This window comes from Dactylosporangium sp. NPDC050588, assembly GCF_040654975.1.
In the GTDB taxonomy this organism is placed as follows: domain Bacteria; phylum Actinomycetota; class Actinomycetes; order Mycobacteriales; family Micromonosporaceae; genus Dactylosporangium; species Dactylosporangium maewongense.
On the sequence record NZ_JBFAJA010000051.1, the window covers coordinates 57,672 to 100,577 of the forward strand.

Genomic DNA, 42,906 nt, shown 5'->3' on the forward strand with positions numbered 1-42,906 from the left:
GCGCACGTGGTCGGTGCAGATCTGGTGTCCAAGCCCGCGGGACCCGCAGTGGATCATCACGCACACCTGGCCGGCTCGCAGCCCGAACGCCTCGGCCGCCGGCTCGTCGTAGACCCGGTCGACGACCTGGACCTCCAGAAAGTGGTTTCCCGACCCGAGGCTGCCCACCTGGCCCAGTCCGCGCTGCACCGCCCGCTCGCTGGCCTGCCCGGGGTCGGCTGCGGCCACCGCGCCGCCGTCCTCGCAGCGGTCGAGGTCGCGCTGCACCCCGTGGCCCTGCTGCACCGCGTACCGGGCGCCGCCGGCCAGCACCTCCTGCAGCTGCCGGGCATCGCGCAGTGCCCACACGGCCCGGCGGTTCATGCCGCGGGGAGTCGCCGCGGCGAGGCCGTCCATCAGCGCCCGCAGCGCCGGCTCCGCGAGATCCTGGCGGTCGAGGTCGGCGGCGAGCAGCCGCACGCCGCAGGAGATGTCGAACCCGACACCCCCGGGGGAGACCACCCCGCCGGTGGCGACGTCGGTGGCGGCGACCCCGCCGATCGGGAACCCGTACCCCCAATGCACGTCGGGCATGGCGTACGACGCGCCCACCACCCCAGGCAGTGTCGCGACGTTGGCCACCTGCTCCAGGGACTTGTCCGCAGCGGGGTCGGGCAGCAGCGCCCGCGAGGCGAACACCACGCCGGGCACCCGCATCTCGCCGTACCGGTCGATACGGAACCGGTAGTCGGACTCCTGCACCAGCCTCACGGTCACCCCCTGACCCGCGCGTGCGACAGACTTCCGTCGTCGTTCAGTTGCTGTCGATCGGAAGTCTGAACAGTAGTGCTGTGCCGCTGCCGACCGGGCTCACGATCTCCATCTGGCCGCCGAGTGCCTCGGTGCGGTCCTGCAGGCCGATCAGTCCGGACCCCTTGCCGGTGTCGGCTCCCCCGATGCCGTTGTCTCGGATCGAGAGCTCAAGGATTGCGTCACGGGCTTCGGCGTCGACACAGACCACGGTCGCCTGGGCGTGTTTGGCGGCGTTCGCGAGTGCTTCGGACACGATGAAGTACGCAGTGACCTCGGCCCGTTCTGGCATCCGTCGGTCGATGCCCAGTGTGAGCTCCACCGGAATCGCGCTGCGGCGGGCAAGCGTCTTGAGCGCCGGGCCCAGCCCACCCTCGGACAGGATCGCCGGATGGATGCCCCGGGAGATTTCCCGCAGGTCCTCGCAGACACCGGTCAGGCCATTCGCGGCGAGTGCCAGTTCCTCCCTGACTGTGGTCAGGCCGGGCGGAATCGAGCCCTCCACAGAGCGCAGTCGGAGGCCGAGCGAGATGAGACGTTGCTGTGCGCCGTCGTGCAGGTCACGCTCGAGCCGGCGGCGAGCGTCGTCCGCGGCGGCGACGACGCGGGCGCGGGAGGCGGTGAGCTGTGTACGGCTGTCGGCGTTGGCGATCGCAGTCGCAACCAGCTCGGTGAAGTCGACCAGGCGTGCCTCGGCGGCAGCCGGTATCGGCGTGGGCGACGTGGTCGAGGCGATGGCTGCGCCCCAGAGACGACCTTCGACCACGACCGGAACGCCGACCCCCGACCGAATGCCGAGCTCACGCAAGGTCGCCGCGGTGGGACCTACGGCCTTGTCATAGCTCGCCCGGGCCGAGCGACCGGTGCGCTTGACGATCCCGGATACGCAGTCTCCCTCAAGCAGGATGGACGTTCCGGCCGGCATCTGGGCGATGTCGGGCTCGTTGCGGCACGAGACGAGGGTGCCTGTGCCGTCCGGCTCGTAGCGGACGAGACCTGTGTTCTGGGGGCCGCAGATCCGGCACAGCTCCGCCGTCACCGCACCGAAGACCTCGATCGGTGCGGCTCCGTGCGCGACCAGGGTGGCCACCCGCCGCATCGCGGCCTGTTCCTCCATCAGCCTGGTGGCCTCTTCACGACTTGCTTTCAGCGAGTTGGTGATCGCCTCACGGTCGAATTCCGCGAACAGGAGCGACTCCAGCGATGGCACCACCCGTTTCCGCAGGCGCTCCAGCGTCGGTTCAGGGAGGTCCGCCGGGACCAGCAGGGTCCCCAGACGCGTCGCGTGGTCATACAACGGCAACGCAGCCCGCCGCTCGTCCCCGGGAACCGCCCCGAGCTCGATGGCTGCGGACCGTAGCGCGAACACCTCCGCGATCCGTCGTGACGCCGGACCAAGGACCGAGCGCAGATCGCCGGCGCGCAACATCCGGTGGGCCAGCTCAGCGGCGAGGTCGGCCTCCTGATGTCGCTCCGATGCCTCGACGGCGCGGGACCGGGCCAGGTCGGCAAGGAAGCTGGTCAACAGCCCGGCCGCGATGAAGACCACGATGCTCTGCACGTCCCGGCGCACGTTGAGGTGCAATCCCCAGTAGGGCGGAACGTGGAAGTAGTTGAAGGCGAGGGCGCTGACCACCGAGGTCACCACGCCGAGTCCGGCGCCCCACAAGGTTGAGACGACCATGACGCCGCAGAGGTAGACCACGCTTCTGGCGCCCTCTGCGCCACCTGCCTTGAGGGGATACAACAGGGCGGTCTCCGCCGCGATGAGTATCACGGCAGCCATCAGCCCGAGCGCGAGCGGGGGCGGCTTCGGACGTAGCAACAGTGCCATCAGGCGCGCCCGTATCACCGACGCCCCTCCACCTTGCGACAACACACGGCGGCTGCGTCTGGCCCTTGACCGCGGCAACGAACCGGGCATCTCTGGTTGGATGTCGTGACGTAACCTCGCGTCACCGCTCCAATGGTAGCCCGGAAGCCACCCGCATTAAGGAGCCGGACTCTGATCGCCTCGACCGCCCGGCGGGTAGCGGTCGTCCAGCCAGCGCAGCATCCGCTGGCTGGGCAGAAACTGTCGGTAGGTGCCATCCAGCAGGCCGACCGCCCGGGCCTCCTCCACATCGATCTTGCGAAGGACACGCGCGCCGTTCTCTGCGGCGCCGAACTCACCGCGGCGGGGCTTCGCCGGCCAGTCAGGCCGATGGTAGATCTCCGGATCGCGCGGAAATCGGTCGAGCAACCGCTCGTCGTGGCCGATGATCGGCCACCGCCCGGACTCGATCGAGTCGTCCAACTTGTACATCGGAAACGGCACGACCTTGTCGGTGGACGCCGGCACCCGTGGCACGGGAACGACCGTCTCGAAGAACCCGATCGCCAGACCGAGCGCATTCTTGGCGACGATCACACCGATGCGATAACCACCCGCCGGAATCGGCGCAGCCACCACGTCGCCGAGCCGTGTGCGCTTGAGCCTGCGCGCTACCGAAACCTTGGCCCGGACCTCTGTCTCCGGCGCCACATCCGCGTATTCGATGCCCGATTCCCGCAAGGCGGAGGTCAGCCGCCGCCCGACCTCACCCGTGAAGCCGGGGCTCTCCGGGTCGAGGTCCGAGCCGATCACCGCCTCCAGCCCACCGGCCGCGGCCGCGAATGCGGCATCGTTCAGATCCCCGACGCGGGACACGCCGGCCGCCGCCTTGATGTTCGCGGTGAACCGCAGCCGCAACACGTCCACCTCGCCGATGCTGGCGAGCTCGAGGATCTCCATCACCTCCGTGACGGTCGGCGGCCTCCCGATCGCCTCGGCGAACTCCGCTGCCATCTCACGAAAATGCTCAGCCGAACCGAACATCAGCACTCCGACGGTTCAGCACGCGTCGTGCGTCGTCAACATGCAGGAACAGTACTCAGGCCGGCTTTCCGGCTTGAGGGCAAACCCGGGCCACGACGTCCGCGCCGCGGTGCGGGCCCAGCTCCCGCTCGACGACGCGTGGCATCAGGTCCACGACGATCAGGGCGGTGCTCGATGCGGCGGACGTCATGTCCGAAGCCTGTCCGGCGCCGGCGGACGGCGAAGCCGACGATGCTCGGCAGGGTCCTCGCCGCAGGTCACACGCGGGCTGCGGGAAGACGACCAAAGGCCGTCCCCGGAAGGTACCGGGGACGGCCTCGGGCCGGGCGGGTCAGCCGCGCAGGGCCGCCATCCCTGCGGCGCTGATCCTGGCGAACCTCAGCGACTGGCCGGGGTCGCCGTTACCGCCGGGGGCGTTGTCCTGCTCGTAGTTCGAGTTGTGGAAGCCCTTGGCGCCGATGTTGCTGTAGAACCCCTTGTAGTTGATGTCGCTACGGGGGTCGCCGAACGGGATCCACGAGTAGCCGTCACCCACGCCGGGGGCCTGGCCGGTGGCGTCGCCGTCCTTGGCGTGGAACAGCGCGTACCGCTTGGTCTGCTTGGCGACCTGGGCGGTCGGGTCGAAGATGTCCTCGACGCGCTTGCCCTCCCAGTCGTAGCGCCAGCGGTGCTGGTGCTGAGCGACGTGGGCCCAGTAGACGTCCATCTCGATGACGACCAGGTCGGGGTCGGTGACGTCGAGGTAGTGCTGCATGAGCCGCTTGCCCGACTCGCCGCGGACCTGGGTGGGCGCGATCGGCGCACCGGTGATCCGGTCCTGCGTGACGGTGACCAGCGGGCCGTCCTGCAGGAAGTTGTACGCCGGCGAGTGGTTGTGGGTGTACATGTGGATGCCCCACTGGCCCACGCTGATCTCGTTGAGCGCCGACCACTTCTCGCCCGCGAGGGTCCACGGCTCGATGTTGCGGTTGTTGGCGCTCGTCGGGTCGCTGCCCGTGCCCATGTACGGCATGCCGAGGATCGCCGCGAACTCCAGCTCGGCCTGGAGCCGGTTGTAGTCCTGGGTGGTCATCGCGCCGCCGGCGCTGCCCGGGCCGTTCCAGGTGTTCGGGACGAACCCGTGGTTGCCGATCGCCTGGAGGCCGAAGGCGTCGAGGAAGCCACGCAGGGTGCGGGCGTACGCGAGGTAGGCCGCGCGCGCCTCCGGGGTGGTGACGCCGCCCGGCGCCGGGTTCGGCGCGGCGCCGCCCGGGTTCGAGGCGTGCTGGCCGTAGCCGGCGAACTCGATCTGCTTGAAGCCCGCCTTGGCCAGGAACTCGAACAGCTCCAGCCAGCCGCCCGGCAGCGGCACCAGCGGGCCGAGGTCGGTCGGGTCCTTCGGGAAGTTGGGGCCGCCCAGGTAGCCCATCGTCGGCGCCACACCCAGCGCGGCGCTCGCCGCGATGCCGATGCGGGTCGGGACGTCACGCTGGCTGTACGTGATGGTGCCGAGCTTGCCGTCGGGGATGAGCCGGCCGTTGGCCGCGCTCGCCGCCATGGGCGAGAAGACGGCGGCCGGACCGAGCGGGCTGAACGCGGCGGCCGCCGTCAGGCCGGCCCCGGCCAGTAACCGGCGGCGGTTGATCTTTCCGGACATGTGTTGCTCCTTCTGCTGGTAGTGCGTGTGCTTCAGACCGGGGCGGGGTGCGGGCACTGCGGGGTGGTGGCGCACCCCGCCCCGGTGGGTGGTGGAGCTAGGGCGCGCTCACGCCCTGACCGCCGAACTCCACCCAGTTGAGGTTGAAGAAGTTGTTCGTCGGCCCGCCCGCGACGGGACGGAACACCAGGTAGATCCGGTGTGCGCCGCCCGGGTCGGTGATCGGGAAGGTCTGGCTGGCGTACGTGTTCGCGTTCGCGGTGGGCGCGATCGTGACCGTGGTCAGGACCGGTCCGGTGAGCGAGTCCAGGCGGACCTCGACGGATCCGGTGCCGGCCGCGCCGCTGCCACCCGACGTGCGGAACGTCAGCGAGTTGATGTTCTTCAGGTCGACCGTGCCGTTGAGGGCGATCCAGTCACCGCTGCCGAGGCTGCCGCGTTGCAGGCCGCCGCCGGTGTCGGTGGTCGCCGCCGTGTTCGTGCCGGACTGGTCGACGGCGAACTCGAGCTCCTGCTTCTTCTGCCGGATGGTCGCCTGGTACACCGTGGTCAGCGCCGGGATACCGCCGGGACCGCCCTTGTCCGTGTACGAGGCACTGATCACGCCGAACACGTTGCCGCCGTGCGAGGCGTCCTCGTCGAACGTGGGCAGCGTCCCGGAGCAGCCGGTCGCGGTCGACTCGGCGTGGCCGTGGCTGTCGTGCCCGAGCACGAACGTCACCTCGACCCGGGAGCAGTCGATCGGGCCGTCCTGCGGGTCGGTGACCGTGACGTTGAACGGGATGGTGTCGCCGAAGGTGAACAGGCCACCCTCGATCGGCACGGTGACCTTGACCGTCGGCGAGGTGTTGCCGACGGTGATCGTCGTGTTCGCCGAGGCGGTCTTGCCGCTGGAGTCCGTGACGGTCAGCCGGGCCGTGTACACCCCGTTGGTGGTGTAGGTGAACGACGGGTTGGGGTCGACGGAGTCGGTCGTGCCGTTGCCGTCGAAGTCCCAGGCGAACTTGATGGAGTCCGCTGGGTCCGGGTCGTTCGAGCCCTCGCTGGAGAACGCGACGGTCAGCGGTCCGACGCCGTCGGTCGGGCTGGCCGACAGCTTCGCGACCGGTGCCCGGGTGCCCTTCACGTAGCTGAACTTCACCAGCGCCGCGTCGGGGTTGACGTTGAAGAAGCCGTCACCGTAGGTCAGCAGGTAGAAGTTGCCGTCCTTGCCCCACTTCATGTCCATGGGGTTGTCGCACAGGAACGGGCGGGCCGCCGTCGCGGGACCCTGGCCGCAGCTGAGCAGGTCGTTGATCTTGAAGATCTGGTTGGACCCGTCCAGACGGATCTCCCGCAGATAGTCGCGGGTGAACTCGCCGAAGAAGATGGACTGGTCGTAGTACGCCGGGAACTTCGTCGGGTTGGGGTTGTTCGCGTCGTAGTCGTACTTGGCCGCGCCGTGTGGGCCGACGCCGCCGGTGCCGAGCTCCGGGAACAGCTGCGGGCACTTCCCGGGCGGGGACTGCATGTAGTAGGCCGCGCAGGGCGTGCCGAGCGGGTTGGCCGCGTTGTTGTCCTGGAACGAGTACCACATGTCCGGCGTCGCGATGGGCGGCGCGTACGTCAGGCCGGTGTTCCACCGGGACGTGTTGGCCGGGCCGCGCTCCGGGTTGTTGCACTCGAACGCCTGTGCCGGGTTGTCCAGCGGCGTCGAGGTGTTGAAGTTCCACCGGTAGTACGGCAGGGACGGCGAGTAGCACAGCGGCCAGCCGTAGTTGGCCGGCTTCCGCACGATCTCCATCCGGCCGGTGCCCGCGGGACCGCGGTTCACCTGCGGCGTCGACGAGTCGGGCGAGTAGTCGGTGACGTAGGCGACGCCGTTCTTGTCCACGGTGATGCGGAACGGGTTGCGGAAGCCCATGGCGTAGATCTCGGGCCGGGTCTTGCCGCCGCCCTCCTCGTTGCCGGTGAACAGGTTGCCGGCCGGGATGGTGTACGAGCCGTCACCCTGGACCTTGATGCGCAGGACCTTGCCGCGCAGGTCGTTGGTGTTCATCGCCGAGCGACGGGCGTCGACGTACGGGGCGTTGTACTGCCCGGTCGTAGTCAGCATGTCGTTGAACGGCGCGAAGCCACCGGAGTTGCCGCCACCCGCGGGGGTGTCGTCGCCGGTCACCATCCACAGGTTGTTGTCATTGTCGAAGGTGATGTCGCCGGCCACGTGGCAGCAGGCCCCGCGGTCGACCGGCACCTTCATGATCTTCTGCTCGGACGCCACGTCGAGGGTCGGGGTCGGCCCGTCGACGAACTTGAACCGGGACAGCTGGAAGTAGCCCTTCCACGGGTCCCAGACGCTCGGGTCCGCGCCGGTGGTCGGCGAGTTCGCCGTCGGCGTCGTCTGCGGGTACGGCGCTTCCTGGGTCAGCGGCGAGTAGTACACGTAGACCCAGTGGTTGTTGGCGAAGTCGTTGTCGATCGCCGGGCCGTACATGCCGTCCTCGCTGGCCATGTACACGGGGATCTGCGCCAGCACGTGGGTGGTGTTGGTCGCCGGGTCGTGCAGGCGGATGCCGCCACGGCGGTCGGTCTGCACGACGCGGCCGTCGGGCAGCACGTCGAAGCCGATCGGCTCGCTGACGTTCGGCGGCGCGGCGATGTAGTCCATCTGGTAGTTGGCCAGCACGGTCGCGCCGCAGTCGCCGTCGGTCACGCCGGCCGCCCACTGGATCGCGCCACCGAGGTGGGCCTGCAGGTCGGGCGTGGAGAAGCTCGCCGGCGTGTCACCCAGACCCGTGTAGAAGGAGCGGCCGCCCTGATAGTCCTTGCACCAGGTGATCGGGTGGTCGAACCCCATCGTGCCGCCGGTGTAGGTGTTCTCGTCGACGGTCGCCAGCACGTGCGAGAAGCCCCGCACGTTGGACGTGAAGTTGTACCACTGATCGGTGCGGTTCCAGTACTCCGGCAGGTTCGCCGACGCCGGGTGCACGCGGTCCGCCACCTTGACCGTGGCCTTCGTGACGCCCGAGGAGCCGGACGCCCGGGTGCCGAGGACATCGGTGAGGAACGGCCAGTCCGGCTCGGTCTCGATCGCCGAGTGGATGCCGACGAAGCCGCCGCCGTCACGGTAGTACGACTCGAACGCGGCCTGCTGCGTCGCGTCGAGCACGTCGCCGTAGGTGTTGAGGAAGACGACCACCCGGAACTGCTTGAGGTGGGGCTCGTCGAACTTCCTGGCGTCGTCGGTCTCCTCGACGGTGAACCGGAGCTTGTTGCCCAGCGCCTTGAGCGCGTTGACGCCCGCCGACGTCGACGGGCTTTTCGCGCCGACCGACTTGGTGAACGCCAGAACCTTGTACTGGATGCCATTGCTGTTCGGTTGTGGCGCGGCGACCGCCGGGGCGGACGCCGACACCGTCCCGACCAACGTGGATGCGACGAGCGCGAGCAGGCCGGCGTACGCAGTGGTGATGCGACGGCCCGGAGCTCTGGTCATGGGACCTCCTCCGCAGGGTGCAGGGCGAACGGACCGTCGCGGGCCGCGGCGGGTGGGCCGCGAGCGGACGGCGTCCGTTCGGGTGACGGGTGTGGTGGTGCAGCACGCCCGGAGGGAGGCGTACGGGGTGTGTGGGTGTAGGTCGAACCGCAGTGGTGTGACCGAGCTGCGCGTCAGTGCTCGCCGGGATCCCGCTCAGCGGGGCGAACAACTGGCTCGGTCAACCTGTAGCCGACACCGTATAACTCGTCTCCGTCAAAAAGAAAGAGCTAATCAAGCAGAAGTTCGGTTTGATTGGTCGTAACTTTTAATCGTGCTTACAAAAGTTCCCTTCGGCCACCAGCCTGCCGGAAGCGTTCTCGGCGGTCGTGAGATTGCTCCTGTTCGAAGGAGCGGAAGGCGGGCGATTCGCGTTACACGTCTCGTCGGCGGACCGTCGAACTGGTCATGACATGCGGCGGATCGCCAGGTGGCGTACGACGATCAGGCTCTTTGCACTGTCACGGACGCGCCAAACCCGGCGACACCTGCGAATGCGACGTGGCGCCAAAAGTTCACTTTCGCTGAGATGAACGAAAGTTGGTTCACAAAACATCGAAGCGCTGGACATCCTGAGCGGAAGGCTCTTACTGTGTCGGCCACGGGGCAGCACCGTTTCAACGATGTGAACGAGCCGGGGAGGTGGTCCGCTTGCACTTCAGCTCTGACACCCACCGCGCAGCACACGGCAGCCGGCTCGATCGGTGCGTGCACCCGCCGCGATGACCTGGGCACCGTGACCGTCAAGCAGCGCTGACCCCGCGGCCGTCCGCACGGACGCGCCGCCGGGACCACCGTTGCCATCGACGCATGCACACGTGCCGGCGACGCACGCGGCGGTACAGAAGCTCTCCGGCATCGCTGCCCAGAGGGTCCGGCTGTGGGTGCGCTCCACAGCCGGAGGCGGCGAAGCCGGAGTGGTTGGCCGGTGCGGCCGGAGGGACGGGACCCTTCCGGCCGCATCGGTGACCGTTCGTTCGCCTTTCCTGTTCCTGAACCGGAAGGAAGACCATGCCCAGCCAAACCACGTCCGGCCGAACCCGCCCAGACGCCCGCCGGCACCTGTTACGGTGCCTGGTCGCCGCCGTGCCGGTCGCGTCCATGTCCGTCGGGTCGCTCGTCATCGCCACCCCGGCATGGGCCGCGCCGACGAGCGCGCCGGCCACGCTCACCCCGGCCACCCCCAGCGGCACCAACAACTACTACCGCGGCCCGGTCTCGCTGAACCTGTCCGCGACCGACGCGGCCAACGGCGTCCAGCGCCTGGAGTACCGGCTCGGCAACACCGCACCGTTCCAGACCGCGGTGTCCGCGACCGGCCCGTTCCCCGCGAGCCTGAGCGGCTCGGTGCAGATCACCCAGCAGGGCACCACCACGGTCGGGTACCGCGCCGTCGGCGGCGACGGCTCGGCCGAAGCCGTCCGCACGATCACGGTCCGGGTCGACACCGTCGCCCCGGTGGTCAGCTGGCCCGGCATCGTCGACGGGCACGTCGGCCACACCGCCACGCTGATCCCGACCCGCACCGATCCCGCGCCCGGCTCCGGTGGCGTCTTCATCCACCGCATGTGGATCGACCAGACCGAGACGACCCCGCTGCCCGTCGCCACCTCCACCCTGACCACCGGAGCGCACACGATCAGCGTGGTGGCCAGCGACGCCGCCGGCAACGCGGCGCGCTTCGACCAGACGTTCGTGGTTACCACGTCGTTCGCCGAGCTCGACACCCTGATCGGCGGATTCGTCACCGGCGGCGCGGTCGGCGCGGACCTCGGCGCCGGCCTGCGGGCCAAGCTGGCCGAGGCGGCGGGCCTCGCGGAGGCGGGCAACGTCAACCAGGCGAAGCGGGCCCTCAACCAGTTCGTCGCCGCCGCGCAGGACGCATCGAGCTCCGCCGCGGCCCGGGACACGCTCGTCGGCGACGCCCGCTACCTGCAGGACAAGCTCGCCGGGAAGCTGCCGGCCGATCCGCCGACCGGCATGACGGTGACGCCGGCCATCGGGCCCAACCCGATCGCACCGGCGATCCCGCTCGCGGCCTCGACGAACTTCCCCGGCGCCACCTACCGGGTGCTGTACTTCTCGGCCACCAAGGGCTTCCGCCACGACCACATCGCCGACACCGCCCTGCTCGTCCAGCAGTGGGGTCAGCAGCACGGCTTCGACGTCGACATCTGGGACCCGAGGCTGGCCCCGGCGTCGCTGTCGAGCACGCCGTTCACCTCCGCCGCCGACCTGGCGAAGTACAAGACGATCATCTTCGGCTCCCCGGTGGACGGGACCAACCCCAACAGCGCCCCGGCGTCCGACGCGCTCAACGCCGCGGAGCTGGCCGCGTTCCAGGGGTACATCCAGGCCGGCGGTGGCTTCGTCGGGCTGCACGGCGCGTCCGACGCGATCCACAACGTGGCCTGGTACCGCGACCTGGTCGGTGCGTGGTTCACCAACCACCCGGGCGGGCAGAACGGCGAGGGCACCTGCGGCAGCTGCATCAACGTGCAGGTCAACACCGAGGACCCGACGAACCCGGCCACGGCGCACCTGCCGAAGACCTGGCTCACCATCGACGAGCTGTACAACTTCGACCACAACCCGCGGGCCGAGGTGCACACGCTGCTGAGCCTCGAGGAGTCGACGTACCGCCGCAGCCTCAACAGCGGCAACGCCGCGAACGTCCCGATGGCGCTGATGGGTGGCGACCACCCGATCGCGTGGTGCCAGAACTACGACGGCGGCCGCGCCTTCTCGCTCATCCTCGGCCACGACCGCGCGCAGTACTACCGTGAGGACTTCACCAGGATCCTGCTGGCGGGCATCAACTGGACGGCCGGGCAGAGCGAGGCGAACTGCTCGACCTTCCGGCAGACCCGCACGCTGATCACCGCCGGCGCCGCCGGCGGCACCCTGGACCCGGAGTCCGCCGCGGCGGTCACCGCGCTCCTCGACGACGCCCAGGCCGCGTACCTGCGGCTGGACTACAACGCCGCGACCACGTCGCTCAACAAGATCATCGCGCTGGCCGGCTCCCCCGCCGCCGGCACCGACGCGGCGCGCGGCGAGCTCGACCGCCAGACCCGCGAGCTGCGGGACTGGATGATGGCCCTGAAGTAGTTTCCCCGCACCCGACCGACCTGCCGCCGGCTCCCCAACGGGCCGGCGGCAGGTCCGTTTCCCGCCTCGTGACGCCGGCGGGTCCTCAGTCCGCCTTGGCCGCCTTCTCCGCGGCCCACTGGTCGAGCAGGGCCGGCAGCCGGTCCTGGACCCAGGTGTAGAAGTCGCGCATCCCGGCGAGCCGGGCGCCCGCAGTGGTGCCCGGGCCGCCCGCCGCGGCCGCGCCTACGTCGGCGGCGTCGGCGAGGGTCTTCAGCAGGGTCATCTTGGCGACCGTCACCTCATACCAGGAATCGTCGACGAGCCGGTAGCGGTCGCGGCGGTCGCCGGGGACGTGCTCGCGGGCGACCATCGAGATCTGCGACAGGTAGCGCACGGCGCCGGAGATCGCGGCGGCGCTGACACCCAGGCGGTCGGCCAGCTCGCCGGCGGTCAGCGACCGCTCGTCGGCGGCCATGAGCGTGAAGACGACCCGGCCGGCCATGCGCGGGAAGCCCCAGTCGCCGAGCAGCCTGGCCATGTCCTCGACGAAGGCCCGTAACGCCGCCTCATCTCGCATGTGGGATTCCATCCGTCAATTGTCCAACACGAACTTTCACACTTGTGTGAAATGAGTGTAGCGTCTGAAGCATGGAAAACTCCATTGAGGTCGCCGGACTGATCAAGCGGTTCGGCCAGACCACCGCGCTGGACGGCCTCGATCTGACCGTCGCGCAGGGCGAGGTGCACGGGTTCCTCGGTCCCAACGGGGCAGGCAAGACCACCACCATCCGAATCCTGCTCGGCCTCCAGCGTGCCGACGGCGGCACCGCGCGGCTGCTCGGCGGCGACCCGTGGCACGACGCCGTCTCGCTGCACCGGCGGCTGGCGTACGTGCCGGGCGACGTCACCCTGTGGCCCAACCTCTCCGGCGGCGAGGTCATCGACCTGCTGGGCCGGCTGCGCGGCGGGGTGAACCGGGCCCGCCGCGACGAGCTGCTCGAGCGCTTCGACCTCGACCCCCGCAAGAAGGGCCGCGCCTACTCCAAGGGCAACCGGCAGAAGGTCGGCCTCATCGCCGCGCTCGCCTCCGACGTCGAGCTGCTGCTGCTCGACGAGCCCACCTCCGGCCTGGACCCGTTGATGGAGGAGGTGTTCCGGCAGGTCGTCGCCGAGGAGACCGAGCAGCGCGGCCGCACCGTGCTGCTGTCCAGCCACATCCTGTCGGAGGTCGAGGCGCTCTGCGACCGGGTCAGCATCATCCGCCAGGGCCGCACCGTCGAGACCGGCACGCTGACGCAGCTGCGGCACCTGACACGCACGTCCATCTCCGCCGAGCTGAGCACCCCGCCCAACGGCCTCGCCGATCTGGCCGGCGTCCACGACCTGCACGTGCGCGACCACCAGGTGCGGCTCCAGGTCGACTCGGCGCAGCTGGACACCGTGCTGCGCCAGCTGACCTCGCACGGCGTGCGCAGCCTCGTCAGCCAGCCGCCGACGCTCGAGGAGCTCTTCCTGCGCCACTACGAGACGGAGCCGTCGAAATGAGCGCGTTCACCGGCACCGGCGCCCTCGCCCGCCTCATCGTCCGCCGCGACCGGGTGCTGCTGCCGATCTGGATGCTGCTGCTCGGACTGCTGCCGCTGTCCCTCGCGTCCGGCACCGCGCAGCTGTACCCGACCGACGCCGGGCGGCAGGGCTACATCGACAGCCTTGCCGGCAACCCGATGCTGCTGCTGTTCTACGGGACGAAGCCGGACAACGCGAGCCTCGGCGCGCTGATCTACTGGCGGTCCGCGACCGGCATGGTGATCATGGCGCTGATCGGGGTGCTGTTCGTCATCCGGCACACCCGGGTCGAGGAGGAGGCCGGGCGTCGCGAGCTGCTCGGCGCGACCGTCGTCGGCCGGCACGCCCCCGTCGCCGCGGCGCTGGCCACCATCTCCTGCGCGAGCGTGCTCGTCGGCGCGCTCGTCACGCTCGGCATGATCAGCCAGCACACGCCGGCCGGCGGCGCCGCCGCCATGGGGCTGGCCTGGGCGTGCGCCGGCATCCTGTTCGGCGCCGTCGGCGCGGCCGCCGCGCAGCTCAGCGAGGGCGCGGGCGCGGCCCGGGGCATCGGCGTCGCCATCGTCGGCGTCGCGTTCGGGGTGCGGGGCGCCGGCGACGTCGCCGGCGGTGGCCTGTCGTGGCTGTCGTGGGTCTCGCCGCTCGGCTGGATCTACCACGTGCGCGCCTACGCCGGCGACCACTGGTGGGTGTTCGCGGTCATCGCCGCCGCCGCGGTCGCCGTCACCGCGCTCGCGCTGCGCCTGTCGGCCCGCCGCGACGTCGGCGCCGGGCTGCTGCCCCCGAAGCTCGGCCCGGCGTCGGCCGGACCCGGGCTCGCCAGCCCGCTGGCGCTCGCCTGGCGGCTGCACCGCGGCTCCCTGTACGGCTGGCTGATCGGCCTCGGGATCGTCGGCGGGCTGCTCTTCGGCGGCGTCGCGAAGACCTCGGGGGACCTGCTGGCCGACAACGAGCAGCTCAAGCAGATCATGGAGCGCCTCGGCGGCGCGTCCGGCGCCGGCGACGTGTTCATCGCCGGCTCGCTCGGCCTCGGCGCGATCGCGGTCGCCGCCTACGGCATCTCCGCGGCGCTGCGGATGCGCACCGAGGAGGCGGCGCTGCGCAGCGAGGCCCTGCTGGCCACCGGCGTGAGCCGGCTGCGGTGGGCCGCGTCGCACCTCGTCTTCGCGTTCCTCGGCCCCACCCTCGTGATGGTCGTGACCGGGCTCGCCGCCGGGCTCCTCTACGGCACGGCCACCGGCGCCGTCGGGCGGGAGCTCCCCCGCGTCCTGGCCGGCGCGCTGGTCCAGCTGCCCGCGATCTGGCTCCTCGCCGCGCTCACCGTGGCGGTCTTCGGCCTGGCGCCCCGCCGCGCCCCGGCGATCGGCTGGGCGGCGCTGTCGCTGTGCGTGATCCTGGGGCAGGTCGGCGCCGCGCTGCAGCTGAGCCAGGCGCTGCTGGACGTCTCCCCCTTCACCCACATCCCCCACGTCCCGGGCGGGCCGGTCACCGCGGTGCCGCTGGTGGTCCTGACCGCGCTCACCGTCGCCCTGGTCGTCGCCGGCCTGGCCGGCTTCCGCCGCCGCGACGTCCCCATCACCTGAGCGGCCCGTCCTCCCGCAGCACACGCCTGCCCCGGCTCCACCGCGATCCAGCGGCGCCCGGGGCAGGACGCCCGGCGGTGGCGCCGTACGCCGGCCGGATCCACGCACGAAGCGGCGCACTCGGCCTCAACTCCGCGCGGTGGTCGCCGATGGGGAACTGTGTCCTCATCGTCACCAGAGCCGGCCGTGAAACGACCCGAGCGCCGCTGGTGGCGCACGATCGTGTTCGAGCTGACCGCCCGGACGGTGGTCGCGGCGGTGCTGCCGCTCGCGGCCACGCTGGTGTGGCTCGGTCTGGACTCCCACGCCGCCACCTTCCGTCACGTCGCGATGGTCATGGGTGTGGTGGTGGCGCTGCTGCTGGCCGAGGCCGTCCACGCCGCGCGGCGGCTCGCCCGCCGGATGCGCCGCGCCATGTCCGCGCTCGACGCGCTCGCCAACGGCCGCCTCGACCTGGAGCTGCCGATCGCGCGGGACGACGAGATGGGCTGGATCGCGGGCACCATCAACCAGGCCACCGAAGGCATGCGCACGCTCATGACGGGCATCGCACAGCAGGCGCACAACCTGCGCGACGCCGCCGACGACCTGGCCGCGAACGCCTCGACGGTCACCCGCCACACCGCGGAGACCGCCCAGCAGGCGATGCTGCTGTCCGGGTCCATCGACGACGTCACCGCCAACATGCGCGGCCTGCTGTCCGGGGCCGACGCGGTGCGGACCAGCATCGACGCGATCGCCGAGCGGGCCGGCAACGCCGGGCGGGTGGCGCAGCAGGGCGTCACGACGGCCGCCGACACCCAGGTCAGCGTGACCCGGCTGGGCACGTCCAGCGCCGAGATCAGCGGCGTGGTCGCGTTCATCAACGGTGTCGCCGCCCAGACGAACCTCCTCGCGCTCAACGCCACCATCGAGGCGGCCCGGGCCGGCGCGAGCGGCAAGGGCTTCGCGGTGGTCGCCGACGAGGTGAAGGGCCTCGCCCAGCAGACCGCCGAGGCCACCGGCAGCATCGACGCGCAGGTGGCGGCCATCCGCACCGACGCGGAGGCCACCGCGACGGCGCTCGGCTCGATCACGAAGGTCATCCACCAGATCACCGGCCACCAGGCGGACATCACCTCCGCGGTGGACGACCAGCGCACCGTCACGGCCGAGATGACCCGGCGGGTCCACGACACCGGCGACACGACGCTCGCGCTGACCTCGACGATCAACGACCTGGCGCAGGCGGCGAGCCGCTCCACCGAAGGCACCCGGCAGGTCGCCAATTCCGTCGCCGCGCTGGCCTCGATAGCCGCCAACCTCAGCTCGCTGACGTCCGCCTACGAGGCGGTGGCGGTCACCCGGATCGGCGCCGGCGCCTACGTCCCGCCGCCACCACCGTCCACTGTGGATACCAGTACCCCCGCCACCGCCCCCACCACCGCCGCAGCACCACCGGCGGGCGGCTCGCCGTCCGTCGAGCTGTTCTAGCAGCACCCGGCCTGAGCAGTACAGATCGAAGTTCAGGCGTATTGGCCCGGCATGATCAACTGCTGTGCGAGGCTGTGGCCGGAGCCATCAAACGTCCCAAATCATGCGCTGTCGGCGTTCGTGCGGACGCCGCCTGGACTGAGGATCAGCCATGCCGTTGACAACGAGTGCCCCGAACGGTCGCGCCACCGACGTCACCCGCCGCCCGAACGTGATGAAGGGCGCCCAGACCCCGCCCCGAGGTGGGCAGAAGCCCGCCGACACCGAGGCCAGCCGCCGCCAGGCCCGCTCCGTCGCCAAGCAGCAGCAGGCGGCCGAGCGCATCGCCTCGGCGACCGCCGAGATCTCCGCCCAGAACGCCGAGGCCTCCGAGGCGTCCCGGCAGCTGAGCGAGTCGATGCAGCAGATCGCCGCCGGCGCCGAGGAGGCCTCCGGCGCCACCCAGCAGAGCCTGGCGGTGATGACCCAGGTCGAGGAGCGGGTCGCCCGCCAGCAGACCGTCACCCGGCGGGTCGCCGACCTCAGCCAGGCGCTGCAGACGCTGCTGGTGGAGACCCGGGTCGGCATCAGCAGCCTGCTGGCCAACGTCGACCGGGCCTCGTCGCGGCAGACGGAGTCCGTCGCGACCATCTCGGAGCTGGAGAAGCAGGCCGACGAGATCGGCGAGATCGTCAAGACCGTCGCGCACATCGCCGACCAGACCAACCTCCTCGCCCTCAACGCCGCCATCGAGGCCGCCCGCGCCCGGCAGCACGGCAAGGGTTTCGCCGTCGTCGCCGACGAGGTGCGCACCCTCGCCGAGACCAGCGAACGCAGCGCCCGGCAGATCCGCGACCTGATCGACGAGGTGCGCACCAGCGTCACCTCCATCGCCTCGGCGGTGCAGCAGTCGGCCGAGACGGCCCGCACCGAGGTCGAGAAGGGCAAGGAGATCACGGAGCAGCTGGAAGGCGTCCGCGACGACATGGCCAACATCATGACCGCCGCGACTGAGATGGCCTCCGCCGCCGTCCAGTCGCAGCGGGCCGCGGGCGAGGCCAAGACCCGCTCCGAGGAGATCGCCGCCGCGGCCGAGCAGCAATCGGCGGCGTGCGAGGAGTCGCTGCAGACCGTCGGCCAGCAGAGCCAGGCGCTGCAGCAGAGCGAGCAGGCGGCCGAGGTCCTCGCCGAGATCGCCGAAGGGCTGCGCACCAGCACCGACATCAGCAAGAGCGCCGAGGAGGTCGCCTCCGCCGCCGAGGAGCTGTCCGCCGCCGTCGAGGAGATCAACCGCGCGGCGAACCAGATCAGCACGGCGATCAACGAGATCAGCGCCGGTGCCCGTACCGCGGCGGAGAAGGGCGCACAGACGGCCGAGTCGGTCACCCAGATCGAGCAGGGCGCCCAGCTGTCCGCGACCCGCGGCGCCGCGGCCGTCGAGCGGGCCGGCAACATGCTGACCCAGCTCGCGAGCAACAAGGAGTCGGTCGACTCGATGATCGCCGCGATCGAGCAGGCCGCCAAGGACGGCATCGAGAACGTGCGCAAGGTCGCCGAGCTCGAGCAGATCTCCCGGCGCATCGACAAGATCGTCGACGCGATCGCCAATGTGTCGATCCAGACCAACATGCTCGCCGTCAACGGCTCCGTCGAGTCGGCCCGGGCCGGCGAGTTCGGCAAGGGCTTCGCCGTGGTGTCCACCGACATCCGCAACCTGGCCCGCGACTCCGCCGAGAACGCCGACCGCATCAAGGACCTCGTGAAGGCGGTCCAGGACCGCATCGTCGAGGTCCGCGCCGACCTCGACGAGACCAGCCGGCAGGCCCTCACCGAGGTCGAGAACGCCCGCGCCACCACCGCCCGGCTGGGGGAGATCGAGCGCGACATGCAGGAGGTCCGCTCCGGCAACGCGGAGGTCCGCGACTCCGCCGAGCAGATCGCCGCCGCGCTCGGCCAGGTGAAGACCGGCCTGGACCAGATCGCCTCGTCCGCGAACAGCGCCGAGCAGCTGGCCGGCCAGGCCTCCACCGCCGCCCGGGAGCAGGCTCAGGGCGCCGAGGAGCTCGCGGCCGCGGTGGAGGAGATCGCCGCGCTCGCCGACGAGCTGCAGAACGGCTGAGTCGGTGCATCGTGGAGGAGACAGACATGACGCTCGACGCGGACCTCGACCCGGGCGCTGTCGACGACGACAGCGCCGACTACGTCACCTTCGACATGGCGGCCGAACGCTACGCGTTCCCGATGAGCCGCGTGCAGGAGATCATCCGTATGCCCAGCGTGGTGAAGGTCCCGCTCGGACCGCCGAGCCTGGAGGGGCTGGCCAACCTCCGCGGCCGGGTGCTGCCGGTGGTGAGCCTGCGCCGCTGCTGCGATCTGGAGCAGACCGCGCATGACGAGACGACCCGCGTGGTCGTCGTGGACAGCGGCGTGCCGCTGGGGTTCGTGGTCGACCGGGTCGCCAGCGTGATCAGCGTCGACCCCGGCGCGGTCGAGCCGGCCGAGTCGGTCCAGGCGACCGTGAGCTCCGACGTGCTGGTCGGCGTCATCAAGAGCGACGACGGTGCCATGACGTCGATCCTCGACGTGGACGAGCTCATCGGCGCCCAGTTCGCCGGCGTCGCCGCCGCGGCGCGCGCCGGGTCGGACACCGCCTCGGCCGCCGCCCGTGAGGACGGCCAGGCGGCCGACGACGACGACGGCGACGACACCCTGGAGCTGGTCAGCTTCGCGGTCGAGGGCCAGGAGTACGCGCTGCCGATCGACCAGGTGCAGGAGATCGTGCAGGCACCCGAGTCGGTCAGCCACGTGCCGAACGCGGCGTCGAAGGTGCTCGGCGTGATGGACCTGCGGGGGCGGCTGCTGCCGGTGGTGAGCATGCGCCGGGTGTTCGGGCTGCCCGTCGCCGACCTGGAGCCGCAGAACCGCATCGTGGTGGTGTCGCTGGACGGCGGCGTCGTCGGCGTCGTCATGGACACCGTGCGGGAGGTCCTGCGCGTGCCGCACGAGCTCGTCGCGCCGCTGCCCGGTGTGGTCGCGGCCGGCGGGCGGGCCACCGAGGTCGAGTCGGTGTGCCGGCTCGAAGGGGGCAAGCGGCTGGTGTCCGTGCTCAGCGTCAACCGCATGTTCGACTCGCCGGAGGTCCGGCGGGAGCTGCAGCAGCGCCAGGACGGCGAGCCGCTGCCGGAGCAGACCGAGGAGCAGGAGATGGCCGACGACGGGCGCGGCGACGAGGAGCTGTTCGTCGTCTTCCGGCTCGACGAGGAGGAGTACGCCGTCGACGTCGACGCGGTCCAGGAGATCATCCGCGTGCCGGAGACGCTGATCCACGTGCCGAAGACGTACAACTTCGTCGAAGGACTCGTGAACCTGCGCGGCACCGTGCTGCCCGTGGTCGACCTGCGGACCCGGCTCGGCGTGCCGCGGGCGGCCCGCGACGAACGGCAGCGCATCATCGTGCTGATCCTCGGCGGGCTGCGCACCGGCTTCATCGTCGACTCGGTCGCCGAGGTCGCCCGGGTCCCCCGGGCCGCGCTGGAGCCCGCCCCCGAGCTGTCGGCCGAGCAGGCGAAGGTCGTGTCCCGGGTGGCGAATCTGTACCAGCAGCACCGGATGCTGCTGCTCGTCCAGGTCAACCAACTGCTCGGCGCGGAGGACACGGCGGCGCTGTCCGACGTCGTCGCCGAGCAGGACCTGGCCGCCGTCTGAGGACCGGACCGTGGCCGCCAAGACGGTGCTCGTCGTCGACGACTCGGCGCTCATGCGCAGGATGCTCAAGCAGATGCTCGTCGACGCCGGCGGGTTCGAGGTGCACACCGCACGCAACGGGGTCGACGCGCTCGAGCAGATCGAGCGCGTCGAACCCGACGTCGTGACCCTCGACATCAACATGCCCGAGATGGACGGCCTCACCTGCCTCTCGCACATCATGCGCGAGCGGCCCCGGCCGGTCGTCATGGTGTCGTCGCTGACCGAGCACAACGCGCTCGTCACCCTCGAGGCGCTGGAGCTCGGGGCCGTCGACTACGTGCCGAAGCCGGGCGGCACCGTGTCGCTCAACGTCGCCGACGTCACCGAGGAGCTCGTCGGCAAGGTCCGGACCGCGGCGGCCGCCCGGCCCAGCCGCGCCCGTGGCCTCACCCGCCGGCTGCAGGCGCAGCGGGAGCAGGCACCGCCACCACCGGCGCGGGCCCGCACGGGGCGCGTGGAGCTGATCCTGATCGGCTCCTCCACCGGCGGGCCGGCCCTGCTGTCGGAGCTGCTGCCCAAGCTGCCGGGCACGCTGGCGGCGCCGGTGATCGTCGCCCAGCACATCCCGGCGACCTTCACCGCGCCGCTCGCCCGCCGCCTCGACGAGATCTGCCAGCTGCGGGTGCACGAGGTCACCCGGATCACCCCGGTCCGCCCGGGCAACATCTACATCGGTCGCGGCGACGCCGACGTCCTCGTGGCCCGCCGCGCCGACGGCCTCGTCGTGAAGTCGGTGCCGGAGAGCGGCGACTACCGCTGGCACCCCAGCGTGGACCGGCTCGTCGCGTCGGCCCTGCGCTGCTGCGACCCCACCCGGCTCGTCTGCGCGCTGCTCACCGGCATGGGCGACGACGGCGCCGAGCAGATCGCCGCGGTCCGGCAGGCCGGCGGGCGCACCATCGCCGAGGCCGAGGTGACCGCCGTGGTGTGGGGCATGCCCGGCGAGCTGGCCCGCCGTGGCGGCGCCACCGAGGTCCTGCCCGCGCCGGCCATCGCCGGCCGCATCGCCGAGTGGGCCGACTGACCGTCCTGAAGGGACAGACAGCATCATGGGACTGGTACGACGCCAAACCGCCGAAGTCACCCGGCAAGCCGACCCCGGCACCCTGCAGGATCGGCTCGCCGACCCCGACCCCGAACAGCGCCGGCGGGCGGCGCTCGACCTCGACGGGCACGCCGAGGCCGTGCCGGCGCTGCTCGCCCGGGTGCCGGCGGAGACCGACCTCGCGGTGCGCGACGCGGTGCTGACCACCCTCGCCGCGATCGACCACGCCGACGTCGCCGCGGGCCTCGTGCCGCACCTGTCCAGCGACGACGCGGCGCTGCGCAGCGCGGTCGCCGGCGCCCTGTCCGCGATGCCCGCCTCGGTGCCGGCGCTGCTGCCGGCGCTGCTCGCCGACCCCGACCACGACGTGCGGATCATGACGGCGATGGTCCTCGCCGACCTGCCCCACCCCGGGGCGGCCGACTGGCTCGCCGAGATCGTCGCGACCGACCGGCACGCCAACGTCGTCGCCGCCGCGATCGACGCGCTGCTGCCGATGGCCGGGCCGCAGCACGCCGCCGTGCTGCGGGCCGCCCAGGAACGGTTCCCGAAGGACCCGTTCCTGCACTTCACGATCGACGCCGCCCTGCCGGCGCTGGCGGAGGTGGAGGCATGACGAGTGCCGCAGCGCAGGAGTTCCGGCTCAGCACCGCGGAGTTCGAACGGTTCCGGGAGTACTTCTACAAGCGGACCGGCATCCAGTTCACCACGGGCAAGCGGTACTTCGTCGACAAGCGCATCGAGGCGTGCGTCCGCGCGTCGGGCCACCACAACTTCACCGCCTGGTTCAGCTCGCTGCGCGTCGGCGACCGGCCCGAGCTGCTGCAGGAGCTCACCAACCAGCTCACGGTCAACGAGACGTATTTCATGCGCGAGGACTACCAGTTCGACGCGCTGCTCAACCCGGTCCTGCCGCAGGTGCTCGCCGCCGCCGCGCAGGCGGGCCGCCCGAACGGGCCGATCCGGATCCTGTCGCTGCCGTGCTCGACCGGCGAGGAGCCGTTCTCGATCGCCATGCGGCTGCTGGAGGAGTGGCCACCGATCAGCCACGTCGACGTCGAGATCCACGCCGCCGACATCGACAGCGACGTGCTGGACCGTGCCAGGCACGGCAGCTACGGCGAGCGGTCCCTGCAGCGGGTGCCGAAACCGTGGCTGGCCAAGTACTTCCACGCCGTCGGCGCCGGCCGGTTCCAGATCGATCAGGGCATCCGCGACGCCGTGACGTTCCACCGGATGAACGTCTGCGACACCCCCTCGATGCGCGCCTTCACCGACTTCGACGTCGTCTTCTGCCGCAACGTGCTCATCTACTTCGACGAGCTGTCCAGCCGCCGGGCCGCCGAGAACCTCTTCGGCGCGATGCGGCCGGGCGGGTACCTCTTCCTCGGCCACGCCGAGTCGATGAGCCGCATCTCACCGATCTTCACCCCGCACCGCCTGCCGCAGGGCATCGCGTACCAGCGACCGATGGGAGCACGCCAATGAACGGGACCGCCGACGCCGCCCGCGTCCTGGTGGTCGACGACGCCGCCACGGTCCGGATGTATCACTGCAAGCTGCTGACCGACGCCGGCTTCCGCGTCGAGCAGGCGGCCAACGGCCTGGAGGCGGTCGAGTCCGCGATGGTCAACCCCTTCGACCTGTTCGTCGTCGACGTCAACATGCCGAAGATGGACGGCTACGCGTGCGTCGAGACGCTGCGCGGGGACACCGTCGCCACGTCCGCGCCCATCGTCATGATCAGCACCGAGGACGGGCCCGGCGACGCCGACCGCGCCTACCGGGCCGGCGCCAACCTGTACCTCGTCAAACCCGTCGACGCGGCCCGGCTGGTCCGGGTCGCCACCATGCTCTCCGGTGCGCCGCTGTGAACCCGCTGCTCGCTCAGTTCCTCGCCGAGGCCGACGACCTGCTCTCCCAGGTCGGTGACGGCCTGCTGCAGCTGGAGCTCAGCCCCGACGACCCGAACCGCATCAACGACGTGTTCCGGGCCGCGCACACGCTGAAGGGCTCCTCCGGGCTCTTCGACTTCCCGGAGCTGACCAGCCTGACGCACGCCGCCGAGGACCTGCTCGACGCGGTCCGCGCCGGCCGGGTGGCGCTGGACTCGACGATGACCGACGCCCTGCTGTCCGCGTTCGACCTCATCCGCGGCTGGCTCGCCCACGTCACCGTCCACGAGCAGCTGCCCGGCACCGCGGACGTCGACGCCGCGGCGCTCGTGGTGGCGCTGCGGGCACCGATCGGCGGGGCCACCGCCACGACCGCGGCGGCGGTGCGGCCGGCCGCCCTGGCGACGCACGCCCCGGCGTGGGTCAGCGCGCTCGGCGGGCCGGCCGTCGCCGGGCTCGTCGACTGGCTGCGGGTCACGTCGGCCACCATGCGCTTCGTGCGCTACCAGCCCGACGAGGGCTGCTTCTTCCGTGGCGAGGACCCGCTGCTGTTCATCCGGCAGATCCCGGCCCTGGCCCACCTGGGCGTGCTGCGCCCCGGCGCGTGGCCGGCCCCGGACGACTACGACGAGTACGCCTGCCTGCTCGGCTTCGTCGCGGCCACCCGCGCGTCGGTCGCCGAGATCGAGTACGTGCTGCGCTACGTCATCGAACAGGTGGAGATCGTCGAGCTGGACGCGACGGCGCTGTCCACGCCGCCCCCGCCGGACACCGACCTCGCCGCCGCGCCGCCGACCGAGGACGTCGCCGACGCGCTGGGGGTCCTGGAGGCGGCCCGGGCCACCCTCGCCGGACCCGCACCGGACGGCCCGCACCTGCGCTCGATCGGCCGGGCCGTCGCCGGTGCGGCCCGCAGTGTCGGCGCCGCCGTCGACGTCGACGTCGTGGGCGCGCCGGAGCTGGCCGGCATCGTCGACAGCCTCATCGGCCGCATCCGCGCGGCAAGCGCCGCCGCACCCGGCTCCCCCACGGACGACACCGCCGCGGCCGATCGGCGCACCGGGCCGGCCGACCGGCGCGCCGGCGAGCCCGACCACGAAACCGGACAGGTCGGCACGCGGGTGCTCAAGGTGGACCAGGCCAAGGTGGACCGGCTCATGGAGCTCGTCGGCGAGCTCAACGTGGCCAAGAACGGCCTGACGTACCTCGCCGAGGCCGCCGAGGAGGAGTTCGGCAGCCGCGTCCTGGGGCGGCGGATCAAGGACCAGTACGCCGGGCTGCACCGCATCGCCGAGGAGCTGCAGTCGGCCGTCATGGACGTCCGGATGCTCCCGCTGTCGGTGTCCTTCTCCCGGTTCCCGCGGCTCGTGCGCGACCTCAGCCGCCGGCTCGGCAAGCGCATCGAGCTGGTCACCGAGGGCGAGGACACGATGGCCGACAAGGACGTCATCGAGGCCCTCGCCGACCCGCTCGTGCACCTCGTGCGCAACAGCCTCGACCACGGCATCGAGACGCCCGACGAGCGCACCACCGCCGGCAAGCCGCCGCAGGCGTCGATCACGCTGTCCGCGGTCGCCGACGGTGACGCCGTCGTGGTCGAGGTCGCCGACGACGGCCGTGGCGTCGACCCGGTCCGGGTCCGGCAGAAGGCGTACGAGCGCGGCCTCATCGGCGAGGAGCAGCTGGAGACGATGCCGGACGCCGACGCGGTCAACCTGATCTTCCAGCCCGGCTTCTCCACCGCCGAGCAGGTGTCGGACCTGTCCGGGCGGGGCGTCGGCATGGACGCCGTGCGGGCCAGCGTGGAGCGGCTCGGCGGCACGGTGACGATGCGCTCCGAGCCCGGGGCGGGCACCGTCACCCGGCTGCGGCTGCCGCTGTCGATGGCCGTCACGCAGGTCATGGTGATCAGCGTCGCCGGGCAGCGCTTCGGCGTCCCCGTCGACCTCGTCGTGGAGACCGTCCGGGTGCCCCGCGACGGCGTCGGGCGGGTCCTGCACCAGGACGTGGTGGTCCTGCGCGACGAGGTCGTGCCCGTCGTCGACCTCGCCGCCGAGCTCGGCCTGCCCTGGACCCCCGACCCCGGCGCCGACCGGGCGATCCTCGTGGTCAGCGTCGGCGGTGGCAGCGTCGGGCTGCTCGTCGAGCGCTTCCACCGCGAGGTCGACGTCATCCTCAAGCCGATGGAGGGCCTGCTCAGCACCGCCGGCCACTTCGTCGGCACCGCGCTGCTCGGCGACGGGCTGGTCCTGCTCGTGCTGAACCTGAAGGAGGTGCTCAGCCTTGGCGCTCGAGCTGCGTGAGCGCACCGCCGTGCTCAGCGAGGCGGTGACCGTGGAAGAGGTCGAGGAGCTCGTGGCCTGGCTGCGGCGTACCCCCGAGGCCCGCCTTGACCTGCGCAACTGCAACCATCTGCATACCGCTGCTTTCCAGGCGATCCTGGCGTTCGGGCCGAAGTTATCCGCGACGCCGGTCGACAGCTTCCTCACTGCCCAGCTGCTGCCGGCACTCGAACCGCCCAAGCCTGCTGAGCACGAGGAGTTCCACAATGACGACGGTGATGCTGGTTGACGACTCCGCCACGATGCTGATGAGCCTCAAGACCATCCTGACCAAGGCCGGCTACGCGGTCGAGACCGCCGGGCACGGGCAGGAGGCGCTGGACAAGCTGAGCGCCGGGCTGCGCCCGAACCTCATCATCAGCGACGTGAACATGCCGCACATGGACGGCATCTCCTTCACCCGCGAGGCCCGCAAGTCGGCCGGGCTGCGCTTCACCCCGATCCTCATGCTCACCACCGAGTCCGAGCAGTCCAAGCGGACCGAGGCCAAGACCGCCGGCGCCACCGGCTGGCTGGTCAAGCCGGTCGCGCCCGACCAGTTGCTGGGCGTCATCAAGCAGGTCATGCCCAATGCGTGACGGAGGCCTGACCATCGACCGCCGAAGGGAAACACGACGTGACATCGCTCAGGGAGCGGCTCACCGCGAAACGGCCGGACGGGTCCGCCGACCACGGCTCCGTCCGCGCCGCCGTCGGTGAGGCGGTGGCGCCACTGCCGGCCTACTGCGACGTCATCAACGCCCACCTCGACGACGTCGTCTCGCACACGGCCGACGCCGCCGAGTCCATCGTCGCCCGCCTCGTCCGGGTCGACGAGCTCGCCGAGCAGACGGCCGGCAAGGTCTCCGGGCTCGCCGTCGCGCTCGAGCACACCCGCCGGCAGGTCGGCGAGGCCGCCGAGGCCAACGCGCGGCTGGTCGACCGGCTCGTGCGGTACTTCATCGCCCGCGACCACCAGGTCCGCGCCCTCGTCGAGCAGATCCGCGACATGCGCAGCCACGTCGCGGCCATCGAGGAGGTCAGCCGGGCCACGAACATCCTCGCCCTCAACGCCATGATCGAGGCCGTCCGGGCCGGCGAGTCCGGCCCCGGCTTCGCCGTGGTCGCGGGCGAGGTCCGCAAGCTCGCCGAACGCTCCGCCGACGCGGCCGGCGGCATCGGCGCCAGCATCGCCGACCTCACCGCCCGGCTCGACGCCGTCCTGCAGGACGACACCGGCTTCGACCGCGTCGCCGACGAGCCCGCCGACACCGCAGGCGCCGACACCGCCATCACCCGCCGCCTCGCCGGCATCGCCGACGCGCAGCGGGGCGTCGCCGGCATGATCGAGCAGGCCCTCAACGACACCGTCCAGGCCGCCGAGGACGTCCGGTACAGCTCCGACGCCCTCACCGCCGAGACCACCGGCGCCGTCGGCCACGTCCAGTTCCAGGACATCAGCCGCCAGATGATCGAACACGTCGCCGAGGCCGTCGTCGACCTGCGCCGCGCCGCCGACGACATGCGCCGCTTCGCCAGCGAGGAGCTCCCCGCCGACGAGCTCCTGGGCCGCGTCCTCGACGTCGCGAACCTCCAGCGCCGCCACGTCATGGCCCAGCAACGCACCACCCACGGCACCGCCGTCGGCACCACCCCCGCCACCACCGACACCCCACCGGCGGCGATCGAACTCTTCTGAGCCCAGGCCGGGCGCGCCTGCCCGCAGCGCCACGGTGAACGCGGCGGTGGCCGGGCACGCGACGAAGTCCTCCTCGGTGACGAGGTACGCCAGCCGCGCCTTGCCGAACGCCACCGACGCCTCGCGGTCCCGTTCGGCGGCCAGCACCTCGGTGCGCTGCTGCAGGTGCAGCACGGCCCGCACCGCCCGGCGGTACGCGCGCACCGACACCCCGGGAAGCAGGTCCCGGCGGGTGGCGGCGGTCATCCGGTCCCGGGCGTCGGCGTGCCCGCCCCGGTCGCCCCGCGCCCCGGCCGGCTTGCGCAGCCGGTAGTAGGTGCCGCCCGCCCACGAGACCGGCACCGGGCGGCGTGGGACCGTCCGGCGGGCCGGCCATGGTTCTTCCTCGGGGAGGCCGAGCAGCGTCAGGGCCGACCCGAGCCACCGGCGCAGCGACGCCGGCTCGGCCGGGTCCGCCGCCACCGGTGCCGGTCGCGCCGCGGCGAGCGCGACGGCGTCCACCGCGACCTCGGCCGTCTCGTACGCCCTGGCCAGCCCCGGATGATGCCGCCACGTCGCCGGCATCGACGACCCGACCGGCCCGGTCCACGCCGCCGGCCCGTCCTGCGCCGCCACCAGCTGACGCGCCCGCTGGTGCCGCATCATCGAGTACAGGTCCCGGCAGCCCACCGCGCTCAGCCACCGCTGCGCGCCGAGCTCCACGATGTCCACCGCCACGTCCTGCGGCGAACGCCGCTCACGAATCCCGGCGTACAGGCGACGCAGGACGACTTCTTCCGAACGCTGCTCCACGACGACCACCCAGCCCCGTCGTCGCGACGGCCCGGTGGGCGATCGCCCCCGGACGCCGGTCAACCGGAGACCAGCCGCACAGTATCAGCCCGCACGATCGGTGCCGTCCAACCGATTCCGTCCTACGGTGCGCCCAGGCGGCGGATGACGACGCCGAGGAGGCGGTCGGTGGTGAAGTAGCCGGAGCGGCGGGAGTCGTGGGACACGACGGGGTTGTCGCCCAGCAGGACCACGCGGTCGGGAGGGACGTGGTCGCCCGGGACGGTGCGCAGGGCGGGCACGGTGTCGCGCGGGATGGGGTCGCCGGGGGCGGCGGCCACGCGTTTGACGATCCGCGCGGGTCGCTGGGGTGCCGGTGGGGGTGGGGGCGAGGCCGTGAAGACCACCACCTGGCCGGTGCGCAGCGCTGCCGGTGGGATCCGGCGGACCAGGAGGCGTTCGCCCGGGCGGTACGTGGGCAGCATGCTGGGGCCGTCGACGGTGACCGTCAGGTAGGTCCGGCGCAGCCACCACACGGCGCCGAGGGCGGCCAGCACCGCCGCGGAGAGCGGGAGCCACATCATCCGTGCACCACTGTGGGCTTGGAGGGCTCAGCGGGCTCGGCGGGCACGGTGTCGCGGTAGCCGGCCGCCTGGCGGGCGAAGAGCCGCGCGTAGCCACCGTCCGCGGCGATCAGTTCCGCGTGGGTGCCTTCCTCGGCCACGACGCCGTCGGCCAGGACCACGATCCGGTCGGCGTCGCGGACCGCGCCGAGCCGGTGCGACACGACCAGGCTGGTCCGGCCGGCCCGCAGGGTGCGCAGGTGGGTGTGCACCTGGTGCTCCGCCTCGGGGTCCAGGCCGGCGCTCGGCTCGTCCAGGATCAGCAGGTCACGGTCGCGGCGCAGGAACGCCCGGGCCAGCGCCACCCGCTGCCACTGGCCGCCGGACAGCAGCACGCCGGTGGAGGACCCGGCGCCCTCCGGGTCGGCGTCGAAGGCGCGGCTCAGCATCGTCCGGTACCCACGGGGCAGCGCGGACAGGGCGTCGTGCACCCCGGCCTCCCGGGCCGCGTCGGCGACGCGCCGCGGGTCGGCGGCGGCGGACAGGTCTCCGACCGCGATGTTCTCGGTGGCGGTCAGCTCGTAGGACACGAAGTCCTGGAAGACCGCGCCGATCCTGGCCCGCAGCTGCGCCGGCGGCACGTCCCGGATGTCCACGCCGTCCCAGCGGATCTCGCCGCGGGTCGGGTCGTAGAACCGGCACAGCAGCTTCACCAGGGTGCTCTTGCCGCCGCCGTTGCGCCCGACCAGGGCGACCGTCTGCCCGCACGGGATGGTCAGGTTCAGCCCGCGCAGCACCCACGGGTGGTCGGGGCTGTAGCGGAACCACAGGTCGCGCAGCTCGATCCCGCGGCGCAGCGGCGGCAGCGGCCGGGGTGACGCCGGCACCGGCAGGTCGGGCTCGGCGGTGACCACCGCGACGTAGTGATGGAACGTCAACAGGTGCTCGTAGGCCATCACCCCGGCCGAGACGACCGTGCCCAGGGACGCCTGTACACCGGCCATCGCGGCCACGAACATCGACACGTCACCCACGCCGAGCCGGCCGTCGCCGGCGGCGAGGATCGCCCACACCAGGCCGGCCCCGGCGACCACGGCCGAGCTGCCCGCCAGCCCGCCCTGGACCAGCAGTTCGCGGCGGTCCATGCGGCGCCGGGCCGCGTCGGCGGTGCGCTGCTCGTCGAGCATCCGGCCGCGCAGGAAGCCGCCGAGGTCGAAGAGCCGGATCTCCTTGGCGGCGTCCACGGTGGACAGCAGGTTGGAGTAGAACAGGCCGCGCCGCTCCACGGGCCCGATCCGCCACAGCATGCCGGTCCGCTGGCGCGACAGGCGCAGCTCGATGAGCAGCGCCGGCACGGCCGAGGCGAGGACCACGCCGGTGAACGCCGGGCTGATCAGGGCCAGCGAGCCGACGAACCCGGCGACCGTCAGCCCGCTGCGGACCCCCGCCAGCGCGGTGTCCACGAGCCGCCCGGGGTTGGCCGCGCTGAGCACGCCCAGCCGCAGCCGGTCGAGGAACGCCGGGCTCTCGAAGCGGGCCAGCCCGGGAAGGCGCGACACCGCGGCGAAGAGCTCGTCCTTGCCGCGCAGCGCGGCCCGCCGGTCCACCTCGCTGCGGAGGTACTCCGCGGCCTGCGCGGCGACGGCGAGGGCGGCACCGGCGGCGGCCAGGGCCAGCGCCAGGCTGAGCAGCCCGGCGGCCGCGCCCGGACGGCCGGGCCCGGCGACCCGGTCCAGCACCTCCCGGGTGAGCCAGGCCATCGCGACCGGGGCGGCCGCGGTGACCACGGTCGCGGCGACGTACCCGAGGACGTGGCCGCGGGCCGCGCGCCAGACCATGCCGGCGGCCCGGCCGGCGGCGCCGGCGAGGGCACGCCGGCCGGGCCGTGGGTCGGCAGCCGCAGCGGTCACGCCGCGGTGCCGACCGGGAGCCGGGACACCGCCGTGACGACCGCGGACAGCGTCGCGTCGGCGCCGAGCACGCAGAACCGGGGGTACGAGGTCACCCCGAACGCGCGCGCGACCGGCGGCCTCGCGCCTTCCAGGACCACCCGCGCCACCGGCGTGAGCTGCGCGATGAGGGCATCCGGGTCGCTGTCGTGGGCGTTCACGACGGCCAGGACCCGCCGGCGGTCCTGGCCGCGGGCCCAGGCGAGGAAGTCGGGCAGCTGCGCCTGGCAGCCCTTGCAGTCCGCGGCGAGGAAGGCCACGACGGTCGCCGGCGCCAGGTCGTCCCGGCCGACCGGCGCACCGTCGGTGGTGGTGGCGTGGAAGTCGGCGACGGTGTCACCGGCCACCGGGTCGGACCCGGCCGGGCCCGGGGCGGGTGCGCCGCCGACGAACTCGTACACCGCGTCGATCAGCTGCGTCTGCTCGCGCAGTCGGCGGATCATCCCGAGGCACAGCAGCAGGTTCAGCACGCACAGGGCACCGACGAGCGCCACGACGACTATGAGGAGGGGCATGGATACCGCCTTTGCATCTGCCGGTCGACCGGCGAACGGGTGGGAAGGACCGGGCCGCAGACCGCCGGTGCCCGCGGACACCGGCGATCCGCCGGGCTCACCGCAGGGTCAGCACGGGATGTACGTGATGCAGCTGCCGCAGTGGTGGGAACCGCTCGGGTAGTAGCAGCAGTACCGGCCACTGTTGCGCGCACTGCAGCACTCGTAGTCGCAGTCCGCTGCCCGGGCCACGGTGTGCGGCACGACCATGCCGAGGATCCGGTCGGCTACCGCGCCGACCATCTTCTTGGCTGCACGCATGTGCACCTTCCCTTCCGTTGTACGGATGAGTGGAGGCGCCGGCCTGTGATCTTCGGCCGGCTGCCCACAGCATGCGACGACGACCGAAGTCGATTCGTTAATGAATTGTTGGCATCCGGCCAGCACGAGTGTTAGATAGGCATCACTGAGTCAGGCATTGACGCCGGGCGCTGCCAACGGGGGCGGTGGCATGGAGATTCGGTTGCTCGGTCCGGTGGAACTGCGGCTCGACCACCACGTGGTGGACGCCGGGCCACCGCAGCAGCGGCACGTCCTGGCGGTGCTGGCCGCCGACGCCGGCCGCCCCGTCACCACCGAGCTGCTCATCGACCGGGTGTGGGACGAGGCGCCGTCCGGTGCCCGGCGCACCCTCCAGGTCTACCTCACCCGGCTGCGCCGGCTGCTGGCGCCCGACGGCGACGCGCCCGTGCTGCCCCGCCGCTCCGGCGGCTACGTGCTGGACGTCGCGCCCGAGCGGATCGACCTGAACCGCTTCCGCGACCTCATCGACCGGGCCCGCGGCCGCCCGGACGGCGAAGGGGTGGCGCTGCTGCGCCAGGCGCTGAACCTGTGGACCGGCGAGCCGCTGGCAGGGGTGCCGGGGAGCTGGGCCGAGCGGATGCGCAGGGCGTGGCGCCGCCAGCACGTCGACGCCCTGGTGCAGTGGGCCGAGGCGGAGCTGCGCTGCGGCAACGCCGGCACGGTCCTCGGCCCGCTGACCGAGGCGATCGGCGAGTATCCGCTGGTCGAGCCGCTCACCGCCGTCCTGATGCGGGCCCTGCACCTGACCGGCCGGACCGTCGACGCGCTGGACTGCTACGCCGAGCTGCGCTACCGGCTCGTCGAGGAGCTCGGCGCGGACCCGTCGCCGGAGGTGCGGGACGCGTATCGGGCGATCCTGCGGCACGACGCTCCCGACGGCGGGCTGCCCCGCCCGACCTGGCGGACGCCCGCGCAGCTCCCGGCGGACGTGCCCGGGTTCGTGCCCCGCGACCCGGAGCTGGCCCGCCTCGACGAGCCGGCCGCCGTGCTCGTGCTCTCCGGCACCGCCGGGGTCGGCAAGACCGCGCTCGCGGTGCACTGGGCGCACCGGGTCCGCGACCGGTTCCCCGACGGTCAGGTCTACCTCGACCTGCGCGGGTTCGGCGCCTGCGCGGCCCCGATGGGCAGCGCCGAGGCGGTGCGGCTGTGCCTGGACGCGCTCGGCGTGCGGGCCGAGACCGTGCCCTCCGAGCCGTCCGCCGCGATCGCGCTGTACCGCACCCTCGTCGCCGGCCGGCGGATGCTGATGCTGCTCGACAACGCCCGCGACGCCGCCCAGGTGCGCCCGTTGCTGCCCGGCACCCCCGGCTGCCTGGTCGTGGTGACCAGCCGGGACCAGCTCACCGGGCTGGTCGCGGCCGAGGGCGCCCGGCCGGTGCCGGTCGACCTGTTCTCGCCCGCGCAGGCGCGGCAGTTCCTGGCGCGGCGGCTCGGCACCGACCGGGTGGCCGCCGAGCCCGGCGCCGCCGAGCTGATCGCCGAGCGGTGCGCGCGGCTGCCGCTGGCCCTGGGGGTGATGGCCGGCCGGGCCGCCGCCCATCCGGACTTCCCGCTCGCCCGCTGGGCCGACGAGCTGCGGGACGACCGCCTCGACGTGCTGGACGCCGGGGATCCGGCCACCGACGTGCGCAACGTGTTCTCCTGGTCCTACCGGGCGCTGCACCCGCCGGCCGCCCAGCTGTTCCGGGCGCTCGCGCTGCACCCGGGTCCGGACATCGGCGCCGCGGCGGCCGCCAGCCTGGCCGGGCTGCCGGCCGAGCGGACCAGGTCCCTGCTGGCCGACCTGACCCGCGCGCACCTGCTCACCGAGCACAGCCCCGGCCGGTACGCCATGCACGACCTGCTGCGCACCTACGCGGCGGAACTGACCGGCCGCTGCGACTCCGACACCGAGCGGGCCGCCGCGGTGGGCCGGCTGCTCGACCACTACGTGTACTGCGGGCAGGCCGCGGCGCTACGGCTGGAGCCGCACTGGATCCGCCTGGTCGCGGACCCGCCGCCGGCCGGGGTGCTGGTCGAGCCGTGCACCTGCGAGCGGCGGGCGCTGGCCTGGTTCACCGAGCACCGGCAGGCGATGCTGGCCGCGGCGACGCTGGCCGCCGAGGCCGGGTTCACCCGGCGCGCGTGGCAGCTGGCCCGGGTGCTCGCCGGGCTGCTGCACAACCAGGGACGGTGGCAGGACCTCATCGCGGTCGGGCGGCTCGCGATCGAGGCGACCGAGCGGCTCGGCGAGCACCGCGAGCGCGCCTGGGCACAGCGGTTCCTCGGTTGCGCCCACGCGCACCTGCGGCGGTACGGCGAGGCCGAGGCGGCGTACCGGGCGGCGCTGGACGGATACGAGCGGCTCGGCGACACCGCGGGCCGCGCGGGCGTGCACTTCGCGCTCGCCCGCCTCGCCGAGTCGCGGGGCGAGTGGCCGCTGATGCGCTCGCACAGCGCGTCCGCACTGCGGCTCTACACCGAGGCCGGGCACCGCCTGGGCCGCGGCCGGGCGCTGAACCTGGTCGGCTGGGTGCATGCCAGGCAGCGCGAGTGGGCGGACAGCCTGACCCACTGCCGGCGCGCCCTGGCCCTCCAGGACGAGCTGGGTGACCGCAGCGGCCAGGCGGCCACCCTGGACAGCATCGGGTATGTGCACCACCATCAGGGCGAGTACGCCCGCGCGCTGGAGTGCTACGAACGAGCGCTGGCGCTGTGCCGCCGGTTCGGCGACCGGTTCAGCGAAACCAAGGTGCTCACCCACCTCGGCGACACCCACCTGGCGTCCGGCCGCCCGGACGCCGCGCGGGCCGCGTGGCGGGTCGCCGGCCAGATCCTCGCCGACCTCGGCGACGCCGACGCGGAGCAGGTGCGCGCCCGGCTCACCACCCTGACCGGCGTGGCCGGCTGACCGTTGAAGGTGACGATGTCATACCTGTCGTTGGGACTGCTGGCGGCGCTGTGCTGCGTGTTCGCCGCCTCCGCCTGGAGCAAGCTCCGCAGCCGCGCCGCCCAGCAGGCGTTCGCGGAGTCCCTGCGCCCCGTGCCGCTCGTCCCGGCCGGCCACCTGACCGGCGTGGCGATGGCGGCCACGGTGGCCGAGAGCGGCCTGGTGGCGGGGCTCGCCGCGGCGGCGGTGGCCGTGACCGGCGGGTGGCCGCCCGCGCGGCCCCTCGCGATGGCGGTGCTCGCCCTGACCGGCGCCCTGCTGGCCGTGTTCACCACCGGCGTGGCGCTCGCCGTGCGCCGCGGCACCGGCGCCCGCTGCGCCTGCTTCGGTGCCGCCGAACGCCCGCTGAGCGCCCGCCACCTGGTCCGCAACGGACTCCTGCTGGCGGCGGCCGGCACCGCGGCGCTCGGCATCGCCATGACCCGGACCCAGCCGCCTGACCTGGCCGGCACGGCGGTGGCACTGACGACGGGCGCCGTCTGCGGCCTGCTGGTGATCCGCCTGGACGACCTGGTGGACCTGTTCACGCCGCCCCCGGCCCGCCGACCCGCCGCACGACCCGGGCAGGACCGCCGCGCCTGACCTCCACGGGTGGGATCTCCGAAATCCGGTATGCGGTGACCCGAGGCGTGGATGACGGCGTTGTGCCTAGAGGCGGGTGGTGCAGGTGGCGGCGTGATCGGTCAGCCACTGCAGCGCGGGCGCGATCCCATCCACGTCCTCGTCCGCGCCGCATCCGGTGCAGCGCTCAGTGAGGTATCCGGAGAGGTTCATCTCGATCCACGCCTCTCCTCCGCCGGACGTCGTGACAATGTCCGACACGATCTCCCGATATTCCTCCATGCCCTTATCGTGCCGCCGCAGCCGCCTGCTACACCGCCGGAGTCCAGCGACGTGTGTGCCGGACGGCGCAGCCACCCGATGAATAGCCCGGACGTTCTGCATCGCCGACGCGGACATCAAGGCCGACGGCCGGGGTAGTTCCGACGGATGAAGGCGATTGGTGGCGCAGCCTCGGCGATCGTCCTCGGGCTGCTGGGAACCTCGCTCACCGCCCCCGCGGCGCCGGCGGGGTGCGGCGGGAAACCGACGATCGTGCTGGTGCACGGCGCGTGGGCGGGCACGTCAAGCTGGAGCGGGGAGGTCTCCCGCCTGCAGGGCAACGGCTACACGGCGCGGGCGATCGCCAACCCGCTGCGCGGGCTGACCGGTGACGCGGCGTCCGTCTCCGAATTTCTCAAGTCGGTGCACGGGCCGGTGGTGCTGGTCGGGCACTCCTACGGCGGCGCGGTCATCACCAACGCGGCGGCCGGCAACACCAACGTGAAGGCGCTGGTCTACGTCGACGCCGCCGCGCCGGCCGTCGGGGAGACGACCGGCGGGCTGAGCGGGTCCGGTTCGGCGTTGAACCAAAACGCAACCGTGCTGTTCGACAAGGTGGGCACGGACCTGTACCTGAAGCAGCCGGTATTCGTGCACTCGTTCGGGCCGGACCTCGCGCCCGGCCAGGCCGACGTGCTGTGGGCGAGCCAGCGCTCGGCCGCGACCGCCGCGTTCTCCACCCCGTCGAAGGCAGCCGCGTGGGAGAGCATCCCCTCGTGGTACGTCATCGGGGGCGCCGACAAGATCATCACGCCGGCGTCGCAGGAGTCGATGGCGCACCGAGCCAAGGCACACATCCGCACGGTGCCGGGCGGGTCACACCTGACGCTGATCTCCCACCCCGACGCCGTGACCGACCAGATCCTGGCCGCCACCGAGCACGTCTGCTGAGGCCGGGTTGTTGCGCCGCGCCCTGGCGTCCACACGTGGCGCTGTCTCCTTGCGTGGCGCGAAGCACGTCCACGTTCGTTCACGGCGTCGGCAGGCTCCACACCGTCGTCACCGGCTCGCCGTCGACCCACAGCTGCGCGGCGAACAGGTCCTCGTCCAGCCCGACGGCCGCCTCGACCGCTTCGGCGTCGCCGGGCAGTGCGATCCGGGCCTCCGGTCGCAGGTCCGCGTCACAGAGCAGGAGGCCGCTCTCGTACGTCTTGAGCACGGCCCGACGGTCGCCGAGAAAGCCCGAGCGGGACGACCGCGGCGACCGCGACGACGGCGCCCGCGCCCACGGTGGCCAGGCGTCGGTGGATGTTCATCGGTTCCCCTTCCAGTTGAGGTGTGCCACCACGGTGGGGCCCGGCCGCCGGGGCGCGCCGCCGAAGCACGCCTCCTACCTCCAGTTGCCCGTCCAGGCGGGGTAGCCCGCTTGCCGGGACCGTGTCTCAGGGGCGAAGCTGGCCCCGACGGCGAACCTCGACCAATGGTGGTGGGGCACGATGCACGGCGAAGCGACCCGCACGGCCTTCCGGACCTGCCCGCTGTGCGAGGCCGTCTGCGGGCTGGAGCTCACCGTCGCCGGGGACACGATCGTGGCGGCGCGCGGCGACCGGGAGCACGTGCTCAGCGCGGGGTTCGTGTGCCCGAAGGGGGCCACGTTCGGGCAGCTGGTGCACGACCCGGACCGGCTGCGCCGGCCGCTGGTGCGCGGCGCCGACGGCCGGCATCACGAGGTGGGTTGGGACGAGGCGTTCGCGGCGGCCGCGGCCGGGCTCGCGCAGGTGCAGGCGCGGCACGGGGCGGACGCGGTCGCCGTGTACCTCGGCAACCCCAACGTCCACACGATGGCCGGGCCGCTCTACGGCGGACCGCTCGTCAAGGCCCTCGCCAGCCGCAACGTCTACTCCGCCAGCACCGTCGACCAGATGCCGAAGCACGTGTCGTGCGGTTACCTGTACGGCAACCCCGACGCCATCCCGGTGCCCGACATCGACCGGACCGACCTGCTCGTCCTCATCGGCGCGAACCCCCTGGAGTCCAACGGCAGCCTGTGCACGGCGCCCGACTTCCCCGGGCGGCTCGCCGCCGTCCAGGCCCGGGGCGGGCGGGTCGTCGTCGTGGACCCGCGGCGGACCCGGACCGCGGCCGTCGCCGACGAGCACGTGTTCGTCCGGCCCGGCGGGGACGCGCTGCTGCTGTTCGCGCTCGTGCACACCCTGTTCGACGAGGACCTCGTCGCGCTCGGCCGCCTGGAGGGGCACGTCCGCGACGTGGAGCGGGTGGCGGGCCTCGCGAAGGACTTCCCGCCCGAGACCGTCGCCGCCGCGTGCGGGGTGCCGGCCGGGGACATCCGCCGGCTCGCCCGTGACCTCGCCGCCGCGCCGTCCGCCGCCGTGTACGGGCGGATCGGCACCTGCGCGGTCGAGTTCGGCACGCTGACGAGCTGGCTCGTCGACGTCGTCAACGTGCTCACCGGCAACCTCGACCGGCCCGGCGGCGTCATGTTCCCGCTCGCGCCGCACGCCCGGAAGGCCACGGAGCCGGGCGGCAAGGGCTTCCGGGTCGGGCGGTGGACCAGCCGGGTCCGTGGCCTGCCGGAGGTCAAGGGCGAGCTGCCGGTCGCGACCCTCGCCGACGAGATCACCACGCCCGGCGACGGGCAGGTGCGGGCGCTCGTCACCGTGGCCGGCAACCCGGTGCTGTCCACGCCCAACAGCAGGCAGCTCGACGCGGCCCTCGGCGGGCTCGAGTTCATGGTGAGCGTCGACCCGTACCTCAACGAGACCACCCGGCACGCCGACGTGATCCTGCCGCCGACCGACCCCGCCCGGGTCGGCCACTACGACTTCGCGTTCCTGACCCTCGTCGTGCGCAACACGGCCGCGTACTCGCCGCCCGTGCTGCCGAAGGACCCCGGCGGCATGGACGAGGCCGACATCCTCGCCCGCCTCGCCGGGGTCGACCACGAGCGGCTGCTCCTGCAGCTGCTGCAGCGGGCCGTCGACGACCCGGGCTCCCCCGTCCACGGCCGGGACGTCGCCGGGCTGCGGGCCCTCGTCGGCGGCGACGGACCCGCGGAGCGGCTGCTCGACGTGCGGTTGCGGCTCAGCTCGTACGGTGAAGGCTTCGGCGCCGACGAGTCCGGGCTGACGCTGCGGAAGCTCCTCGACCACCCGCACGGCGTCGACCTGGGCCCGTTGCAGCCGCGGGTGCCCGAGGTGCTGCGGACCCCGAGCGGGAAGGTCGAGCTGTGCCCCGCGCCGATCGCCGAGGACGTCGACCGGCTGCGGGCGGCCCTCGACCGGCCGAGCGACGGGCTCGTCCTCGTCGGACGGCGGCACCTGCGGTCCAACAACAGCTGGATGCACAACGTGCCGGGGCTGATGAAGGGCAGGGACCGCTGCACGCTGCAGGTCCACCCGCACGACGCGGCCGCGCTGCGCCTCGCCGACGGCGGCAGGGCGACGGTCGCGTCCCGCGTCGGCACGCTCACCGTCGCCGTCGAGGTCACCGACACGGTCATGCCGGGCGTGGTCAGCCTGCCGCACGGCTGGGGGCACGGCGCGCCCGGCACGCGGGCCGCGGTCGCCGCCGCCACACCCGGCGTCAACAGCAACATCCTCACCGACGACCACGCCATCGACCCGCTGTCGGGCAACAGCGTCCTCAACGGCATCCCGGTGACCGTCTCCCCCGCCACCTGAACGAGCCGGCGACCACGGCCGCGGCACCGGGGCGGCGGCTACGACCGCGGCACCGGGGCGGCGGCTACGACCGCGGCGCCGGGGCGGCGGCGGCCCGGCGCAGGAGGTGCTGGCGCTCGGGTTCGGTGCGCACCAGCCGCAGCGACGCCTCCCAGGCCGCGCCGGCCTCGCCGGGACGGCCGAGGCGCTGCAGCAGCTCCGCCCGCACGGCCGGGACGAGGTGGTGGCGCGGCAGCCGCTCGGCCGCCTCGTCGGTCAGCGCCAGCGCCAGCGCGGGGTCGCCGGCCTCCGCGACCGCCACGGCCCGGTTGAGCCGCACGACCGGCGAGCCGGTGCGCGCCTCCAGCCGCGCGTACAGCCCGGCGATCCGCGCCCAGTCGGTGCCCGCCGCCGTGACCGCCTTCGCGTGCTCCGCGGCGATCAGCGCCTCCAGCGCGTACCGGCCGGAACCCTCGTCGTCGCGGACGAACGCCAGCAGCTCGAAGCCGTGCCGCAGCTCGGTCGGGTGCCAGCGGGACCGGTCCTGCTCGGTCAGCCGGACCAGGTGCCCGTCGGCGTCGACGCGGGCGTCGCGGCGGGCGTGCTGCAGCACCATCAGCGCCAGCAGCGCGACCGGCTCCGGCTCGTCCGGCAGCAGCAGGCCCAGCTCGTAGCCGAGCCGAATCGCCTCCCGCGCCAGCCGCGGCCGCAGCAGCACCGGCCCGCCGGTGGCCCGGTAGCCCTCGCTGAACAGCAGGTACACCGCCGTCAGCAGCCCGTCGAGGCGGTCGGCGAGGTCGGCCGGCGCCGGTGCCCGCAGCGGGATCCCGGCCTGCGCGATCTTCTTCTTCGCCCGGGTCAGGCGCGCCGCCATCGTCGGCTCCGGCACCAGGCACAGCCGCGCGATCTCGGCCGTGGTCAGGCCCGCCCCGAAGCGCAGCATCAGCGCGGTCCGCGCGTCGGGCGCCAGCGCCGGGTGGCAGCAGGCGAACAGCAGCCGCAGCCGCTCGTCGCCGACCTCGTCCCCGGCACAGGCTTCGGTGGCGGCTCCGGTGACGGTGCCGGGCGCGTCGACGACCAGCAGCGGCAGCCGCTCCCGGTCCGCGTCCTCCCGCCGCACCCGGTCGAGGGCCCGCCGCCACGCGGCGGTCATCAGCCAGCCCGCCGGGTTGGCCGGCACGCCGTCCCGGTCCCACCGCTCGACCGCGGCCGCGAACGCGTCCTGCAGGCTCTCCTCGGCGAGGTCGAACCGCCGCAGCCGGGTGACGAGCAGCGCGAGCAGGCGCGGCCAGTGCTCCCGGTACGCCTGCTCGACCGCACCGCTCAGCTGGACTCCTTCGGACCCGGCACCATCGGCCGCACCTCGACCACCCCGGACGGCAGCTCCCGGGCCAGCTCCAGCGCCTCGTCCAGGTCCGCCGCCTCGATCAGGTAGAACCCGGCCAGCTGCTCCGCCGTCTCCGCGAACGGCCCGTCGGTGACGCTGACCGCCGCACCGTCGCGCCGCAGCGTCGTCGCCGCCCCGGTCGGCGCCAGCTCCGCCCCGCCGACCAGCGCGCCGCGCTCCACGAGCAGCTTCATGAACCGCTCATGCCTGGCGTAGATCTCCCGCCGGGCCGCCTCGTCGGCCTCCTGCCACACCTGTTCGTCCCCGTAGAGCAACAGCGCGTACCGCATGACTCCTCCTCAATCCGATGCCACCATGACGCGGCCACCGGCCCGAAATCGACAACCCGGCCGGAAATTCACGCGGTCGGCCCGGCTGCACGTGCGCTGCACGCGCGGGGCGGCACAGTGCCGGTATGTTCGCACCTCTCCGGCGACCCCGGACGTACGCGCTGGTCCTGTCCTGCGCGATCCTGCTCGGAACCACGGCCGCCTGCGGTGATCGCGAGGGGTCGCCGGGCTCGGACGGCGGGGACGCCGAGCTCGTCAAGGCGCTGGGCCGCCTCGCCGACACCGAGAACATCCGCACGAGCGTCCGTTTCGCCGACGAGGCGGTCACGATGCACTTCCCGCGCAAGACCGGGTCGGTGAAGTGGCGCGGGCTCATCGGTCGCGGCAGCGCCCGGCTCCAGCCGGAGGTCATCAGACTGCCCGACTACGACATCCGGCTGGACAACAGCGAATACGTCGTCACCGCCGGGGCGTCGTCGCGCGACGTTTCGCTCGTCGCCGGCGGGCAGTTCCCAGTCGAGGTCACCCGCAAGCTGGTCGCGGCGGGCTGGCGGGACGACGGCGGTGGCCTCGTCGCCCCGCCGGTCCTCACCGACGACGGCCTGCAGTTCCTGAGCATCGCCCTGCCCCGCGTCCACGGCGAGGGCGACGACCTGTTCGTCGGCGGCGACGATGCGAACTGGGACGACGTCCGGGCCGCTCCGGAGCGCTCGCTCGCGGCGAACCCGACGTTCCGCGCGCTGGCGGGCTGCCTCGGCGACGTGGTCGCCGCGTACTTCCGGACCCGGACGCGGGACGAACGGACCTACGTGATCGCCGCCGGGGTGCTCCGGGCGGGTGCCGGCTCCGGCAAACCGGCGAAGGTCGTCGTGTGCTCGTCGTGGAGCACGGCCGAGGACATGGACCGCTCCGTCACCGAGCAGCGGCAGGAGTACGCGCACGACCGGCCGGCCGAGGTGTTCCGCGACGTCACGGTCGCCGCGCTCGGCGGCGGGCTGCACATGGTCCGCGCGACGGCGGTCACCGCCGAACCCGACGCGATCCTCGCCCTGGTCGACGACGGCAACGCGCCCGGCATGCAGCACGGCTGACCGCCCGGCCCGTCCGCACTCTGGGAACGCTCCCATTGACAGGCCGATCGACATCGATCACCCTGCCTATCGGTATCCCCCGATGGAAGGATGTCATCGATGGTTCAAGCCATGGGTCGGCTCGCCGACCGCGTGCTCGCGCGCCTCGCCCCGACCGCCGAGGCGGACGCGGGATGCACGTACGAATGGGAGACGTGCTACTGCAAGGGCGGCCTGCGGTACCGCCGCAAGTGCATGTACGGCTGCTCCGGCGTGCCGAACCACTGCTACTCCTGCACGGTCACCGGCACGTGCTGAACCACACGACGGCCGGACGCGCCCCGGCGGGTCACCGATGCCGGTGACCGCGGTCGCCGCCGGCTCGGCCGTCGTGTTCGCGATGGCGGTCGCCGGGAAAGTTTCATCCCGGTCGTTCGCCCGGCTCCGGCGCAGCGCGGCCGCGCTGTGGCCGGGGCCGGGACGCCCGCCTGCCGCCGTCCCGCTCGCCGCGGCCGGCCGCCCCGGCACCACCACCCCGTCCCTGGCCTGCGCGGTCGCCGATGGCGCCGCCGGGCTCATCCTTGCGTCGCTGGAGGACATCGTGTCGCTGCTCAGCATCCCGCCGGTACCGGCGAAGGGAGCGGGCCGGTGACCACCGCGCTGCTCGTCGCGGTGCTGCTGCTCACCGCGTTGACCCTGTTCAACCTGGTCGTCGTCCTCGGGGTCGTGCGCCGGCTGCGCGCCTACGAGAACCGCCTCGGCGACATGGCCGAGCCGCCGCCGGTGTCGACCGCGACCCTCGGCGAACCCGTCGCCGACTTCACGGCGTCCACTGTGGACGGCCGGCGGGTCGACCGCGCCTCGCTCACCGGCCAGACCCTCATCGGGTTCTTCTCGCCCGACTGCCCCGCCTGTCATGAGCGGCTCGGCGACTTCCGCGCCGCGGCGGCCCGGCACCCCGGCGACGTCCTCGCTGTCGTCGTCGACGACGGCGGCGACCCGGCGCCCGTCGTCGGCGCGCTCACCGGCACCGGCGGCGTCGCGGTCATCCTGGAGGACCCGGAGGGCCCGGTCGCGGGCGCGTTCGGCGTCCGGGGCTTCCCCGCGTTCGTGCTCGTGCGGGACGGTGGCGTGGTCGAGTCCGTCGGCTACCAGGTGCCCGTGCCGGCGTGACCGCCGTGCTGTCCCGGGCCGGCGCGGCGCTGCTGCTCGCGTGGCGGGCCCGTCCGGTGCTGCTGTGCGGGTACGTCGCCGCGCGCCTGCTGTCCGGCGCGCTGCCGGCGCTCGCGGCGTGGCTGACGAAGGTCGGGCCGTCGGCCCGGTTCAGCAGCGTCGCCGCGCCCGGGTCGACGCTGACGAGCCAGGGCCAGGAGCTCCACCTGTACCGGCCG

Annotated in this window: 38 protein-coding genes (1 of these 38 cut by a window edge); 23 read left to right on the forward strand and 15 right to left on the reverse strand. The window is 72.8% G+C overall.

Annotated elements, in window-relative coordinates:
• The 6 genes from AB0I21_RS31985 to AB0I21_RS32010 form a co-directional block, all read right to left on the reverse strand.
• On the reverse strand, positions 1-750 hold the 5' portion of the coding sequence (locus tag AB0I21_RS31985) for an RtcB family protein (RefSeq protein ID WP_360566740.1). The gene continues 672 nt to the left of window position 1, outside the view; only the first 750 of its 1,422 coding nucleotides appear in the window; its start codon is at positions 748-750; its stop codon lies off the left edge, out of view.
• A gap of 43 nt (positions 751-793) precedes the next feature.
• Positions 794-2,623: a DUF4118 domain-containing protein gene (locus AB0I21_RS31990; protein WP_360566741.1), complete on the reverse strand. Its 1,830-nt coding sequence runs from the start codon at positions 2,621-2,623 to the stop codon at positions 794-796.
• Positions 2,624-2,779: 156 nt separating this feature from the next.
• Entirely contained in the window at positions 2,780-3,616 is an 837-nt protein-coding gene (locus tag AB0I21_RS31995) for a hypothetical protein (RefSeq protein ID WP_360566743.1), read from the reverse strand.
• Between the two features lie 85 nt (positions 3,617-3,701).
• On the reverse strand, positions 3,702-3,836 hold the full coding sequence (locus AB0I21_RS32000; RefSeq protein WP_360566745.1) for a hypothetical protein: 135 nt from the start codon (positions 3,834-3,836) through the stop codon (positions 3,702-3,704).
• 141 nt (positions 3,837-3,977) lie between these two features.
• Positions 3,978-5,282: a hypothetical protein gene (locus AB0I21_RS32005; RefSeq protein WP_360566747.1), complete on the reverse strand. Its 1,305-nt coding sequence runs from the start codon at positions 5,280-5,282 to the stop codon at positions 3,978-3,980.
• A 97-nt stretch (positions 5,283-5,379) separates the two neighbouring features.
• Entirely contained in the window at positions 5,380-8,757 is a 3,378-nt protein-coding gene (locus AB0I21_RS32010; protein ID WP_360566748.1) for a ThuA domain-containing protein, read from the reverse strand.
• A gap of 1,050 nt (positions 8,758-9,807) precedes the next feature.
• Here AB0I21_RS32010 and AB0I21_RS32015 point away from each other — a divergent pair.
• Positions 9,808-11,907: a ThuA domain-containing protein gene (locus AB0I21_RS32015; RefSeq protein ID WP_360566750.1), complete on the forward strand. Its 2,100-nt coding sequence runs from the start codon at positions 9,808-9,810 to the stop codon at positions 11,905-11,907.
• Positions 11,908-11,992: 85 nt separating this feature from the next.
• Here AB0I21_RS32015 and AB0I21_RS32020 read toward each other — a convergent pair whose 3' ends face one another.
• Positions 11,993-12,466, reverse strand: coding sequence for a MarR family transcriptional regulator (locus AB0I21_RS32020; protein ID WP_360566752.1), 474 nt, complete (start codon positions 12,464-12,466; stop codon positions 11,993-11,995).
• A 71-nt stretch (positions 12,467-12,537) separates the two neighbouring features.
• Between AB0I21_RS32020 and AB0I21_RS32025 the strand changes: the two genes are divergently transcribed.
• From AB0I21_RS32025 to AB0I21_RS32085, 13 genes are all read left to right on the forward strand, one after another.
• A complete protein-coding gene (locus AB0I21_RS32025; RefSeq protein WP_344511133.1) occupies positions 12,538-13,434 on the forward strand; it encodes an ABC transporter ATP-binding protein in 897 nt (298 codons plus the stop codon).
• Positions 13,431-15,038 carry an ABC transporter permease gene (locus tag AB0I21_RS32030; protein WP_360566754.1) on the forward strand — a complete coding sequence of 536 codons (1,608 nt, stop codon included), beginning with the start codon at positions 13,431-13,433 and terminating at the stop codon, positions 15,036-15,038. Before AB0I21_RS32025 ends, AB0I21_RS32030 begins: the two co-directional genes overlap by 4 nt.
• 186 nt (positions 15,039-15,224) lie before the next feature.
• A complete protein-coding gene (locus tag AB0I21_RS32035; RefSeq protein ID WP_360566756.1) occupies positions 15,225-16,511 on the forward strand; it encodes a methyl-accepting chemotaxis protein in 1,287 nt (428 codons plus the stop codon).
• Positions 16,512-16,662: 151 nt separating this feature from the next.
• On the forward strand, positions 16,663-18,609 hold the full coding sequence (locus AB0I21_RS32040; RefSeq protein WP_360566758.1) for a methyl-accepting chemotaxis protein: 1,947 nt from the start codon (positions 16,663-16,665) through the stop codon (positions 18,607-18,609).
• A 26-nt stretch (positions 18,610-18,635) separates the two neighbouring features.
• Positions 18,636-20,195, forward strand: a complete 1,560-nt coding sequence (locus tag AB0I21_RS32045; protein WP_360566760.1) for a chemotaxis protein CheW — start codon at positions 18,636-18,638, stop codon at positions 20,193-20,195.
• Between the two features lie 10 nt (positions 20,196-20,205).
• The gene (cheB, locus tag AB0I21_RS32050) at positions 20,206-21,261 is read left to right on the forward strand and encodes a chemotaxis-specific protein-glutamate methyltransferase CheB (protein ID WP_360566762.1); all 1,056 of its coding nucleotides are present in this window, start codon (positions 20,206-20,208) and stop codon (positions 21,259-21,261) included.
• A 25-nt stretch (positions 21,262-21,286) separates the two neighbouring features.
• Positions 21,287-21,898, forward strand: coding sequence for a HEAT repeat domain-containing protein (locus tag AB0I21_RS32055; protein ID WP_360566764.1), 612 nt, complete (start codon positions 21,287-21,289; stop codon positions 21,896-21,898).
• The gene (locus AB0I21_RS32060) at positions 21,895-22,770 is read left to right on the forward strand and encodes a protein-glutamate O-methyltransferase CheR (RefSeq protein WP_360566766.1); all 876 of its coding nucleotides are present in this window, start codon (positions 21,895-21,897) and stop codon (positions 22,768-22,770) included. Before AB0I21_RS32055 ends, AB0I21_RS32060 begins: the two co-directional genes overlap by 4 nt.
• Positions 22,767-23,156: a response regulator gene (locus tag AB0I21_RS32065; protein ID WP_360566768.1), complete on the forward strand. Its 390-nt coding sequence runs from the start codon at positions 22,767-22,769 to the stop codon at positions 23,154-23,156. Before AB0I21_RS32060 ends, AB0I21_RS32065 begins: the two co-directional genes overlap by 4 nt.
• Positions 23,153-25,480, forward strand: a complete 2,328-nt coding sequence (locus tag AB0I21_RS32070; protein ID WP_360566770.1) for a chemotaxis protein CheA — start codon at positions 23,153-23,155, stop codon at positions 25,478-25,480. Before AB0I21_RS32065 ends, AB0I21_RS32070 begins: the two co-directional genes overlap by 4 nt.
• Positions 25,461-25,748 (forward strand): hypothetical protein, encoded by a 288-nt coding sequence (locus AB0I21_RS32075; protein ID WP_360566772.1) that lies wholly within the window; start codon positions 25,461-25,463, stop codon positions 25,746-25,748. The genes AB0I21_RS32070 and AB0I21_RS32075 overlap by 20 nt, the downstream gene beginning before the upstream one ends.
• Positions 25,738-26,097: a response regulator gene (locus AB0I21_RS32080; protein WP_360566804.1), complete on the forward strand. Its 360-nt coding sequence runs from the start codon at positions 25,738-25,740 to the stop codon at positions 26,095-26,097. Before AB0I21_RS32075 ends, AB0I21_RS32080 begins: the two co-directional genes overlap by 11 nt.
• A gap of 38 nt (positions 26,098-26,135) precedes the next feature.
• Positions 26,136-27,197 carry a methyl-accepting chemotaxis protein gene (locus tag AB0I21_RS32085; protein ID WP_360566774.1) on the forward strand — a complete coding sequence of 354 codons (1,062 nt, stop codon included), beginning with the start codon at positions 26,136-26,138 and terminating at the stop codon, positions 27,195-27,197.
• A 914-nt stretch (positions 27,198-28,111) separates the two neighbouring features.
• Here the strand turns inward: AB0I21_RS32085 and AB0I21_RS32090 are convergent.
• The 4 genes from AB0I21_RS32090 to AB0I21_RS32105 form a co-directional block, all read right to left on the reverse strand.
• Positions 28,112-28,552, reverse strand: coding sequence for a S26 family signal peptidase (locus tag AB0I21_RS32090; RefSeq protein WP_360566776.1), 441 nt, complete (start codon positions 28,550-28,552; stop codon positions 28,112-28,114).
• Entirely contained in the window at positions 28,549-30,441 is a 1,893-nt protein-coding gene (locus AB0I21_RS32095; protein WP_360566778.1) for an ABC transporter ATP-binding protein, read from the reverse strand. Before AB0I21_RS32095 ends, AB0I21_RS32090 begins: the two co-directional genes overlap by 4 nt.
• Positions 30,438-30,995, reverse strand: coding sequence for a hypothetical protein (locus AB0I21_RS32100; protein ID WP_360566780.1), 558 nt, complete (start codon positions 30,993-30,995; stop codon positions 30,438-30,440). The genes AB0I21_RS32095 and AB0I21_RS32100 overlap by 4 nt, the downstream gene beginning before the upstream one ends.
• A 108-nt stretch (positions 30,996-31,103) precedes the next feature.
• Positions 31,104-31,295, reverse strand: coding sequence for a hypothetical protein (locus AB0I21_RS32105; protein WP_344515990.1), 192 nt, complete (start codon positions 31,293-31,295; stop codon positions 31,104-31,106).
• A 190-nt stretch (positions 31,296-31,485) separates the two neighbouring features.
• On the opposite strand from AB0I21_RS32105, the gene AB0I21_RS32110 reads away from it, so the two are divergent.
• Both AB0I21_RS32110 and AB0I21_RS32115 read left to right on the forward strand, forming a co-directional pair.
• The gene (locus tag AB0I21_RS32110; RefSeq protein ID WP_360566782.1) at positions 31,486-34,227 is read left to right on the forward strand and encodes a BTAD domain-containing putative transcriptional regulator; all 2,742 of its coding nucleotides are present in this window, start codon (positions 31,486-31,488) and stop codon (positions 34,225-34,227) included.
• A 15-nt stretch (positions 34,228-34,242) separates the two neighbouring features.
• On the forward strand, positions 34,243-34,848 hold the full coding sequence (locus AB0I21_RS32115) for a MauE/DoxX family redox-associated membrane protein (protein WP_360566784.1): 606 nt from the start codon (positions 34,243-34,245) through the stop codon (positions 34,846-34,848).
• 66 nt (positions 34,849-34,914) lie between these two features.
• Here the strand turns inward: AB0I21_RS32115 and AB0I21_RS32120 are convergent, their stop codons facing one another.
• Positions 34,915-35,109, reverse strand: coding sequence for a hypothetical protein (locus AB0I21_RS32120; RefSeq protein WP_360566786.1), 195 nt, complete (start codon positions 35,107-35,109; stop codon positions 34,915-34,917).
• A 147-nt stretch (positions 35,110-35,256) separates the two neighbouring features.
• On the opposite strand from AB0I21_RS32120, the gene AB0I21_RS32125 reads away from it, so the two are divergent.
• Entirely contained in the window at positions 35,257-36,039 is a 783-nt protein-coding gene (locus AB0I21_RS32125; protein WP_360566788.1) for an alpha/beta hydrolase, read from the forward strand.
• A 79-nt stretch (positions 36,040-36,118) separates the two neighbouring features.
• Here AB0I21_RS32125 and AB0I21_RS32130 read toward each other — a convergent pair whose 3' ends face one another.
• Positions 36,119-36,307 carry a hypothetical protein gene (locus AB0I21_RS32130; RefSeq protein ID WP_360566790.1) on the reverse strand — a complete coding sequence of 63 codons (189 nt, stop codon included), beginning with the start codon at positions 36,305-36,307 and terminating at the stop codon, positions 36,119-36,121.
• 277 nt (positions 36,308-36,584) lie between these two features.
• On the opposite strand from AB0I21_RS32130, the gene AB0I21_RS32135 reads away from it, so the two are divergent.
• On the forward strand, positions 36,585-38,789 hold the full coding sequence (locus tag AB0I21_RS32135; RefSeq protein ID WP_360566792.1) for a molybdopterin-dependent oxidoreductase: 2,205 nt from the start codon (positions 36,585-36,587) through the stop codon (positions 38,787-38,789).
• A 64-nt stretch (positions 38,790-38,853) separates the two neighbouring features.
• Here AB0I21_RS32135 and AB0I21_RS32140 read toward each other — a convergent pair whose 3' ends face one another.
• On the reverse strand, positions 38,854-40,095 hold the full coding sequence (locus AB0I21_RS32140) for a sigma-70 family RNA polymerase sigma factor (protein WP_360566806.1): 1,242 nt from the start codon (positions 40,093-40,095) through the stop codon (positions 38,854-38,856).
• The gene (locus AB0I21_RS32145; RefSeq protein ID WP_360566794.1) at positions 40,092-40,445 is read right to left on the reverse strand and encodes a YciI family protein; all 354 of its coding nucleotides are present in this window, start codon (positions 40,443-40,445) and stop codon (positions 40,092-40,094) included. The genes AB0I21_RS32140 and AB0I21_RS32145 overlap by 4 nt, the downstream gene beginning before the upstream one ends.
• 125 nt (positions 40,446-40,570) lie before the next feature.
• On the opposite strand from AB0I21_RS32145, the gene AB0I21_RS32150 reads away from it, so the two are divergent.
• From AB0I21_RS32150 to AB0I21_RS32170, 5 genes are all read left to right on the forward strand, one after another.
• Entirely contained in the window at positions 40,571-41,536 is a 966-nt protein-coding gene (locus tag AB0I21_RS32150; protein ID WP_360566796.1) for a hypothetical protein, read from the forward strand.
• 111 nt (positions 41,537-41,647) lie between these two features.
• Positions 41,648-41,833: a hypothetical protein gene (locus AB0I21_RS32155; protein WP_360566798.1), complete on the forward strand. Its 186-nt coding sequence runs from the start codon at positions 41,648-41,650 to the stop codon at positions 41,831-41,833.
• Positions 41,834-41,870: 37 nt separating this feature from the next.
• A complete protein-coding gene (locus AB0I21_RS32160) occupies positions 41,871-42,167 on the forward strand; it encodes a hypothetical protein (RefSeq protein WP_360566800.1) in 297 nt (98 codons plus the stop codon).
• A complete protein-coding gene (locus tag AB0I21_RS32165; RefSeq protein ID WP_360566802.1) occupies positions 42,164-42,688 on the forward strand; it encodes a TlpA disulfide reductase family protein in 525 nt (174 codons plus the stop codon). Before AB0I21_RS32160 ends, AB0I21_RS32165 begins: the two co-directional genes overlap by 4 nt.
• Positions 42,685-42,906 (forward strand): hypothetical protein (locus AB0I21_RS32170; RefSeq protein WP_360566803.1); only part of this gene is annotated, 222 nt, incomplete at its 3' end. The genes AB0I21_RS32165 and AB0I21_RS32170, both read left to right, overlap by 4 nt.

What these genes read in the sequence shown, in the direction of transcription:
- AB0I21_RS32065 (WP_360566768.1), top strand. Translation starts at nt 22,767, where the DNA reads ATGAACGGGACCGCCGACGCCGCCCGCGTCCTGGTGGTCGACGACGCC.
- AB0I21_RS32040 (WP_360566758.1), top strand. Translation starts at nt 16,663, where the DNA reads ATGCCGTTGACAACGAGTGCCCCGAACGGTCGCGCCACCGACGTCACC.
- AB0I21_RS32135 (WP_360566792.1), top strand. Translation starts at nt 36,585, where the DNA reads ATGCACGGCGAAGCGACCCGCACGGCCTTCCGGACCTGCCCGCTGTGC.
- AB0I21_RS31990 (WP_360566741.1), bottom strand. Translation starts at nt 2,623, where the DNA reads ATGGCACTGTTGCTACGTCCGAAGCCGCCCCCGCTCGCGCTCGGGCTG.
- AB0I21_RS32160 (WP_360566800.1), top strand. Translation starts at nt 41,871, where the DNA reads ATGCCGGTGACCGCGGTCGCCGCCGGCTCGGCCGTCGTGTTCGCGATG.
- AB0I21_RS32055 (WP_360566764.1), top strand. Translation starts at nt 21,287, where the DNA reads ATGGGACTGGTACGACGCCAAACCGCCGAAGTCACCCGGCAAGCCGAC.
- AB0I21_RS32030 (WP_360566754.1), top strand. Translation starts at nt 13,431, where the DNA reads ATGAGCGCGTTCACCGGCACCGGCGCCCTCGCCCGCCTCATCGTCCGC.
- AB0I21_RS32045 (WP_360566760.1), top strand. Translation starts at nt 18,636, where the DNA reads ATGACGCTCGACGCGGACCTCGACCCGGGCGCTGTCGACGACGACAGC.
- AB0I21_RS32155 (WP_360566798.1), top strand. Translation starts at nt 41,648, where the DNA reads ATGGGTCGGCTCGCCGACCGCGTGCTCGCGCGCCTCGCCCCGACCGCC.
- AB0I21_RS32145 (WP_360566794.1), bottom strand. Translation starts at nt 40,445, where the DNA reads ATGCGGTACGCGCTGTTGCTCTACGGGGACGAACAGGTGTGGCAGGAG.
- AB0I21_RS32020 (WP_360566752.1), bottom strand. Translation starts at nt 12,466, where the DNA reads ATGCGAGATGAGGCGGCGTTACGGGCCTTCGTCGAGGACATGGCCAGG.
- AB0I21_RS32115 (WP_360566784.1), top strand. Translation starts at nt 34,243, where the DNA reads ATGTCATACCTGTCGTTGGGACTGCTGGCGGCGCTGTGCTGCGTGTTC.
- AB0I21_RS32025 (WP_344511133.1), top strand. Translation starts at nt 12,538, where the DNA reads ATGGAAAACTCCATTGAGGTCGCCGGACTGATCAAGCGGTTCGGCCAG.
- AB0I21_RS32090 (WP_360566776.1), bottom strand. Translation starts at nt 28,552, where the DNA reads ATGATGTGGCTCCCGCTCTCCGCGGCGGTGCTGGCCGCCCTCGGCGCC.
- AB0I21_RS32120 (WP_360566786.1), bottom strand. Translation starts at nt 35,109, where the DNA reads ATGGAGGAATATCGGGAGATCGTGTCGGACATTGTCACGACGTCCGGC.
- AB0I21_RS32080 (WP_360566804.1), top strand. Translation starts at nt 25,738, where the DNA reads ATGCTGGTTGACGACTCCGCCACGATGCTGATGAGCCTCAAGACCATC.
- AB0I21_RS32000 (WP_360566745.1), bottom strand. Translation starts at nt 3,836, where the DNA reads ATGACGTCCGCCGCATCGAGCACCGCCCTGATCGTCGTGGACCTGATG.
- AB0I21_RS32005 (WP_360566747.1), bottom strand. Translation starts at nt 5,282, where the DNA reads ATGTCCGGAAAGATCAACCGCCGCCGGTTACTGGCCGGGGCCGGCCTG.
- AB0I21_RS32110 (WP_360566782.1), top strand. Translation starts at nt 31,486, where the DNA reads ATGGAGATTCGGTTGCTCGGTCCGGTGGAACTGCGGCTCGACCACCAC.
- AB0I21_RS32150 (WP_360566796.1), top strand. Translation starts at nt 40,571, where the DNA reads ATGTTCGCACCTCTCCGGCGACCCCGGACGTACGCGCTGGTCCTGTCC.
- AB0I21_RS32105 (WP_344515990.1), bottom strand. Translation starts at nt 31,295, where the DNA reads ATGCGTGCAGCCAAGAAGATGGTCGGCGCGGTAGCCGACCGGATCCTC.
- AB0I21_RS32015 (WP_360566750.1), top strand. Translation starts at nt 9,808, where the DNA reads ATGCCCAGCCAAACCACGTCCGGCCGAACCCGCCCAGACGCCCGCCGG.
- AB0I21_RS32125 (WP_360566788.1), top strand. Translation starts at nt 35,257, where the DNA reads ATGAAGGCGATTGGTGGCGCAGCCTCGGCGATCGTCCTCGGGCTGCTG.
- AB0I21_RS32100 (WP_360566780.1), bottom strand. Translation starts at nt 30,995, where the DNA reads ATGCCCCTCCTCATAGTCGTCGTGGCGCTCGTCGGTGCCCTGTGCGTG.
- AB0I21_RS31995 (WP_360566743.1), bottom strand. Translation starts at nt 3,616, where the DNA reads ATGGCAGCGGAGTTCGCCGAGGCGATCGGGAGGCCGCCGACCGTCACG.
- AB0I21_RS32010 (WP_360566748.1), bottom strand. Translation starts at nt 8,757, where the DNA reads ATGACCAGAGCTCCGGGCCGTCGCATCACCACTGCGTACGCCGGCCTG.
- AB0I21_RS32060 (WP_360566766.1), top strand. Translation starts at nt 21,895, where the DNA reads ATGACGAGTGCCGCAGCGCAGGAGTTCCGGCTCAGCACCGCGGAGTTC.